The sequence below is a fragment of the Sphingobium chlorophenolicum genome, from assembly GCF_000722875.1.
GTDB lineage: Bacteria > Pseudomonadota > Alphaproteobacteria > Sphingomonadales > Sphingomonadaceae > Sphingobium > Sphingobium chlorophenolicum.
On the sequence record NZ_JFHR01000007.1, the window covers coordinates 57,672 to 113,650 of the forward strand.

Annotated in this window: 58 protein-coding genes and 1 pseudogene (2 of these 59 cut by a window edge); 39 read left to right on the top strand and 20 right to left on the bottom strand. The window is 64.4% G+C overall.

Annotated elements, in window-relative coordinates; all coding sequences use genetic code 11:
• Positions 1-48, bottom strand: partial view of a hypothetical protein gene (locus BV95_RS04670; protein WP_017501314.1) — the start only. Its footprint begins 372 nt before the window's first position; the window shows 48 of its 420 coding nt (coding positions 1-48); it begins with the start codon at positions 46-48; its stop codon lies off the left edge, out of view.
• A gap of 275 nt (positions 49-323) precedes the next feature.
• Here BV95_RS04670 and atpD point away from each other — a divergent pair, with 275 nt between their 5' ends.
• From atpD to BV95_RS04720, 10 genes are all read left to right on the top strand, one after another.
• Complete coding sequence (atpD, locus tag BV95_RS04675) at positions 324-1,736, top strand: F0F1 ATP synthase subunit beta (RefSeq protein WP_037448022.1); 1,413 nt, start codon at positions 324-326, stop codon at positions 1,734-1,736.
• A complete protein-coding gene (locus BV95_RS04680) occupies positions 1,733-2,143 on the top strand; it encodes a F0F1 ATP synthase subunit epsilon (RefSeq protein ID WP_037448025.1) in 411 nt (136 codons plus the stop codon). The genes atpD and BV95_RS04680 overlap by 4 nt, the downstream gene beginning before the upstream one ends.
• On the top strand, positions 2,140-2,415 hold the full coding sequence (locus BV95_RS04685; RefSeq protein WP_021245229.1) for an AtpZ/AtpI family protein: 276 nt from the start codon (positions 2,140-2,142) through the stop codon (positions 2,413-2,415). Before BV95_RS04680 ends, BV95_RS04685 begins: the two co-directional genes overlap by 4 nt.
• The gene (locus BV95_RS04690) at positions 2,412-2,678 is read left to right on the top strand and encodes an ATP synthase subunit I (protein ID WP_017501319.1); all 267 of its coding nucleotides are present in this window, start codon (positions 2,412-2,414) and stop codon (positions 2,676-2,678) included. The genes BV95_RS04685 and BV95_RS04690 overlap by 4 nt, the downstream gene beginning before the upstream one ends.
• Positions 2,679-2,704: 26 nt before the next feature.
• On the top strand, positions 2,705-3,376 hold the full coding sequence (locus tag BV95_RS04695) for a F0F1 ATP synthase subunit A (RefSeq protein WP_234703094.1): 672 nt from the start codon (positions 2,705-2,707) through the stop codon (positions 3,374-3,376).
• Positions 3,373-3,615 (top strand): F0F1 ATP synthase subunit C, encoded by a 243-nt coding sequence (locus tag BV95_RS04700; protein ID WP_017501321.1) that lies wholly within the window; start codon positions 3,373-3,375, stop codon positions 3,613-3,615. Before BV95_RS04695 ends, BV95_RS04700 begins: the two co-directional genes overlap by 4 nt.
• Before the next feature lies 1 nt (position 3,616).
• Positions 3,617-4,366, top strand: coding sequence for a F0F1 ATP synthase subunit B family protein (locus BV95_RS04705; protein ID WP_037448029.1), 750 nt, complete (start codon positions 3,617-3,619; stop codon positions 4,364-4,366).
• Positions 4,338-5,870, top strand: a complete 1,533-nt coding sequence (locus BV95_RS04710) for a F0F1 ATP synthase subunit alpha (protein WP_409372086.1) — start codon at positions 4,338-4,340, stop codon at positions 5,868-5,870. The genes BV95_RS04705 and BV95_RS04710 overlap by 29 nt, the downstream gene beginning before the upstream one ends.
• Entirely contained in the window at positions 5,867-6,715 is an 849-nt protein-coding gene (locus BV95_RS04715) for a F0F1 ATP synthase subunit gamma (RefSeq protein WP_021245233.1), read from the top strand. Before BV95_RS04710 ends, BV95_RS04715 begins: the two co-directional genes overlap by 4 nt.
• Before the next feature lie 79 nt (positions 6,716-6,794).
• Positions 6,795-8,561, top strand: coding sequence for an oleate hydratase (locus BV95_RS04720; RefSeq protein ID WP_037448033.1), 1,767 nt, complete (start codon positions 6,795-6,797; stop codon positions 8,559-8,561).
• Between the two features lie 143 nt (positions 8,562-8,704).
• Here the strand turns inward: BV95_RS04720 and BV95_RS04725 are convergent, their stop codons facing one another.
• The 5 genes and pseudogenes from BV95_RS04725 to BV95_RS04740 form a co-directional block, all read right to left on the bottom strand.
• Entirely contained in the window at positions 8,705-9,325 is a 621-nt protein-coding gene (locus tag BV95_RS04725; RefSeq protein WP_030541612.1) for a response regulator transcription factor, read from the bottom strand.
• A gap of 593 nt (positions 9,326-9,918) precedes the next feature.
• Positions 9,919-10,114 (bottom strand): annotated as a pseudogene (locus BV95_RS24915) (hypothetical protein); the annotation flags it as partial.
• A gap of 169 nt (positions 10,115-10,283) precedes the next feature.
• Positions 10,284-11,168 carry a ribose-phosphate pyrophosphokinase gene (locus BV95_RS04730; protein ID WP_030541611.1) on the bottom strand — a complete coding sequence of 295 codons (885 nt, stop codon included), beginning with the start codon at positions 11,166-11,168 and terminating at the stop codon, positions 10,284-10,286.
• Complete coding sequence (locus tag BV95_RS04735) at positions 11,165-12,703, bottom strand: thymidine phosphorylase family protein (RefSeq protein ID WP_030541610.1); 1,539 nt, start codon at positions 12,701-12,703, stop codon at positions 11,165-11,167. The genes BV95_RS04730 and BV95_RS04735 overlap by 4 nt, the downstream gene beginning before the upstream one ends.
• Entirely contained in the window at positions 12,700-14,160 is a 1,461-nt protein-coding gene (locus tag BV95_RS04740) for an MBL fold metallo-hydrolase RNA specificity domain-containing protein (RefSeq protein WP_021245239.1), read from the bottom strand. Before BV95_RS04740 ends, BV95_RS04735 begins: the two co-directional genes overlap by 4 nt.
• Before the next feature lie 251 nt (positions 14,161-14,411).
• Between BV95_RS04740 and BV95_RS04745 the strand changes: the two genes are divergently transcribed.
• The 5 genes from BV95_RS04745 (at position 14,412) to BV95_RS04765 (ending at position 17,436) form a co-directional block, all read left to right on the top strand.
• Positions 14,412-14,675 carry a DUF2933 domain-containing protein gene (locus BV95_RS04745; RefSeq protein WP_037448040.1) on the top strand — a complete coding sequence of 88 codons (264 nt, stop codon included), beginning with the start codon at positions 14,412-14,414 and terminating at the stop codon, positions 14,673-14,675.
• Complete coding sequence (locus BV95_RS04750; protein WP_021245240.1) at positions 14,672-15,421, top strand: methyltransferase family protein; 750 nt, start codon at positions 14,672-14,674, stop codon at positions 15,419-15,421. Before BV95_RS04745 ends, BV95_RS04750 begins: the two co-directional genes overlap by 4 nt.
• Before the next feature lie 55 nt (positions 15,422-15,476).
• Positions 15,477-15,752, top strand: coding sequence for a hypothetical protein (locus BV95_RS04755; protein WP_030541607.1), 276 nt, complete (start codon positions 15,477-15,479; stop codon positions 15,750-15,752).
• Positions 15,753-16,349: 597 nt separating this feature from the next.
• Complete coding sequence (locus tag BV95_RS04760; protein ID WP_255265421.1) at positions 16,350-17,054, top strand: PepSY domain-containing protein; 705 nt, start codon at positions 16,350-16,352, stop codon at positions 17,052-17,054.
• A gap of 112 nt (positions 17,055-17,166) precedes the next feature.
• Complete coding sequence (locus tag BV95_RS04765; RefSeq protein WP_037448046.1) at positions 17,167-17,436, top strand: hypothetical protein; 270 nt, start codon at positions 17,167-17,169, stop codon at positions 17,434-17,436.
• A gap of 4 nt (positions 17,437-17,440) precedes the next feature.
• Here BV95_RS04765 and BV95_RS04770 read toward each other — a convergent pair whose 3' ends face one another.
• Complete coding sequence (locus BV95_RS04770; RefSeq protein ID WP_037448048.1) at positions 17,441-18,721, bottom strand: hypothetical protein; 1,281 nt, start codon at positions 18,719-18,721, stop codon at positions 17,441-17,443.
• A 106-nt stretch (positions 18,722-18,827) separates the two neighbouring features.
• On the opposite strand from BV95_RS04770, the gene BV95_RS24830 reads away from it, so the two are divergent.
• A complete protein-coding gene (locus BV95_RS24830; RefSeq protein ID WP_037448051.1) occupies positions 18,828-19,775 on the top strand; it encodes a lytic transglycosylase domain-containing protein in 948 nt (315 codons plus the stop codon).
• Between the two features lie 18 nt (positions 19,776-19,793).
• Here BV95_RS24830 and BV95_RS04780 read toward each other — a convergent pair whose 3' ends face one another.
• Together BV95_RS04780 and BV95_RS04785 are read right to left on the bottom strand one after the other, a co-directional pair.
• Positions 19,794-20,318, bottom strand: a complete 525-nt coding sequence (locus BV95_RS04780; protein WP_231621896.1) for an XRE family transcriptional regulator — start codon at positions 20,316-20,318, stop codon at positions 19,794-19,796.
• A 105-nt stretch (positions 20,319-20,423) separates the two neighbouring features.
• A complete protein-coding gene (locus BV95_RS04785) occupies positions 20,424-20,891 on the bottom strand; it encodes a hypothetical protein (protein ID WP_037448054.1) in 468 nt (155 codons plus the stop codon).
• 363 nt (positions 20,892-21,254) lie between these two features.
• Between BV95_RS04785 and BV95_RS04790 the strand changes: the two genes are divergently transcribed.
• From BV95_RS04790 to BV95_RS04885, 20 genes are all read left to right on the top strand, one after another.
• A complete protein-coding gene (locus BV95_RS04790) occupies positions 21,255-21,575 on the top strand; it encodes a TrbC/VirB2 family protein (RefSeq protein WP_037448057.1) in 321 nt (106 codons plus the stop codon).
• A gap of 61 nt (positions 21,576-21,636) precedes the next feature.
• Positions 21,637-21,927 (top strand): type IV conjugative transfer system protein TraL, encoded by a 291-nt coding sequence (traL, locus tag BV95_RS04795; protein ID WP_010339788.1) that lies wholly within the window; start codon positions 21,637-21,639, stop codon positions 21,925-21,927.
• A 1-nt stretch (position 21,928) separates the two neighbouring features.
• Entirely contained in the window at positions 21,929-22,495 is a 567-nt protein-coding gene (locus BV95_RS04800) for a type IV conjugative transfer system protein TraE (RefSeq protein WP_037448060.1), read from the top strand.
• Positions 22,492-23,295 carry a type-F conjugative transfer system secretin TraK gene (locus BV95_RS04805; protein WP_037448063.1) on the top strand — a complete coding sequence of 268 codons (804 nt, stop codon included), beginning with the start codon at positions 22,492-22,494 and terminating at the stop codon, positions 23,293-23,295. The genes BV95_RS04800 and BV95_RS04805 overlap by 4 nt, the downstream gene beginning before the upstream one ends.
• 3 nt (positions 23,296-23,298) lie before the next feature.
• Positions 23,299-24,624, top strand: a complete 1,326-nt coding sequence (locus BV95_RS04810) for a TraB/VirB10 family protein (protein ID WP_037448065.1) — start codon at positions 23,299-23,301, stop codon at positions 24,622-24,624.
• Entirely contained in the window at positions 24,611-25,480 is an 870-nt protein-coding gene (locus tag BV95_RS04815) for a DsbC family protein (RefSeq protein WP_037448068.1), read from the top strand. The genes BV95_RS04810 and BV95_RS04815 overlap by 14 nt, the downstream gene beginning before the upstream one ends.
• The gene (locus BV95_RS04820) at positions 25,477-26,526 is read left to right on the top strand and encodes a TraV family lipoprotein (protein ID WP_037448070.1); all 1,050 of its coding nucleotides are present in this window, start codon (positions 25,477-25,479) and stop codon (positions 26,524-26,526) included. The genes BV95_RS04815 and BV95_RS04820 overlap by 4 nt, the downstream gene beginning before the upstream one ends.
• Entirely contained in the window at positions 26,526-29,117 is a 2,592-nt protein-coding gene (gene traC, locus BV95_RS04825) for a type IV secretion system protein TraC (protein ID WP_037448072.1), read from the top strand. The genes BV95_RS04820 and traC overlap by 1 nt, the downstream gene beginning before the upstream one ends.
• A gap of 4 nt (positions 29,118-29,121) precedes the next feature.
• The gene (locus BV95_RS04830; RefSeq protein WP_037448074.1) at positions 29,122-29,478 is read left to right on the top strand and encodes a hypothetical protein; all 357 of its coding nucleotides are present in this window, start codon (positions 29,122-29,124) and stop codon (positions 29,476-29,478) included.
• Positions 29,471-30,130, top strand: a complete 660-nt coding sequence (locus BV95_RS04835; protein WP_037448075.1) for a type-F conjugative transfer system protein TrbI — start codon at positions 29,471-29,473, stop codon at positions 30,128-30,130. Before BV95_RS04830 ends, BV95_RS04835 begins: the two co-directional genes overlap by 8 nt.
• On the top strand, positions 30,111-30,647 hold the full coding sequence (locus BV95_RS04840; RefSeq protein ID WP_037448078.1) for a S26 family signal peptidase: 537 nt from the start codon (positions 30,111-30,113) through the stop codon (positions 30,645-30,647). Before BV95_RS04835 ends, BV95_RS04840 begins: the two co-directional genes overlap by 20 nt.
• Positions 30,644-31,300 (top strand): type-F conjugative transfer system protein TraW, encoded by a 657-nt coding sequence (gene traW / locus BV95_RS04845; protein WP_037448081.1) that lies wholly within the window; start codon positions 30,644-30,646, stop codon positions 31,298-31,300. Before BV95_RS04840 ends, traW begins: the two co-directional genes overlap by 4 nt.
• A complete protein-coding gene (locus tag BV95_RS04850; protein ID WP_037448084.1) occupies positions 31,300-31,569 on the top strand; it encodes a hypothetical protein in 270 nt (89 codons plus the stop codon). Before traW ends, BV95_RS04850 begins: the two co-directional genes overlap by 1 nt.
• The gene (gene traU, locus BV95_RS04855) at positions 31,569-32,585 is read left to right on the top strand and encodes a conjugal transfer pilus assembly protein TraU (RefSeq protein ID WP_037448087.1); all 1,017 of its coding nucleotides are present in this window, start codon (positions 31,569-31,571) and stop codon (positions 32,583-32,585) included. Before BV95_RS04850 ends, traU begins: the two co-directional genes overlap by 1 nt.
• Before the next feature lie 10 nt (positions 32,586-32,595).
• Positions 32,596-33,339, top strand: a complete 744-nt coding sequence (trbC, locus tag BV95_RS04860; protein ID WP_037448090.1) for a type-F conjugative transfer system pilin assembly protein TrbC — start codon at positions 32,596-32,598, stop codon at positions 33,337-33,339.
• Complete coding sequence (locus tag BV95_RS04865) at positions 33,339-35,177, top strand: conjugal transfer protein TraN (protein ID WP_037448095.1); 1,839 nt, start codon at positions 33,339-33,341, stop codon at positions 35,175-35,177. The genes trbC and BV95_RS04865 overlap by 1 nt, the downstream gene beginning before the upstream one ends.
• A 24-nt stretch (positions 35,178-35,201) precedes the next feature.
• Complete coding sequence (locus BV95_RS04870; RefSeq protein WP_234703101.1) at positions 35,202-35,597, top strand: hypothetical protein; 396 nt, start codon at positions 35,202-35,204, stop codon at positions 35,595-35,597.
• A gap of 231 nt (positions 35,598-35,828) precedes the next feature.
• Positions 35,829-36,653 carry a conjugal transfer protein TraF gene (locus BV95_RS04875; RefSeq protein WP_037448097.1) on the top strand — a complete coding sequence of 275 codons (825 nt, stop codon included), beginning with the start codon at positions 35,829-35,831 and terminating at the stop codon, positions 36,651-36,653.
• 65 nt (positions 36,654-36,718) lie between these two features.
• Complete coding sequence (locus BV95_RS04880) at positions 36,719-38,119, top strand: conjugal transfer protein TraH (protein ID WP_037448255.1); 1,401 nt, start codon at positions 36,719-36,721, stop codon at positions 38,117-38,119.
• A 23-nt stretch (positions 38,120-38,142) separates the two neighbouring features.
• Positions 38,143-40,950 carry a conjugal transfer protein TraG N-terminal domain-containing protein gene (locus BV95_RS04885; protein WP_037448099.1) on the top strand — a complete coding sequence of 936 codons (2,808 nt, stop codon included), beginning with the start codon at positions 38,143-38,145 and terminating at the stop codon, positions 40,948-40,950.
• Positions 40,951-40,958: 8 nt separating this feature from the next.
• On the opposite strand, the gene BV95_RS04890 is transcribed toward BV95_RS04885, so the two are convergent.
• On the bottom strand, positions 40,959-41,162 hold the full coding sequence (locus BV95_RS04890) for a hypothetical protein (protein ID WP_037448102.1): 204 nt from the start codon (positions 41,160-41,162) through the stop codon (positions 40,959-40,961).
• 69 nt (positions 41,163-41,231) lie between these two features.
• Between BV95_RS04890 and BV95_RS04895 the strand changes: the two genes are divergently transcribed.
• Together BV95_RS04895 and BV95_RS04900 are read left to right on the top strand one after the other, a co-directional pair.
• The gene (locus tag BV95_RS04895; RefSeq protein ID WP_037448105.1) at positions 41,232-41,552 is read left to right on the top strand and encodes a hypothetical protein; all 321 of its coding nucleotides are present in this window, start codon (positions 41,232-41,234) and stop codon (positions 41,550-41,552) included.
• A 218-nt stretch (positions 41,553-41,770) separates the two neighbouring features.
• On the top strand, positions 41,771-42,610 hold the full coding sequence (locus BV95_RS04900) for a hypothetical protein (RefSeq protein WP_037448108.1): 840 nt from the start codon (positions 41,771-41,773) through the stop codon (positions 42,608-42,610).
• An 11-nt stretch (positions 42,611-42,621) separates the two neighbouring features.
• Here BV95_RS04900 and BV95_RS04905 read toward each other — a convergent pair whose 3' ends face one another.
• The 4 genes from BV95_RS04905 to BV95_RS04920 are packed head-to-tail and all read right to left on the bottom strand — an operon-like array spanning position 42,622 to position 45,353.
• Positions 42,622-43,359, bottom strand: a complete 738-nt coding sequence (locus BV95_RS04905) for a hypothetical protein (protein WP_037448260.1) — start codon at positions 43,357-43,359, stop codon at positions 42,622-42,624.
• Positions 43,360-43,417: 58 nt separating this feature from the next.
• A complete protein-coding gene (locus tag BV95_RS04910; RefSeq protein WP_037448111.1) occupies positions 43,418-44,692 on the bottom strand; it encodes an abortive infection family protein in 1,275 nt (424 codons plus the stop codon).
• Between the two features lie 32 nt (positions 44,693-44,724).
• Positions 44,725-45,114, bottom strand: coding sequence for a type II toxin-antitoxin system VapC family toxin (locus BV95_RS04915; RefSeq protein WP_037448115.1), 390 nt, complete (start codon positions 45,112-45,114; stop codon positions 44,725-44,727).
• On the bottom strand, positions 45,111-45,353 hold the full coding sequence (locus BV95_RS04920) for an AbrB/MazE/SpoVT family DNA-binding domain-containing protein (protein ID WP_037448118.1): 243 nt from the start codon (positions 45,351-45,353) through the stop codon (positions 45,111-45,113). The genes BV95_RS04915 and BV95_RS04920 overlap by 4 nt, the downstream gene beginning before the upstream one ends.
• 695 nt (positions 45,354-46,048) lie before the next feature.
• Between BV95_RS04920 and BV95_RS24525 the strand changes: the two genes are divergently transcribed.
• Positions 46,049-46,684 (top strand): site-specific integrase, encoded by a 636-nt coding sequence (locus tag BV95_RS24525; protein ID WP_234703097.1) that lies wholly within the window; start codon positions 46,049-46,051, stop codon positions 46,682-46,684.
• 434 nt (positions 46,685-47,118) lie between these two features.
• Here BV95_RS24525 and BV95_RS04930 read toward each other — a convergent pair whose 3' ends face one another.
• From BV95_RS04930 to ligD, 6 genes are all read right to left on the bottom strand, one after another.
• Positions 47,119-47,676: a hypothetical protein gene (locus BV95_RS04930; RefSeq protein ID WP_037448120.1), complete on the bottom strand. Its 558-nt coding sequence runs from the start codon at positions 47,674-47,676 to the stop codon at positions 47,119-47,121.
• Positions 47,677-48,168: 492 nt separating this feature from the next.
• Positions 48,169-48,456 carry a hypothetical protein gene (locus BV95_RS22985; RefSeq protein ID WP_081873278.1) on the bottom strand — a complete coding sequence of 96 codons (288 nt, stop codon included), beginning with the start codon at positions 48,454-48,456 and terminating at the stop codon, positions 48,169-48,171.
• Positions 48,457-48,459: 3 nt separating this feature from the next.
• Positions 48,460-51,723, bottom strand: coding sequence for an error-prone DNA polymerase (locus BV95_RS04940; RefSeq protein WP_037448125.1), 3,264 nt, complete (start codon positions 51,721-51,723; stop codon positions 48,460-48,462).
• The gene (locus BV95_RS04945) at positions 51,720-53,258 is read right to left on the bottom strand and encodes a Y-family DNA polymerase (protein ID WP_081873283.1); all 1,539 of its coding nucleotides are present in this window, start codon (positions 53,256-53,258) and stop codon (positions 51,720-51,722) included. Before BV95_RS04945 ends, BV95_RS04940 begins: the two co-directional genes overlap by 4 nt.
• Before the next feature lie 163 nt (positions 53,259-53,421).
• Complete coding sequence (locus tag BV95_RS04950; protein WP_202901548.1) at positions 53,422-54,180, bottom strand: ImuA family protein; 759 nt, start codon at positions 54,178-54,180, stop codon at positions 53,422-53,424.
• 140 nt (positions 54,181-54,320) lie between these two features.
• A protein-coding gene (ligD, locus tag BV95_RS04955; protein ID WP_037448128.1) for a DNA ligase D crosses the window boundary here: on the bottom strand, positions 54,321-55,979 show its 3' portion. The gene runs 231 nt beyond the window's last position; the window shows 1,659 of its 1,890 coding nt (coding positions 232-1,890); the start codon falls outside the window, past its right edge; it ends in the stop codon at positions 54,321-54,323.

Consider the following 55,979-nt stretch of genomic DNA (forward strand, 5'->3'; position numbering starts at 1 on the left):
GACATTCGCTTTGGCGAGCGCGGCGAGTTGATCAACGGGATAGGGCATGAAACGGTGAACCTTTCTCTTCGCGTTTGAGCTCTGGCATATCGGGCATAGCGCCCTGGCCTGAGGCCCATCGCGTCGCGCCGCCGTTATTCGGCGAGGCTGAATCAGAGAGAATCGGTAACTCTACGTATGCCGAATCTGCGGCTTGCCTGCGACGCTCAGCCAATGCACTTTTGGCTTGTCGTCCATGTCGTGCCCGCGGGCAGCGACTTCTACCCGTCCCGTCATGATCGCGGCACGGTCGGGCATGATTATGGTCTGACCCGGCAACCGGCATGGGCGTGATACCGTCCATAGCCAGGCTCGGCCGGATTGCGGCGCTGCGCGGTCCCGTCCTCGACGTCGAGTTCGACGAAGGGCCGCTGCCCGCGGTCAATGAAGCGCTGCGCGTCGATGCATCGTCAGGCCCGCTGGTCGCGGAAGTGCAGAGCCATATCGATGACCGCACCGTCCGCGCCGTCGCGCTTCAGCCGACCTCCGGTCTCGCTCGTAATGTCGGCGTGACGGCCTTGGGCGCCCCCATCGCGGTCCCGGTCGGAGACAAGGTTCTGGGGCGGCTCCTTACGCCGACCGGGCAGGTGGGTGACGGCGGCGCGCCGCTTGGGCCGGATGTTCCATTGAGGCCCATTCACCGCGCACCCCCGCCGCTCGAAGACCAGAACGCGGCGACGGCGATGTTCGAGACTGGCATCAAGGTCATCGATCTGCTCGCGCCGCTCGCCCAGGGTGGCAAGGCGGCGATGTTCGGGGGCGCGGGGGTGGGGAAGACCGTGCTGGTGATGGAACTCATCAACGCGATGGTCGCGCGCTATGAAGGTGTTTCCGTCTTTGCCGGCATCGGAGAGCGATCGCGCGAGGGCCATGAGCTGCTCACGGACATGCGCGGCTCGGGCGTGATCGACAAGACCGTGCTCGTTTTCGGGCAGATGAACGAGCCGCCGGGCGCGCGCTGGCGGGTAGGGCTGACCGCGCTCACCATCGCCGAATATTTCCGCGACGAGCAGAAGCGCAATGTCCTGCTGCTCATGGATAATGTGTTCCGCTTCGTCCAGGCCGGCAGCGAAGTCTCCGGCCTGCTCGGACGCATGCCTTCACGCGTCGGCTACCAGCCGACGCTGGCCAGCGAAGTGGCCGCGCTGCAGGAGCGCATCGCCTCGGTGCATGGAGCGGCGGTGACCGCGATCGAGGCGGTCTATGTGCCCGCCGACGATTTCACCGACCCTGCGGTCACCGCCATCTCCGCCCATCTCGACAGTTCCATTCTGCTCTCGCGCGCCATGGCGGCCGAAGGCATCTATCCCGCGGTCGATCCCCTGGGATCCTCGTCGATCCTGCTCGATCCGCAGGTCGTGGGCGATCATCATTACGCGCTCGCCCAGCAGGTCCGGGAGACGATCGCGCATTATCGCGAGCTCCAGGACATCATCTCGCTGCTCGGTATCGAGGAGCTGGGCCGCGAGGATCGGCTGATCGTCGGCAGGGCGCGGCGGCTGCAGCGCTTCCTGACCCAGCCCTTCATGGTGACCCAGGCCTTCACCGGGCAAGCCGGCCGTTCTGTGGGGCTGGCCGATACGCTGAAGGGCGTCGCGGCCATCCTGGCCGGCGCGACCGACGACTGGCCCGAGAGCGCCTTCTACATGGTAGGCGATATTGAAGAGGCACGCTCTCGCGTGGGGCAGGGCGCATGAAGCTGCGGATCACCGATCCGACCGCGATCCTCGTCGACACGGACGTCAGGTCGGTTCGCGCCGAGGATGCCAGCGGCAGTTTCGGCATCCTGTCGGGCCACGCCGATTTCCTGACCGCGCTTGGCGTCTCGATCGTCTCCTGGCGGGGCGCCGATGGCGCTCCAGGCTATTGCGCGGTGCGCAACGGCATTCTGACCGTAAGCCACGGCACGGGGGTCGCGGTCGCGACGCGCGAAGGCCATGTCGGCGATGACCTCGGAACGCTCGAGCATGACGTGCTCGCGCGCTACCGCGAGCGCGACGAGGGCGAACGATCCGAACGGACCGCGTCGGCGAAGCTCAGGATGCAGGCGATCCGCCATATGGTCGAGGCCCTGCAGGGTGGTGGCCGGGAGCTTGGTCTGTGACCGCGGACAAGCCCGAGCAGCCGATCGTCGAAGCCATCCGGACCCGCGCGGAACGGCGGCGGCTTGCGCAGCGGCTTCCTTCCGTCGCCCGCAATCTCGGCCAGATCGGCGTGCTCGGCTGGCAGATCGTCCTGCCCGCGCTGGTCGGTCTCGCGATCGGCCGCTGGCTCGACCACCGGCTGGATAGCGGCATCTTCTGGACCGCGCCGCTCCTGCTCGTCGGGCTCGCCCTCGGCTGCTGGTCGGGCTGGCGCTGGATGCACCGGCAATGAGCCAGCTCTCCCCCATCCTGTTCCTGGCCCTCGGATTTGCGGTCGGCCTCGCCCATTTCGCGGCCATCGCCAGAGAAGCCGACCTCGTCACCCATGGCGGCCCGGCATCGCGCGCGATCCTGCTCAGGCTCGGGCGTCTCGCCGTCACTATTCTGGTTCTCGTCATCGCCAGCCGGCAAGGGTGGCCGGCGCTTCTTGCCGCAACAACCGGCTTCATGGGCGGGCGCCAGATCATGCTCCACCGGCTCGGAGGCGCCCGATGAAATTCGCGTCACCACTTGAAAGCCATGTGCTGTTCGCGATCGGTCCGGTGCCGATCAGCCAGCCGGTCGCCACGACCTGGGGCATCATGGCCTTCCTTACAATCGGAAGCTGGCTGCTGACCCGCCGCCTTGCGTTACGCCCAACCCGAGCCCAAGCGGCGCTCGAGCTGGTCGTCGAGACCGTCGCCGGCCAGATCCGCGAGACGATGGAGGCGGAACCGCAGCGTTATCTGCCGCTGATCGGCACGCTGTTCCTGTTCCTGCTGGTCGCCAACTGGTCGTCGCTGATCCCCGGCGTCGAGCCGCCGACCGCGACCCTCGAAACCGACGCGGCGCTGGCGCTGATCGTCTTCGGCGCGACGCTCTGGTTCGGCGTCCGCGCGCTCGGGCCCAGGGCCTATCTCGCGACCTTCGCGCGCCCCTCGATCCTGCTCGCCCCGCTCAATATCGTCGAGCTCTTCACCCGCAGCTTCTCGCTGATGGTGCGCCTGTTCGGCAACGTCATGAGCGGCGTCTTCATGATCGGCGTCGTGCTGAGCCTCGCCGGGCTGCTCGTCCCGATCCCGCTCATGGCGCTCGAAATGCTGACCGGCGCGGTCCAGGCCTACATTTTCGGCGCGCTCGCCATGGTCTTTATCGGGAGCGCTATCAGCGAGAACGGCGCCCGCCCGCCATCCAAACAGGAGTCCCCCGCATGAACTGGATCCATCTCGCCAGCATCCTCGGCGCCGCTTTCGCGATCTCGATCGGCGCAATCGCCCCGGCGCTCGGGCAGGGCAGGGCCGTCGCCGCCGCGATGGACGCGATCGCGCGCCAGCCCGAAGCCGCCAACACCGTCTCGCGCACGCTGTTCGTGGGCCTCGCGATGATCGAGACGATGGCGATCTACTGCCTCGTGATCGCGCTGCTGCTGCTCTTCGCCAACCCGTTCGCCTGACATGCGGATCGACTGGTGGACGCTCGCGCTGCAGGCGGTCAATGTCCTCATCCTCGTGTGGCTGCTCGGACGCTTCCTGTTCCGTCCGGTGATGGATGCCATCGCTGCCCGCCAGGCATCGGCCCAGGCGCTGCTCGACGAAGCGCGGGAGGCAAAGGACCGGGCACAGGCCGAAGCGCAGGCGCTCAAAACGCAGAATGACGGCTTCGTCGCGGATGCGGCGGCTCGCCGCGCCGAGATCCGGACCGAGGCCGAAGCGGAGCGCCAGCGCCTCCTCGCGCAGGCCAGGCTCGAGGCGGACGCCGTCGTCGAGCAAGGCCATGCGGCGATCGATGCCGAACGCGGGCGGGTGGCGGCGCAGTGGCGGGAAAAGGCAGCGAACCTCGCCGCCTCGATGGCAGGCACGTTGCTCGCTCGTCTCCCGCCCGAGCAGACGGTGCAGGCCATGGTCGACGCGCTCAAGGCGCGGCTCGGAGACCTTTCCGAGGCGGATCGCCGCAGCCTGGCGGCCGCCGGGCCCGTCACCGTCGCGACGCCCGCGCCGCTGACGGCCGATCTGCAGACGCAGGTAGCGCGCGCGCTTGCCGAAATCCTGCCGGATACCGCGACCCCGATCTTCGCAGTCGATCCAGATCTCATCGCCGGCGCGGAGCTTCGCACGCCCCACGCCGTCGTGCGCAACAGCTGGCGCGCCGATCTCGACGCCATGGTTGAGAGCCTCAATGAAGACGATCATGCCCGGATCGCCTGAAGACTGGCTGACGCAGGCCCAGAGCTGCATCACGCGCGCCAATCTCGGGCCGCGTGTCGATGCAATTGGCCGGGTGGAATCGATCGGCGACGGCGTTGCCATGGTCTCGGGCCTTCCGGACGCGCGCCTCGACGAATTGCTCTATTTCGCCCGGGGCCAGACCGGATTCGTCCACACGCTCGACCGGGACCGGATCGGCTGCGTGCTGCTCGACGATGCCGCCCAGGTGGAGGCAGGAGACACCGTAACCGGCTCGGGCGAGGTGGTGCGCGTGCCGGTTGGCGAGGCATTGCTTGGCCGAGTCGTCGATCCGCTCGGCCGTCCGCTCGATGGGGGCGCGCCGATCCGGGCCAGGCGCTTCGATCCTGTCGAACGGCCGGCGCCGGCGATCATCGAACGCGACCTCGTCGTCCAGCCGGTGCAGACCGGCACGCTCGCAATCGATGCGATGTTCGCCATCGGCCGGGGGCAGCGCGAACTCATTCTCGGCGACCGCGCCACAGGCAAGACGGCGCTCGCGGTCGACACGATCATCAACCAGCGCACCAGCGACATGATCTGCGTCTATGTCGCGATCGGCCAGAAAAGCTCGGCGGTCGCGCGCGTGGTCGACCAGGTGCGGCGGCATGGCGCGCCGGACCGCACCATCTTCGTCGTGGCGAGCCCCGCCGCGGCGCCGGGGCTGCAATGGATCGCGCCGTTCGCGGGCTTCACGATGGCCGAGTATTTTCGGGATGGTGGCGGCCATGCGGTGGTGGTGCTCGACGATCTCACCAAGCATGCCGCGACCCATCGCGAGATCGCCCTGCTGACCGGACAGCCGCCCGGGCGCGAGGCCTATCCCGGCGACGTCTTTTTCCTCCATTCCCGCCTGCTCGAACGTGCGGCGCGTCTCTCGACGGAGAAGGGGGGCGGTTCGCTCACGGCTCTGCCGATCGCGGAGACCGATGCCGGCAACGTCAGCGCCTATATCCCGACCAATCTGATCTCGATCACCGACGGTCAGATTATTCTCGACGCGAAGCTGTTCGCGCAGGGGCACAAGCCCGCCATCGATGTGGGCACGAGCGTGAGCCGGGTCGGCGGCAAGACGCAGCTTCGCGTCCTGCGCGACGCGAGCGGGACCATGCGCCTCGACTATGCGCAGTTCCTCGAGCTCGAGATGTTCACCCGCTTCGGCGAGCAGCCCGAGCCGCGTGTCCGCGCCCAGATCGAACGCGGCAAGCGCTTGCGCGCCTTGCTCGTGCAACCGCTGTCGAGTCCACTACGGGTCGTCGACCAGGTGGCGCTGGTCGTGGCGCTCGGCGAAGGGTTGCTCGATGGCATGACGGTCTCGGAGATATCGTCGCTCCGCACGCGGCTGCCCGCCTGGATCGACGATCACGTCCCCGATCTATGCGCGCAGATCGAGCGGACTGGACAGATCGACACCGCGCAGCGGTCCGCTCTGATGACGACGGTGAAAGCGCTGATCGAAAGCCAGCCGGCCGGTTCTGCATCATGAGCGATCGCCTCGCCGAGATCGGCCAGCGGATCGAGACCGTCCGCCAGCTCGGTGCGGTGGTCAACGCCATGCAGGGCATCGCCGCGCAGCGGGCGCATCAGGCGCGCGCGCTGCTGCCTGCGGTGCGACGCTATGCGGAGACCGCCCGCACCGCCATTGGCCAGGCGCGCCGCCTTGACGAGCCACTGGCGCGTTTTCCGGCGCGGGCGGTCGGTGGTGCGAGAGGCGGCCTTATCCTGTTCGGTGCGGAGCAAGGCTTTGCCGGGGCCTTTCCGGAGCAGCTGCTCGACGGCGCCGCGGCCGACATGCAGGACAGGCATATTCTTCTGATTGGCGCGCGCACGGCCACGCTTGCGGCCGAGCGCGGTCTGCGCATCGCATGGAGCGCGAGCATGCCGAGCAAGGCCGATGCGCTGCCCGCACTCGCGACAAGCATCATCGACGCGCTGTACGACTATCTGGACGAGGTCGGCGCGGTGCCCATCACCATGGCTTATCCGGTCTGGAGCAGCGGCAAGGGCGTCTCGATCGTGCGCGCGAGCCTCCTGCCGCTCGACCTCGACACTTTCCCCGCGTCCACGGCGGATTTGCCGCCGCTCGTCAATATCAACGCGGCGGACCTTATCGGCGACCTGACCGCGGAATATGTCTTCGCCCACATCTGCGCGGCTGCGGTCGAGACGTTCGTCGCCGAGAATGAGGCACGGCTGCGCACCATGGCGACCGCCCGCAGCCACATCGATCGCAAGGGCGAGGCCCTGCGCCTCGAGGAGCGCCTCACGCGTCAGGATCAGATCACCAGTGAAGTCGTCGAACTGAGCGGCGGGCGACATCGGCGAGAATGAATGCAGGGCAGGCATTTCTGCTGTTCAGCAAGAAACCGCAGAACCGCCATTGTCGTCGGGATCAAGGATGGAGTTGAGCATGCACTATAGTAGCGGGAACTACGAAGCTTTCGTGCGGCCCCGCAAACCTGAGGGCGCTGACAGGAAGACGGCCTGGTTCGTCGGCTCGGGTCTTGCGGGACTGGCAGGCGCGGCGTTCCTGATCCGCGACGGCGGCGTCGCCGGCGAGCATATTACCATCCTTGAGGAGCTGCATGTTCCCGGCGGCGCGCTCGACGGCCTCGACGTCCCCGAAAAGGGGTTCGTCATCCGCGGAGGGCGCGAGATGGAGGAGCATTTCGAATGCCTCTGGGATCTCTATCGCTCGATCCCTTCGCTGGAGATCGAGGATGCGAGTGTGCTCGACGAATTCTACCGGCTCAACAAGGACGATCCCAATTTTTCGCTTCAACGCGTGACGCAGAACCAGGGCCAGGATGTGCCCGACAAGGCTTTGCTGACACTCGGCGGTCGCGCGCAAAAAGATCTGATCTCCGTCTTCCTCGCGACGCGGGAGGAGATGGAGAACAAGCGGATCAACGAAGTCTTCGGCGATGATTTCCTCAGGAGCAATTTCTGGCTCTACTGGCGCACCATGTTCGCCTTCGAGGAATGGCATTCCGCGCTCGAGATGAAGCTCTATCTGCATCGCTTCATCCACCATATCGGCAGTCTGGCGGATTTTTCCTCGCTCAAGTTCAACCGCTACAACCAATATGAATCGATGGTCCTGCCGTTGGTCAAATGGTTGCAGGATCGCGGTGTCAGATTTCGCTACGGCGTCGAGGTCACCGACGTCGATTTCGACATCCAGCCCGGCCGCAAGCAGGCGACCCGGATTGCCTGGATCGAAAACGGCGTCGAAGGCGGCGTCGATCTCGGCGCCGATGATCTCGTCTTCATCACCATCGGATCGCTGACCGAAAATTCCGACAATGGCGATCATCATACACCGGCCAGGCTGAATGAGGGGCCGGCGCCGGCCTGGGACCTGTGGCGCCGGATCGCGGCCAAGGACCCGGCCTTTGGTCGTCCCGACGTGTTCGGATCGCACATCCCGGAAACCAAATGGGCGTCGGCGACCATCACCACGCTCGACGCGCGCATTCCGGCGTACATTCGCAAGATCGCCAGGCGCGATCCGTTCAGCGGCACGGTGGTGACTGGCGGCATCGTCACGGTCAAGGACTCGAGCTGGCTGCTGAGCTGGACGGTCAGCCGGCAACCCCACTTCAGGAAACAGCCGAAGGACCAGATCGTCGCCTGGTTCTATGCCTTGTTCGTCGACCGGCCGGGCGACTATGTGAAGAAGCCGATGCAGGACTGCACGGGCGAGGAGATCACGCAGGAATGGCTTTATCATCTCGGCGTGCCGGTCGAGGACATCCCCGGCCTCGCCGCGACGGGGGCGAAGACCGTGCCGGTGATGATGCCCTACATCACCGCCTTCTTCATGCCGCGCCAGGCCGGCGACCGGCCGGACGTGGTGCCCGAGGGCGCGGTCAACTTCGCCTTTGTCGGCCAGTTTGCCGAGTCGAAGCAGCGTGATTGTATCTTCACGACGGAATATTCGGTGCGCACGCCGATGGAGGCCGTCTACACCCTGATGAAGGTCGAACGCGGCGTGCCGGAAGTGTTCAACTCAACCTATGATATCCGCACGCTTCTGGCCGCAATCGGGCCGCTTAGGGATAGCAAAGGGATCGACATTCCCGGCCCGTCCTTCCTGCGCAAGCTGTTGATGAAGAAGCTTGAAGGCACAGAGATCGCCCAGCTGTTGGAAGAGTTTCATCTCCTTTCGCGATAGCAATCAAGCGCGACCCTTCGCCTGGGCTCACGAAAATTCCGCCAAAAGCTGATGAACAACGTCGATGCATCCCGGCAGGCACTATGTCCGCGCCATCAGGTGACACGCAGAGATTCAACCGCAGCAGCCCTGGCCGCCTTTACCTACAGCGGCCTTCCCATTCCAGCCGCAAAGGCGATCCGCAAGGTTTCGGCAAGGGTACGGACTCCAAGCTTGGACATGATGCTCGCGCGATGGACTTCGACCGTCCGTGAAGAAATGCCCAGATCATAGGCGATGGTCTTGTTCGGAAGGCCTTGCGCAAGGCCTTCGAGAACATCCCGTTCGCGCGGTGTCAGTAGATCGACCTGTCGGCATGCCTCGGCTTCTTCGAGAGCGCGCCCCTCGGCCGTGTCGATGCGCGCGAACGCTCGGTCTATCGCATCGAGCAGCAGCGCCCGTTCGATAGGTTTGGCCAGGAAATCGACAGCACCCGCCTTCATCGCTTGGACAGCAAGCGCAATGTCTCCGTTGCCGGTCAGCATCACGACTGGCATGCTTATATCCATCTGCGTCAGCGCTGCCTGAACCTGTAGACCGTTCATGTCCGGCATGTGCATGTCGAGAACGATGCTACCTCTTTCAGCTTCATCTGCAATTTTCAGAAAGTCGACTCCCGAGCCATAGGTCTCGACGGCAAATCCCGCTGTCCTTAATGTGAATCCTACAGCTTTCCTGATTGTTTCTTCGTCATCAATGACATGAACGACGCGCTTGCTCTCCATGGCCCCCCGGACGTGTTGGCATTGCTGCGCACCCCAGCGGGCACAGCTTCAAAGGGGAGACCTTCTACGGGTAGGACCATGGTCCAAGGTCAAGGCCGAAATACCGCCGCATCACAACAGGCAAGGCAGGTGCTCGGCGAGAGGGGGGTAAGCGACCCGGCATCATGTGCCGAACTTTGCGAGATGACCGCTCTTGCGAACGGGGCGGCGCTCCCTCTGGTCTCCCGGCGGCAAGGCGCCGCAAGACGCTGCCGCCGGGAGTGGGCACGCCTCTTGGGGGATGAGCGCGCTGGTTGCTCCTAAGCTCGACGCGTCATGTTGTCATGGCAAGAAGCTGATAATCGCTATTCTGTGTCAGCAGCGCGCCGTAACGCCGATGTCCGGGGCGGATCGCAGCTCCGCTCGCGCGCCGCTACGGCACGGCGAATCCGATTCAGCACGAACCGGTGATCATAGGGTTGTGAGATCGAAGGCTGATCATCGCAGAGATCGCCCGCCTTCCGTGTCGCAGTTTCGATATTCCCGGCGAGGATGGCACCGATACCGGGTTGTTCCTGACGAACCAAGGATGCCAGGCCCGCGCCGCGCTCAGCGCGATCGAGCCAGCGCAGCGCTGCCATCACATCGTCGACCGGCACCGGGATGCTGGCGGGCGACGGAGGGCCGGTTGGCCCTCGACGGCGGAGCGATCGGACGCCCAGGATGCAAGGATGGCGGGCTTCACTTCGGGCTCAAGCTGCGGGTCCGAGCAACGATGAAGGGATCAAGGAAAGAGCGTGTGTGCGACATGACATATCCTCCTTTCCTGCCGCGACTTTCTCCGAAAGCGAAGTTCCCGGAAGATTGGTTCGGGCTCGTGTAGGGTCAATGGATGGGAATGCGCCCGGCGTTTGCCGGGCGTTCGTTTTCATCGTGCATTGAGCATTGAGTACTGAAGAACTGACGCGCAGCGCACCGTTCAAATTCCGTGACGAACGGCCTCCGCAATCGCCGGCATCACGTCGATATCATTAGAGGTATGCGCAACAGCGTTCGTGCTCACGATCCTCTCGACGAGCCCACCCAGGACTTGCGCTGCATCGCCGGCGAAAAGCGGATGCACGACCACGCAATCCGGTCGCGCGAACCCCATGCCGACCAGCTGGCGCGCCGCCTCGGCGAGGGTCCGGCCGGATGAGGCGATATCGTCGACCAGCACCGGCTGGCGATCGAGAAACGCTGGGGCATTCGGAATCGAGATGGTGACGTCACGGTCGCCGGACCGGATTTTCTCGCACACGAGAAACGGAGCATCGGCATCGGCCGCCACCTGCGAGACCCACTGTTCGCTTTCCAGGTCCGGACCGATGATCAGCGGACGAGCGACATTGCGCTTGATCCACGAGGCCAGAAGCCGCGCAGCATGAACAACCTGGGTCGGGATGCGGTAGATTTCCGACAACGCATGATAGCGGTGGAGATGCGGATCGACCGTCACCAGCCAGTCGAGATGGCGGGACAGGATCGCGGCAAAGGTTCGCGACGTCACCGCCTCGCCGGCATGGAAGCGAATGTCCTGGCGCATGTAAGCGAGGTAGGGGGCGACGAGCCCGATCCTGCGAGCGCCCAGATCGCGCGCGGTGTCGGCTGCGAACAGCAGCGGCAACAGCTTGGCGTCCGGATGATCGAGACTGCACAGCAGGATGACGTCGCGGTCGCTGATGTCGCTTACGACCCTGAGATAGGTTTCCCCGTCGGGAAACTGACGATGCTCGATCGTGCCGACCTCTGCATCGAGTGCGGCGGATAGCGGCTGTGCCAGGGCCTCGCTGCCAGACAGCGCGAACAGCACGGGACGGTTCATAGCGCTTCAATCCCGAAGATCGGCCCGTCGCTCACCGCATAGGCCGCCGCATAATCGAGCTCGCCCGGGCTCTCGGCATGAATGGTGCTCAAGGGAGCCCCGGCATCCACCATCTGGTTCAGCCGACACTGCAGCGCGACGCCGGCGGCCTTGGCCATCGGCGCGCCGGCAAGCTTCGCGACCGTCGCGAGCTTGCGATTGTCGATACTCACCAGGCGGCCGCTATAGGGAGCGATCATATCCTGTTGGAACCGGGCGACCGGTGGAGCCCGCATGCCGCCCTGCGCTTCGCAGATACGTTGGAACTTGGCCCAGGCCCGGCCGCTTTCGAGGCACGCCCGCGCACGCGCATAGCCTTCGCCGGCCGGGGCCGCGTCCGCGAGCTCAAGCAGTCCTCCCGCCAGCTCGCAGGCCCGGTGGGCGAGATCCTCGGCGCCAGGCTGCCCCTGGAGCACGGCAAGGATATCCTGCGCCTCGAGCGCCGGACCGATGCCCCGTCCGATCGGCTCCGCGCCGGGGCCGCGCATCACGCGCGTGCGAAGCCCGAAGGCTTGGGCGACCGAGCTCAGCGCGCGCTCGAGGGTGTCGGCGGCAGCGGCTCCGCGGACCTTGGCGGTCGGCCCGACCGGGATGTCGATGACCAGATGGGTCGCACCGGCCGCGACTTTCTTGGACAGCACCGAGGCGACCATCTGCCCGACGGCATCGATATCGAGCACGCGCTCCACGCCGATGATCACGTCGTCGGCAGGGCTGAGATTGACGGCGCCGCCCCAGGCGATGCAGCCGCCTTCGCGCTCGACCACCTTGCGGATTGCGGAAACGTCGAGGTCGACAGGTGCCAGCACCTCCATCGTGTCCGCCGTGCCGGCCGGCGAGGTGATCGCCCGCGACGATGTCTTGGGCATGATCAGGCCCTCCGCGGCCATGATCGAGACGATGATCGGCGTGGTGCGATTGCCCGGCAATCCACCGACGCTATGCTTGTCGACGATGACCGTTCCGGGCCACTGCAATCGCTCGCCGACATCGACCATCGCCCTGGTCAGGCTGATCGTTTCGTCCGTATCGAGCGGGACCGCCGAGCAGGCCGTGACGAATGCCGAGAGATGGACATCGCTATAGCGTCGCTCGGCGATGTCGGTGATGATCGCTGAAAAAGCCCCGTCACTGAGACGATTGCCATAGATACGCCGACGCACTTCGGCGAGCGAGGCGAGAGGCTGGGCGTGCGCGATCTCGACCGGATCGCCCTCGCTGACGCCGAGCCGCTGCCATGCGGATTCCGAGAGGCCGATCTCGCCGGGCGCTGGAGCCTCCGCGGAACTGTGCAGCAGCGAGACGACGATTTCCCGCCCGCCGGCGCGCAGCGCGACCTGCGCGCGGGACGCAAGACCTTCCGAGCGGCAGACGGGACAGTCGTGGCGCATGACCGCGATCAGATCGCTACCGGCACCCGACAGGCCGATGCGGCGTGCCCGCAGCGTCGTCGCGACAGACTCTGCTTCGGCGTTCTCGATGATCCCGGGCTTCACGCGAGCATGCCCCAGCTACCCAGCGCCGGTACGCTGCATGCCCAGCCCAGTTCCTCCGAGACACGCTTCGCCAGGACGTGGGCGCCGGTCGGCTCGCCATGGGTGACATAGACGTGGCGCGGGGCCTCGTGCAGCGAGCCGAGCCAGCGCATGAGCTCGTCGCTGTCGGCATGCGCCGAGAGCATCGTCAGGTTGGCGACCTCGGCTTCGACCGGGATATACTCGCCGTGGATCTTGATCGTCCGGGCGCCGCCGATCATGGCGGCGCCGCGGGTGCCCGCCGCCTGGAAGCCCGAGAAGAGGATGAGGTTCTTCCCATCCGGCGCGAAGCGCTTGAGATGGTGGAGCACGCGGCCGCCCGTTGCCATTCCGCTGGCCGAGATGATGACCTTTGGGGCGGGGTTGGCGGTGAGTTCCTTGGATTCCTCCACTTCGCGCACATAGTGCGCGACGCTGCACGCCGCTTCGCACTCGGCGCGGGCCAGGCGATGCTCGTCCATGAAATCGCACATCAGCCCGCTCGCGTTGATCGCCATCGGGCTGTCGAGGAAGATCGGGATGTCGCGGAGGCGTCCCTGCGCGCGCAGACGCGAGAAATGATAGAGAAGCGACTGGACCCGTCCCACGGCGAAGGCCGGGATCACCACCGTCCCTCCTCTCTCGACGCATCGTTCGACATGATCTCCAAGCGTCTTTGTCGGATCGACCTGCTCGTGGCGCCGATCGCCATAGGTCGATTCCACCAGGACATAGTCGGCGCGCGCGGGCGGCTCGGGATCTTTCATCACCGAATCGCCGTAACGGCCGATGTCGCCTGAGAAGAGGATTGTCCGCCCCTTCCAGTCGATCTCGATCGACGCCGCGCCGAGGATGTGGCCGGCGCGATGATAGCGCACCCTGATGCCGTCCGTGACTGCATGCCACGCTCCGAACTCGATCGGCCGGAAGAGCTGCAATGCCAGACGCGCGTCAGCCTGGGTGTAGAGCGGCAGCGCCGGCTGGTGCCTGGAGAAGCCGTGCCGGTTGGCGAACTCCGCATCCTTTTCCTGCAGATGACCGCTGTCGGGAAGAAGGAGCTCGCACAGGGCCGCGGTCGCCCGGGTGGCAAGGACGGTACCGTCCCAGCCCAGGCGCGCCATGCGCGGTAGCGCGCCCGAGTGATCGAGATGAGCGTGGGTCAGCAGGACTTGGCCGACATCGGCGACTTCGGGTGGAATTGGCGCCCAATTAAGGCGGCGCAGATCCCTGGGTCCTTGAAACAGGCCGGAATCGACAACGATCTGAGTTTCACCATCGTCCACCAGATAACGCGACCCTGTGACCGTTCCCGATGCGCCGAGAAAGGCGACGCCGAGACCATCGGCCGGGCGCTTAGCCAGATCGATCCTTGCTTCGCGCTCGAGGACGGTCACGCCGGACTGGTTGCGGGAATGGTGCCGTTTCTTTCTCTTGTGCATGGACGCGGGCCTGCCTCTCACGATTATGTTCGTGAGCGCAGCTTTGATTCGCGGACGCCGCACGCCTATACGCAAAAGCCGCAGCACGACTGCTGCTCCCGACAGTTGCGTCGCGCGAACACCGGTGGCCGATCCGATCGATCACCTTACCCATGCTTGCGCGATGCCCTTCGGACTTCGGTCTCTACTTATACCTTGCTCCTTGGACTCGAGCCTATGCAGGCTGGACGTTGACTAGAAGAGAACGGCATATGGGCGAACATGACCATCGCATGCGCAAGCGCGGCAAGATCGTTCTGATCGGCTTCCTGCTCGTCGCCAGCTTCTTCCTCATTACCGAGCATACCGCGCACTTCCTGGGTGTGCTGCCCTATCTCATCCTGCTCGCCTGCCCGCTCATGCACCTGTTCATGCACCACGGCCAAGGTGGGCATCAGCATGGCCATGAGCCCGGCCAGGCACCCGCCGGCTTGCCGGCCAATCCCAACGGCCGCATCGAAGGAGAGCCGCGATGACGCACGCCGACTATGGCTATGGTCTGTGGGGGCTCGCGCTGGTCAATGCCGCCGTTTTCATCCTCTTTGCGTTCAGCTTCTTCAAGCCGGCAACGCGGCGCGACTGGCGCAGCTTCGGCGCGTTCAGTGCGTTCATCGTCGCGCTCTTCGCCGAAATGTATGGCTTCCCGCTCACCATCTTCCTGCTGTCGGGGTGGCTCCAGTCGCATTTCCCCGGCGTCGACTGGTGGAGCCACGATGCTGGCCACATCCTGGAAATGATGTTCGGCTGGCGCATCAATCCGCATTTCGGCCCGTTCCACATCGCCAGCTTTGTGCTGATTGGTGTAGGCTTTTGGCTAATCTCGATCGCGTGGACGGCGCTTCACACGAGTCAGCGCAAACACGAATTGGCAATGACGGGGGTCTACGCCCGGGTGCGGCACCCTCAATACGTAGGGTTCATCCTCGTCATGCTCGGTTTCTTGCTACAATGGCCGACGCTTCTGACGCTTGCCATGTTTCCGGTGCTGGTGGTGATGTACATTCGTTTGGCTAAGCATGAGGAGAGATACGCGCTCGCGACCTACGGCGATAGCTACCGCCAGTACATGGCCCATGTTCCCGCCTTCTTCCCCAGCTTGCGTTGGAAGCGGGAGATTGCAGGACTGGCCTTCACAGGAAATGCTCGAATGGCAGGCCATCAGACGGACGGGCCGGTTAGCGAGGGTTCTCGAGAACACGACAACATGCTGCCAGGAGGTTAGACGTTGTCCTCCTCCGCAAGATCATCACGAACATGACGAAATCGAGGGGGCGTATGTGACCATGCAGGTGACGATCCTTGCGATTGTAGTAAACGGCGTTCCCGTCCTGAGCCTCCATCAGACCCGATCCGCGGCCTGGAAGCGGCTCATGAGATTCATAGACGCGAAATGGCCGGAGCGCCTGGGAGCGATGCTTCCCCCTGCCGAAGACGAAGCGAAGGCGCGCATGTTCTTTCGCGAGGAAGATAAAGACCTGTACGCGATCATCGACGCCGACATATCAGAGCTGCACGATGCCTTGGGGTGGGTCAAAGATCCCGTCGTTGGTTAGCCCGTCACGCGATCGCCCTCGAAAAGCTGGGCCGCCCACCGATCGAGATCGCAGCCACGTCCTGAACGTCACCGAAGTTCAGGACGTGACCGAGCCCGGGCAGTGCGATCGGGCGCTATCTGTAAGCCGGACAAGCAACTGACCTGTTCGACCGCCGTGCCAGCGGGCTGATTGCCAAGGGCGCGGCCGGATTTTGCGTCGGCGCAACGGGTGTCAGTCGGTGTCGGCCTCTACGGAGAGATGTGCAGCGGCTGTCATCTATCGCCCCGGCGCGGAGGAATCGGAGGTGAGCCAAGGCCCTTAACGGCAAGCCCCGAACTGGCGAGGGGTGGCGCAACGCCTCACGCCCGCTCAGCAGCCCTGGATTATCAAGCATGGTGTAAGCTGACGGCCGAGCCGGCGGGGGGCAAGACGCACCGGATCCCCTGTCTGGGACACGGTGGCGTTCGTGCGCTAACTCTCGGGGATGACGGCTGAGCCGTACAAGCGCTGGTCGCGGGCGCACCTGTCGGCCACGCGGGATGATGAAGAATCTGGCAGGCACGAAATGAGACACGCAAGGATGGAGATTCGACCCTGAGAAGCACCAAACTTCGGCTGCACCTTCTCGCGAGCCGCACTCACAAGTGGCTCGCGATCATTGTCGGCGCGCAGCTTCTTTTGTGGTTCGCAAGCGGCGCGTTGATGAGCTTCTTGCCCATCGATCGAGTGCATGGCGATCACCTTGTGGACCGCAAAGCCGTGGCGCCCTTGCCTCGCGGCGTGGCGCTCGTCCCACCATCAGTGATCGTCGCGGCGACCGGGACGCGGATCGAGACCGTGAGCTATCGCATGTGGCTTGGCCGCCCGGTCGCTGAGGCGACAACGGCCCGAGGGACGCGGCTGTTCGACGCGAGGACGGGCGCACTGTTGCCCGCCCCAACTGCGGCGCAAGCCCAAGCGGTAGCGAGGGCCGCCTGGCGGAGCAACGATCACCCAAGTGTGAACGTGGAACTGATCGATCGCGCCAGTCCCGAATATCGCGGCACGCTTCCCGCCTGGCGTGTGACGTTCGCCGATCCGGACTCCACTCGGATCTTCGTGGCGGCCGATACCGGCCGGATTGCGGCGGTGAGGACAGGCACGTGGCGGCTTTATGACTTCTTCTGGAGCCTTCACATCATGGATTGGAAGAATCACGAGGACTTCAACACGCCATGGCTTCTAGGGTTTGCGCTCGGCGGCCTCGGACTTTGGCTTGGCGGGGCCGTGCTTCTTTACATGCGTTGGCCGAAGCGGCGTCGGTCAAGCGCGTCAGGCTAGCGGACCGGCAGAAACAGGAGAAGGATGATGATAAAGAAAAGTGATAAGTCGCGCGGCGGGTTGGAACGCAGTTGAACAGGCGAGACTTCGTTTGGCAGCGATGGGGTAGACCATGGCGCATCTGAGCGATGCTGAAATGATCAACTGGATGGCGCTTTATACTGCGACCGCTCTGTGCTGCGCGATCGCAATGGCCTTGGCGATCCTTGTTCTCGCCTGTCGCCTCTGGCGCGAGAAGGCCTGGGCGCAGCTTCGCAGCGCCAAGGATGTGGCGCTGTTCCTCCCCAAATCCTGGTGGCGGTGGCAGAAGCTTTATCTGCTTTCGACGCCCGTGACGCTCGCGATCGTCAGTTCGTTCGGATTCACGTTGAGGTGGAGCTGATCGTTTAAAGGGCGAAGGCGTCTGAGAGTCGGGCTACCAGGTGCGCCGCGTTGCGGTCGGCCGGGGTGACAGTCAACAGTGGCGCTACTCGCCGAAGCCTTTCGCGTTGGTGGACCTCGGGCTCGCCGAACTCCAGCACCTCCAAGATCAATTGCCTGATCTCGCCGGTCGTGCCTGAACGCGCTTCGATCAGGAAGTCGGGGCGGCAGGGGCCGGCGGGAGTGAGGTGATCAAAGACGGGCTTCTCGACAAAGATATCAAGGCCCTCCTCGGCTAGCTCGCGCCTCGCTTCCAGAAGCGCGCGCAGAACGTCTCGCTCGAACTCGGAATTGACCGGGATGAAGCGACGGCCCGAATAAATCGGTTGGGCAAATGCGCGCAATGGTGCGTAGCCGTGCGCTTCCGGATACTCGCCTGCGACGATCATTACCAGGAACGGCCCCTTCACCGGTTTTCCGGCGAAAGAGAATGACTGCACCCTGTTTGCGACCCGCAATTCCTGAGCACCCGCGACCTCGATGACGTGGCCGCGGATGGCCGGCGAAAAGACGGCGAGGAAGCCTTGTGGTGCATGGCCTCGCGGCCATCGCCTCGCGAGCTGGCGAAGTGCAGCATACGCACGGCGGCTGTGCAGCGCATCGGCATGGGTCCAGAAAGCGCGGCTTAGCTCTATACTGGGTGCGATCTCGATCTTGGCGGCAGCGCGGGTCAGCGCGTCGAACTCAGCCTTAATTGACGCCGGCTCGACCTCATCGGCGAGCGGCGGGATGCGGTTCGTGCCGGCGATGTCGATCAGCCGCCACAGGAGGCGGGCGAGGCGCGGCACCGACGCATGGCGGGTTCGATCATCAGTCGCATCATCCTCCGGCCGTTGAGCGAGCTTCTCCGGGGCGGGCCTCAGCACTTCGAAGTAGCCCTCGGGCGGGTTTGCCGGAGTCTCGCGCGTGCGAATCTCGGAGAGCCTGTGGGTGATCTGATCGCGGAAGAATGGGCAATCCTCGCGATGCTCAGGCCGCTTGGCGCTCGTCAGCCGGCGCAGATAATAGGTTTCGGCCTCCGACAGAAATGCCGGCGTCAGGATCGGTGGAGGCTCTCCGGCGGCAAGGCAGTCGCAAGCGATCCATTTTGCGCCGATACGCGCGTTCTGGACAAGGGTGATGCCCGCATCCTCATCGGCGCGGCTGCCGCTCCCTGTGTACCAGCGGACCAGCGCTTCGCGCAGTGGGTGTGGAAGAGGGATTCGGCGTCCACCCACGCCGTTCGTTTCGCGATCGATGAGCCACATCAAATGGGTTCCACGGCGTCGAAGATCACAGTCTTTGGCACCTCGGGCGGATTGACAACTCTAAACTACTCGATCTCACTTTCATTATTCGGAGTGGGAGCAGCTGATGCGAGCTTTGACGTTGATCGGTTCGGCCATGGGCCTGGTGGCAGCCAGCGGGGCCGTCGCGCAGCCGTCGAAGCCAATCAGGGCCGCCCTGGTGATCTCCATGTCGGACGCCGCGCGCGGCACCGGGAACCCGATAGGCCCTGTCGATGGGAAGCCGACTCCGTCGACGTCGGAGGCCTCACCGCCGACGGCCGGCTTTCGCGTCCACGATCTCAGCCGGCGTTGGGTCGAGTACCAGATGGCCAGCGCATTCACCCATCTACCGGGCGTAGCAGCCGGCGCTTCTGAGGATTCGTTCGCTCCGGTGGGGGCGGCCCAGCCTCAGGTTCCATTCTCTGGCGCGTCGGTGGCGCCCGTCTCAGCGATTCCGATACCCACATGGATGAGAGGCGGCAGCGTCTTCGCCGCAGCGTCCGCTACCTATGTGCCGGGGTGCGCTCCCACCGAGTATCGGCCGAGCGGGCTTCTTACGGGCCACGCCGAGTACCGGCGCCGAGGCTATTATAGGCTGATGGCGAACATCGCTTGCCAATACGGCATTCCGGTGGGCCTCTTCGACGCCATGATCATTCGGGAAAGTCGCTATAACGCGGCGATCTACTCCCCGAAGAATGCGTTCGGCTTGACCCAGCTGATGCCGGACACAGCGGCCGGTCTAGGCGTCAACCGCTATGATGTGGAGCAGAATCTGCGCGGTGGCGCTCGCTACCTGCGCGAGCAGCTCGACCGGTTCGGCCAGTATCACCTCGCGCTGGCGGCCTATAACGCGGGTCCCGGTCGCGTGCGCAACGGCAAGATTCCGCCCTTCGCAGAGACGCAGGCGTACGTCTCCAACATCCTCCTGAATTGGTCGAGGCTCAGCTTGCCCCGATCGGCCCAGGGTGAGGTGACCGCATCGGGTGATCGGCTCGCAGCTTCTAGGTCAACGGTCGTGACGTCGTTTTGAGATGCCGCCGTCAAGGGATCAGAGAGCGAAGTCGTTGCCTTCTTCGAGCACGGCGCGACGCTGCAGTATCCTGCTGATCTCGGCGACCATTTTCTTGATGACCGCCGACTGAAAGTAAGTCCCCCATTCCTTCCGAATCTCGCTTCCGTCCATTCCCTCGAGCTCCCGAAGCGCCTCTATAAGACGATGAGGGAGACCATTGAAAAGGGTGCTGAGCATCGCGACCAGGGTGGCGAAGCGCTCGTCGCCCATCAGTTCCAGATCGCGTGCCATTTCCACACTGATAATCGCCTGCATGAGGTCGATGTTGAGCGAGCGGAGAATCGATTGGAATTCGGGCAGCGTCATCGGGGCACGCTTGGCCGAATCGCGATGAAGAATAACCCCGAGCCGGCTCTTCTTGATGTTCGTCCTCAGGGCCATTTGCCGGATGCCCATATCCTGAGCCTCCATGGCCCGCACGATCAGCGGGATGTAGTCGGGATCGTCCCCAGGCGGTGGCGCGCTAGGCGAATCCAGCTCGATTGTGGCCAGCGATGACACAGCTAAAGCCCCCCGAACGACTCTTCGGACCGGGGCAGGAAATCACTCGGTCAGGAACTTGGCAACCCTTTTTGTATCGAGTGCGGTGGGGTTGGCTCCAGCTAACTACTTGAGAGGGACGACATTCCCGCTGTCACCCGGCTGATTCTCAACGGCAACCGACGATTCGCCAGCTCCCTCGATCCCCATTTTCGAGAGCAGCTTGGATGCGCTCTGTTCGACTACATAATTGAAGAGAAGCATTGATATGGCATCGGCGACGGTGAGGTCCGAGCAGAGCTCCTCGCTGAGCCTTTGCTTCGCTTCCAGCAGATTGTCGGCGCTTGTCTTGGTGATCTTAAGGTGGATGCGGATCGACCCGTTCGTCGGAATTTTGCTGAGGTGTTCGCGAAGGGTCTCGAGATCGTGTTGAGCGAGCGCATGCGAAACGCGGGATTCAGCCAGCTTGTCCACCATGCTGGCGAGGCTCTGGTAGCATTTCGTCTCGTTAGAGAGCAGGCGAAGGCTCTCCGTGGTCAGGCGGAACAGATACTCCGATATGTCGAGCGAATAATCGCGGCTATCGCCACTCATCTTTGCACGTCCCCCGACCTCGATCCGACAGCCCTGGCGACGCCGAGCCTAGCAGGATTGGTTGAGCACGCCCAATACGACTCGTCGGTCAATAGGTCGATTCTACTCTTCGTTCTGGATGTCCGCAAACCGGGACACGTGTCCGCGTCTGCGGGCGGCGCGTCCGTAAGGGCGGACACAGGTCCGCGAGTCGGGACGTGTGTCCGAGCACCCGGACAAATTCGCGTCTTGAAATGGCGAGGTTAGCAAAAAGCTACACAAGGCGCCTGGTTCCATCTCGGAGTCGTTGTTCCCCAAGTCCATTCGGTCTCACCCTTCAATTGGGCGCGGAGGAGCCGCGTCTCCATCGAAGGGAAACTCACTATGCAGTCTGTGCTGAAGCGGAGCGGCCGTATGGAGATGGCGATCCTCGCCCTCGCCGTGCTGGCATTCGCGCTCCTCTACTTTGCCGATCCGGCCTTTGCCGGAGCGGACACCACGTTCGACACCGCCCTCACGAAGTTCACCGACTTTCTCGAGGGCTCGGGCGGCAAGATCATTACGGTCCTCTCGCTCGCGGGCGGCATCGTGGCGCTCGCCTCGGGCCGCTTCTCCATGGGTCAGATCGCGATCCCGGTGGGCGTCGGCGTCGGCGCTGGGACCGGCATTCCGATCGTCACCTCGACCGTGACGGCGACGATCTGAAGCATCCGCACGGCTCGGTCGGGGTAGCAGCCCCGGTCATGCTCGCGGGGAGGGTGGTGCAATGGCCGCAGACAAGTACGCGATCCCATCTCATCTGGATGATCCCGAGCTGATCGGGCTGTGGACCCTGGATGAGTTCCTGGCGATGGTAATTCCCTTCGTCTGGGGGATCATGACCCAGCACATCCTTATTGGCATGGCGGCAGCGTTCGCCGGCTGGTGGGGACTTAAGAAAGCGAAGGCGGGTCGTGCAGCGTCTTGGCTGCTTCACTTGGCCTATTGGCATCTTCCGGCCGGCTTCACCGGTCTGAGAGCCACGCCACCCTCGTACCTCCGATTGATGGCGGGGTAAGATGGACCTTTCGTACAGCCATGCGCACAACCAGCGCGTTCTGAAGCAGCGCAACCTGTTGGTGGTTGTCGCAGCCGGGCTCGCCGGGCTGACGGCGCTCCTCCTCCTGTTCGGCATCTCCCGCGACCGCGAAATCGTGCTGCAGCCCGTGCTTCGCTCCCCGGTGACGGTGAGCAGCGCCGGCGTGTCGCGCGAATATCTCGAGATGATCACGCGAGATGTCGTCTTGCTGACGCTCGACCGGAGCCCGCAGAACCTCGAATATTGGATGAACTCGGTCCTCGCCATCACGGCGCCGCGGGCCCAGGGGAAGATCAAAGGCGACCTTCTCAAAATCGTCAACGAGCAGCGCGGCTCCTCCATTTCCCAGTTTTTCACGATCCAGTCGATGGAGATCGACCCGAAGAATCTCCGCTCCGAAGTGACCGGGGAGCTCCACACTATCGTCGGAAACAAGGTGATCTCGAATGAGCGCCGAACCTTCCGTTACGACTGGGAGTACCAGGGTCTCTCTCTGCGCCTGATCGGCTTCGGCATGGTCCGTACCGGCAAGGAGCAACACCAATGACGGCCATTTACGCTTTGGGCACCGCCGCAGCCGGCACGATCCTCATGTCGCGGATCACCTGCTTCCTGAGCCGGATGATCGGCGCTTGCCTGGTGACGCTTGCGGTCTTGCTCTTCGCACAGCCCGCTTGGGCCGATCAGACGATCATGGCCGCTGACAGCGCCCAGGTGGATTGCCAGGCTTCCGCCAAGGATCTGACCCGCATCAGCCTGGTCGAGGACGAGTTCGCCAGCGTTTCAAAGATCTCGACTGGCAATCCGCAGGACGACTTCTCGGTCGTGAACGAGCCGGTGCGGGGCGACATCTATCTTAGCGTGCCGGAGGGCTACGGGCGCCCAGCGCTGTCATTCTTTGGCACCACTAAGCGCGGCTACGTTTACAAGTTCGTGTGCCGGATCTCTGGTGACCAGGCTGCCCAGGTGTTCGTGTCGAACCCCGCAATCGCCAAGGAGAAGGCGACCGAAGCTTCGCCCCAGCAGGTCGCTGCCGGCCCCCAGGACGCGGCCGTCGAGCTCGTCCAGGCGATGTATTCGAACAGCGTCGCCGATGGTTATGAGATGCGCCAGCGCGCGCTGAAGCCAGTCTATGTCGGCAAGCTCAAGGTCCAGATGATCGCCGAGTATCGCGGCCAGGACCTCACCGGAAAGGTGCTGCGCATCGAGAACATGGGCGACGCGCCGACCGAGCTGACCGAACGCACGGTCGCGCCGGCCAGCGCGCTCGCAGTCTCCATCGCCGAGCCCAGGCTCGCTCCGGGGAAGGTCACGACGGCCTACCTCGTCTCCCAGAACGTGAGGTAAGCCATGGCCTTTGCGGACATCTTCAATCGTAAGCGCAAACCGCTCGACGAGGGCGAAGGGGAAGGTGTCTCGCCCGTCGGCGGCGAGCTCGCCGGAAACGAAGCGGTCCGTCGCAAGCAGCGCATGCTCTTGGCCGGTGCCGCCGGTGTCGGCCTTCTGGTCTCGTCGATGTGGATCTTCAGCGGCGACGACGTGTCGAAGACCTCGGATGGCGACGAGGCCGAAAAGGTCGAGGTTTCGACCAAGGACCTCGTCAACCGGAACCTGTCTCAACAGGAGTGGATGGCGCTGTCGGAAAACCGCTTCGCCTCGACGGAGAACCAGCTCAAGTCGGCGAACGGTCAGACGGCGCGGGTAGACAACCTCGCCGCGCAAGTCGAGGCGCTAAAGGGCCAGAACCAAGCGATGCAGGCCGACGGGCAGCGGGTGCTCTCTGCCTATCAGGCTGAAAACGAGCAGCTCCGCAAGCAGCTGAACGAGCGCCCTACGGCGCCCGCGCCGGCACCGGGGCCGGCAGCCATGTACGGGCCGAATGGCCCGCAGGCCTATCAGCGACCTGACGCCGGGGCAGGAGCCCCGGGAGCGCTCTCGGTGAGCCGGTCGGCGGAAGTCAAGATGGTCAGCTTCTCGACCACCGACACAGGAACCGCGTCGAGGGTCACCAAGGGAAATACGGTCTATACCGACAGCCCGAACTACCTGCCGCCCAATAGCTTTGCCTCCGCCAAGGTGATCGTCGGAGTCGACGCTGCGGCCGGGGTGAACAGCCAGACCGATCCGCTTCCCGTCGTTCTGCGTGTGACGGGGCCGGCGCGGTCGGTGCTGCAAAACGGCAAGCTTCTTACGACCAAGATTCAGGGCTGCTTGATCAACGGCGCCGCGCGCGGCGAACTGTCGAGCGAAAAGGTCTACGTCAAGCTGCAGAAGATGACCTGCCCGCAGCCGGGCGGGCGATATGCGGTTTCCGAGGTCAAAGGGTTCATCGCGTTCGGTGGAAAGACCGGGGTGCGCGGCCGGGTCGTCTCCCGCGAAGGCGGTCTCGTTAGCCAAGCTTTCATCGCCGGTCTGGTCGGCGGGTTCGGCCGCGGCTTCTCGGCAAATGCCAATTCGTTCCTGACCCAGCCCAACGTGACGGTGAACGGTCAACGTCAGAAACTCGGGCTCGGAGACATAGCCCAAGGCGGCTTCGGCGAAGGCGTCGCTCAGAGCGGGGACATGGTCTCGAAATATCTGATCGAGCGCGCCGAGCAATATCAACCGGTGATTGAGATGCCGACCGGCATCGATGTGGAAATCGTCTTCCTGGAGGGTGTCTATGTTCGCAATTGATCGTTTGCGCCGGCGCCTGTCGCCCAAAGCCATGATGGTGCTGGCCGTGCCGCTTGTGGGGATCGCCAGCGTTGCCGTCGCCGCGCAGATGGCCAACCCGGGCAGCGTCGAGGTGGCCAGCCTCCTGAAGGCACGGCTCCCCAAGACCCCGCTGACGAAGGTCGACTGCGAGAAGGTCAAGGGGCTGTGCGAGGTCACCGCCGACTCGAACCTCTTCTATGTCGACACCAAGGCCCGATACCTGATCATCGGCCGTGTCTATGACATGGAGACGCGGCAGGACCTCACCGCGGCCCGGCTCCTCGAAATCAACCCCGACATGCTGGTGGGAGGCGCCGCGAAGGCCAATGCGGCGTCGGCGGATGGAGACGAAGAGTCGGCTCTCGCGCCGCCGCAGGGCCGGCTGCAGAAGACATCACTTCCGGCCCGGCCCGCCACGCTTTCGCTCGATGGCCTGCCGAAGGACGGCGCGATCGTGTGGGGAAATCCTGCGGGGCAGACAGTCACCGTCTTCACCGACTTCCGCTGCGGCTACTGCCGCGCTCTCACGAACGTGCTGCGCAGCATGGACGTGCGCGTCGTGGAGCGTCCGATCTCGGTCCTCGGCAGCCGCGACATCGCCGATCGCGTCTACTGCGCGAAGAACCGGGAGGAAGCCCTCCACGCTGCCTACGCCGGTGAGCCGTTCAAGGGGGGAGCATCCTGCGACACCTCCGGGCTCGATGCCAACGAGGCGTTCGCACACAAACATGGCCTGACGGGGACGCCGGTCATCGTCCGAAGCGACGGCGCGGTCCTCGAGGGCTATCGACCCAAGGAGTTCCTGCTGAGCTGGATCAAGGAAGGGCGGTCGTGAGCGCCCGCTGCCTTACCAGCGCCGCTCTGTGCGCGGCTGGCCTGCTGACGCTGCCCGGGTGCACGACCTTCGGCGGCAACGTCAAGGGCAGCTTCTCGTGCCAGGCACCCGACGGAATCTGCGCTCCCTCCTCGACGATCGACGATCGCGCCATGGCGATGATCTCGGGCGAGGCCGGCGACGTCATGATCCCCGCGGGACCATACCAAGCCGCGCCGCAGCCGCCGCAGCGTTCAACGCGGACCGCGCTCGCGTCGCCTCGCGCCGCGACCGGCGAAACGCCTGCCGCCCGGACGCGCGAAAAGGTGCTCCGGATCGTCTTCCAACCCTATGTCGACGATCGCGGCCGCCTCCACGAGGCCAGCGCTGTTCACACCGTGGTGCAGTCCGAATGGCAGGCGGAGGCCCTCGCCGACGCGAGACCAATCCCCGACCGCAATGCGGCCGCGGCCGCGCCGGCCGAGCTGAGCCTTGTCGAGGCGGTCGATCGTGAGGCGCCGGGAACCGTCGACATCGCTGCGTTCGATCCTAACTTGCCAGATCCCGCCGTCGTGGCCGCGGCGCGCGCGCGGGGTTCCGACCCCGTTGCCGCCATCAAGGCGGACGTTGCGAAGCGTCTGACAGCGAAGCCCGAGCGGCGCACCACGCGCTCGAGCCTGTCCGTCTCCGCTGACGCCCGAGCGTCTTCCGCTACATCGGAGACCGGAGCGGCGGCCTCTGCTTCGCAACCCGCAGTCGCCGACGCCAAGCCTCTCAAGGACCCCGCTCGACCCGCTGCGGTCCCGCCGGCCGTAAAAAACCGCCAGCCAGCGTCGCCGGCGTCATTGGCGAAGCAACCGGCGCTGGAGAGCGAGGGCGGGGCCAGCTCCGGCCCTGAAGCCATGGCGCGCGTGAAGGCGAGCGAGGCCTACCGGGATGCCGAGGCACATGTCCAAGGCGTCGCGCGGCAGGCCGGAGAAGACCCGGCACTTCCGAGCATGAAGCCTCTGACCAGCCCCACCATTCGCGCCGCGAGCTTTCCGGCGGCCGTCCCGGAGGACAAGTGATGAGCGCCAAGGCTGGCCTGTTCGACAACCTGCTGTCGGGCGTCTTCGGTGACAGCAAGCGCCCTGATGCGCAGCGGCCGGATCTTGCGGTGCCTATGCTCGCCCATTGGCTTCCGTACCGGAGCTACGATCCGAAAACTGCCATCTTCTACAACTCGTCTTCCCGAGGCTTCGTGATCGAGGTGTCGCCGCTGGTCGGTGCCGACGAGCGCACCGGCGAGATACTGACACAGTTCCTTTCCGAGGGAATCCCCGCGCCCGGTTGCCTTCAGTTCCACGACTGGATGAGTCCCCGGGTCGGGGAGCGGCTCTCGAAGTGGTATCTGCCACGCTATTCCGCGAGCGGCGTCTATGAGCGGATGGCCAAGCATCGGGTCGACTTCCTGACGGAAGGCGTCTGGAATTCGCTCTCGGCCGACGCACCGTTTTGCCTGCGCAATCACCGGGTCGCCATCTCCTATTCGACCCCGGAGAGCTCGAGCGTCTCCAATGAGGAGATCGTCGCCGTGATGGACGGCCTGGTCTCGGTGCTCGGCTCGATAGGCGTCTCGGCGCGGAAGATGGATCCGGTCGCGCTGATTGGCTGGATCGACGACATCACATCGCCGACCACCGCGGCGGGCGAGGACGTGGTCAGCTACAATCCGCTCGATCCGATCGCCGACCAGGCGGTGCGGCGCGACATCGAGATGCGAGTCGATCCGGATCGCATTCTGCTGCGGACCGAACGGTTTCGGCCAACGGGCAAGGAGGTCGATGGCGCGCCGGAAATCGGCGAGATCTATCCCGACGTCTTCGACGTTCGGTCGTTCTCCGTTCGCAATCTTCCGCAGCGCTGGGCACCCTGGGATTGCGCGCGCCTGATCGGTGACATGTTCGCCGACAAGCTGCGGATGCCCTGTCCGGTGGCCACCAACCTGTGCCTAGACTTCCCCGATCCGCAGGCGTCGAACAACAAGGCCAGCTTCAAGTTCATGCGGACCACGAGCCTCGCGGATTCGAAGTCCGCCCGGTTCTTGCCCCAGCTGCGCGATCAGTCGCAGGAGTGGAAGTTCGTCAACGACGAAATTCGGCAAGGGCGCAAGCTGGTGCGCCTGTTCTACAGCGTCACATCATTCTCGCCGAAGGGCAGGGGAGACGCCAACGAACGTATCCTGAAATCCGTCTACCGGGCGGCGGGCTGGGATCTGCTCGACGATCGATACCTCCAGGTCATGGGCCTGCTCTGCGCGATGCCCATGACGATGGCGAACGGGCTGTCGAGGGATCTCGATCGCATGAAGCGCATGCGCACGATGCTGAGTACCACCGCGGCGAACCTTGCTCCCATCCAGGGCGAATATCTCGGCGGCCATACGCCGCACCTCCTGCTGATCGGTCGACGGGGCCAGCCATTCTTCTGGAGCCCGTTCGAAAATGCGGCCGGCAACCACAATGTCGCGGTGTTCGGCAAGAGCGGCAGCGGCAAGTCCGTGGCGCTGCAGGAGCTGTGCGCCTCGCTGTGTGGCGCGGGATCCAAGGTGGTGGTCATCGATGATGGCCGGTCGTTCGAGCACTCGGCGAAATTGCAGGGCGGCGCTTTCGTCGAGTTCACCATGTCCAGCGGCTTCTGCCTGAACCCGTTCTCGATGATCGATGAAAAGCAGGCAGCCGAAGACGAGGACTATCTCCTCGACTGCATGGCGATGCTCAAGGCGATCGTGAACCAGATGTCGCGGCACATCGACCGTCTGACCGACACGGAACGTGGCCTGATCGACGGGGCGGTCAACCGGGTCTGGGAAGCGCAGGGCCGTAACGGCTCGATCGACGATGTTATCGCCGCGCTCAACGATACCGGCCACGAACTGGCCTCGCACCTGGCAATCGCCATGATGCCGTTCTCGAGCGCAGGCACCTACGGCAAGTTCTTCAAGGGCGAGGTCTCGTTCGAACTGCAGGCTCAGCTTACCGTCTTCGAGCTCTCCGATCTCTCGTCGCGCGAGGAACTGCGCAGCGTCGTCCTGACGGCGATCATGTTCATGTCGCAGCAGATGATGCGGAAGGTCGACCGGTCCATACCCAAGGCGCTGCTGCTCGATGAGGCCTGGCAGATGCTGCGCGGCGGCGCGATGGCAGACTTCATCGAAACCTATGCCCGCACCTGCCGCAAATATGGCGCGTCGCTGGTCACGGCCACGCAATCGCTCAACGACTACTACAAATCCGCTGGCTCGATCGCGGCGCTCGAGAATAGCGACTGGTTTGTCATCCTTCAGCAGAAGCCCGAGACCATCGCGGATTTCAAGAAGCACGATCGCTTCGAGATGGACGACTACACCGACGCCTTGCTCCGCTCCCTGAAGAGGAACGGCTTCGAATATTCGGACATCATGATCAAGGGGCCCGACACCCTGGCCGTCGGCCGACTGGTCCTCGACCCCTTCTCCGCGGCGCTCTTCTCGTCGAGCCCACGGACCTTCGCCGCCATCGAGGCGATGGTCGCTGACGGGCTCAGCATGGACGAGGCGATCGAGCGGATCGCCTTCCCCAACAACCCCGAGAAATGGGCGACGCCCGCCGAAGATCCGGCGGCGATCGCGGCGGAGTGAACCGATGGCGACCCTGGCTCCTGTCGACGCCGACAGCACCCGGCAGCGGCGCAAGATCGACCTCGGCTTCCTGCTCTATTTCTACCTCCACATTGCGGGGTTCCTCGCCTCGACCCTGCTGATCACATGGGGGCTGTTCGTCCTGTTCTTCCTCACGATCGGCGGTCTCTCGTTCGACGGGATGATGCACCAGCTCAACAACATGGCGAGCCGATACGTCGCGGCCGACGCGGCTCGCGTGGAGTCGTTCAAGCACGTCCTCGTGGTCGCGCACATGCTGCTTTCCACCGCAATCATCGTCTTCCGCCGCCACAGCATCCTGCCCTCGCGCGACCCAAAGCGGAGCAACGTCAATGGCTGACCAACCCGAACTCGATCTTCCCCCGCCCGTGATTGCTTCCGCACCTGCCGCGCCCTCCCGTGGGCACCGCGGCTTCGCTGGGTTCACCCGGGCTCAGCTGCTGATCGGCCTCACGCTCATCTTGGGGCTGGTCTGGTCGATGTGGGTCACGAAGGCGCTGATTGCGCCACGCGAGGAGCACATCGTCAAGGCAAGCCTGTCCAACATCGTTGGGGAATATGTGAGCGCGCAGGCCCGCTCGGCATCCCCGCCAGCCCAGGTCGAGGCCGAGATGCGCGCTTTCATGTCGTCGCTCGACCATGAGCTTCAGCGCCGCAGCGCGAACGGTCAGGTGGTTCTGGTCGGTGAGGCGGTGCTGACCAAGAACGTGCCCGACATCACGGACAGTCTCAGGAAGGCGGTGTACGCAAGCGGAGTGCGCCCGCCCCGGCAGGCGAGCGCTCAGGAGTTGCAGCAGCTCCAGCAACAACTGCCGCCGGCGCCGATCCCGCAAGCATTTGCCGGCCCAGCGGCCACGATCGATCCCATGGCTGCCGCGCCGCAGAACATGGTGCCGCAGCAGGCGATGCCGGTCGGCATGCCTGCGGCGCCGACCGCGCCCGGCGCCTCGATCTCGACTTTCGGAGGCCAAGATGGCGGTAACGGCCGATAGGGCGCCGGCACCCGTGTGGCGGCCGCGCAAGCGGCTGTGGGGGCTGTTCGCCGCTTTCGTTGCCGGCAGCGTCGTGCTCGGGGCGATGAGCGAATGGCGAGACGATCATGCGCTGCTGATCAACACGACGGAGTCGCTGCCGAACTGGGCGTTCATCATCCATCGCAACAAGCTGCCGACACGCGGTGACTATGTCTTCTTCGACCCGCCGGCGAGTGAACTGTTGCGCGCGCATTTCGGGCCAAAGCCGCAGATGTTCGGGAAGATCGTCTACGGCGTGCCCGGAGACGTGGTGGCGCACTGGCACAGTGCGGTGACCGTCAATGGCCGTGTGGTGGCCTACACCAAGACGAAGACCAAATCGGGCGAGCCGCTCGCGATAGGCCCGAGCGGCGTCATCCCCGCCGGCTGCTATTATGTCGGAACGCCGCACAAGGATGGCTTCGATTCCCGCTACGCCGCGATCGGCCTCGCATGTCAGCGACAGATCGTGGGAACCGGGACGGCTATCCTGTGATCCGGCTGCTTGCCCCGCTCGTCGGCATTGCCAGCCTGGGCGCGGCGGTGCTGCTCACCGGCTCCCAACGTGGGGAGGCAAGCGATTTCGGTCAACTGGGGCAGACATACCCGGTGGCCGAGGCCGACTTGCTCTCGACAATCGAGGCCCGGCTGAAGCGAGCCCAGGCAACGGGTGAGATGGACCGCGTGAACGCGGCCTTCGCCAAGCGAGCGGAAGCGAAGGTCAGGCGGCCCGTGCCCGTGGCAGGGATTTCTCCGGCCGAGCAGGCGCGAACCTGGAATTACGATCCGACGATCACGCTCGAGCGCGAGATCCGGGACCACAAGGGGCAGCTTATCGCCGCGGCCGGCCAGAGGATCAATCCGCTCGACTTCGTGTCGATGCGCCAGAACCTGGTCTTCGTTGATGGCGACGACGCTGGACAAGTCGACTGGGCGACGAAGCGCTTCACCGAGCTCAACGCGAAGATCATCTTCGTCAACGGCTCGCCGATCGAGTCCATGACGACGCGCAAGCGCCGGTTCTTCTTCGACCAGGAGGGTCGACTCACCAGCAAGTTCGGCATCCGGCATACGCCGGCCGTCGTCTCGCAGGCGGGCAAGCTGCTCCAGGTTTCCGAAACGGTCCTCAAACCGGGAGGCCGCAGCTGATGCCGTTGTGGCTCGATCTTCTGCGGACGCCGATGGCGGCTCCGGAAACGCGGGCGCTGCGCCGCATGCGCTTGTCGTGGCAGGCCCTCTGCCTCTCGCTCGCGCTCGTCGCAGCCTTCTTCGCGCAGATCCACGCCGTGCTGGGACGCGCGGCGCCATGCCTCGCCCTCGGGTTGCTGGTCGCGGCCGGGCTGTACACCTGGCTCTACCTTTACCGGAAGAATGCCGCCGACAACGCCTTTCTCGAGCGGACGGGGGAGGGGCGCTGATGCGCTGGCTACGAGCCTTCCTGGGTGCTCTGGGGCTGCTGATGGTCACAGTGGCGCTGACACCGCGCGCCGAGGCGGCGCCGACCTGCACCGGCAAGTTCGTCAATCCCATCACCGACGTCTGCTGGTCGTGCCTCTTCCCGCTCTCGATCGGCGGGGCGAAGATCTGGCCCGGAAGCCGGCCGGACACCAACAATCCGGCCTCGCCAATCTGCGCCTGCGCCGACCCGCTCCCCCGCATCGGCATCTCGGTCGGGTTCTGGGAGCCGGTGAGGCTCGCCGACGTCACGATGAAGCCCTGGTGCTTCCCCAATCTTGGAGGCACGCGCATCGCGCCCGGCTTCGACATCGGCCAGGGCTACCTTGCAGGACCGTCTATGGTCGGGGGGCGGTCGCAGAGCACGGCCAAGTGGCACGTTCACTGGTACGTCTATCCGCTCCTATACTGGATGGAGATCCTGACCGACTTCCTCTGCTTCGAGCAGGCGTCGTTTGACATCGCCTATATGACGGAGATCGATCCGCTTTGGCAGGATGACTCCCTCACCGCGATCATCAATCCGGAGGCGGTCGTCTTCGCCAACCCGATCGCCCAGGCGGCCTGCGCCGGCGACTGCATTGCCGGAACCGCGGCGCTCCCGCTCGATGCTCTGTTCTGGTGCGCTGGTTGTCAGGGCAGCATGTATCCTCTCAATGGCAACATCCCCGCGTCGATCGGGCATGTCCAGTCGTCCCGCCTCGCGCTGTCCCGCTTCGCCTACAAGATGCACCGCGAGGGCCTCGCGTGGGGCACGATGGGGTCGGAGGGCCTCTGCAAAAAGTACCTCATGCCGATCATGCGGAAGCAGCAATACCGCTTCCAGATGGTGAACCCGATCCCGACGGTCAGCGGACGCTTCGCCTGCTCCGCCATCGGCGCGTCGACCATGCCGCCGGATGCCGGCCGAGCCTTCCCCGCCGGGGGTGAGGACATGGGCTACCTGGTCTGGCGTAAACGCAACTGCTGCGTGTTCTGAGGAGGGAAGCATGCGCCTTTTGGTATTCGGCATCACCGCGCTTCTCGCCACTGCCGGCCTCTCGGCGCTCGCCCAAACCGTCGACGGGCTTGACGTGCAGACGGTGAAGAAGCGGGCCGCGGACCTCGCTGCCGAGGCACAGGCTTTCGTCGATCAGGTAAAGGACCGCGGAGACGAGTTTCGTGAGCAGGCGACCGTCGTCCGCCAGTCGGGCATGGACAACATGCAGCGGGTCGCGACGACGGAACTCCCGAAAGGACCGGACGGCAAGATCGACTTCGACGAGCTGGTCCAGGGTGCGGCGAAGAACGCCAACGTGCCGGGCGGAGATGCGCCGCAGTTTATCGTGTTCGCCAGCCTGTCGATGCCGCCAGCTTCGCTCAAGCAGCTGATCGCCGACACCGCGCGGGCAGGGGGGGTCGTCGTCTTCCGCGGTTTCCCGAGCAACTCAGCCAAGGAGTTCGTCAGCCGGCTTGGGCAGATCGTCGAGAAGGACGACATGCCGAACATCGGCATCGATCCGCGCCTCTTCCGCGCTTTCAATGTGCAGGCGGTGCCCACCTACGTGGCCGTATCGTCGACCTTCGACCTTTGCGCCGGCTTCTCCTGCGAAACCAAGGTCCCACCCCATGACCGCATGGAGGGCAACGTCACGGTCGACTATGCCCTCAACACCTTCGCCGATGCGAATGGGCCAGGGGCCCGAATTGCTTCCGTCGCGCTCGCGAACCTCGCCCGGAGCCGGCGCCAGTGATGCTCCGGTCTCTTGTAGCTGCTCTCGTCAGCGTCTGCCTGGTCGCCAGTCCTGCTGGTGCTCAGCAGATGACGGTCGAACAGGCGCGCGAGGAGGGAAAAGCCCTCGGCAACGCCAAGCGGCAGGACGAAAGCCTAGTACCTACGTCGGAAGCTCAGGCCGCGGCCGTTCCCGGTTATACCGGCACGAGCCAGCCTCAGAGCACCTATTTCGACGATCCGGACGCGCTTGTTGCAGCGGGAACAGCGCAACGCTCGACCAATGATTCCTATCGGACGGTCACTGACCCGGACCACACGCGGGCGACCTTCAGCAACGCCGAGATCCTAGCAACCACCAATCGCGCCACGACGGTGGAGAACAACCCCGAAGCCTATCTGCAGGGCGAGAACATCGGCTCGGAGAGTGGGCAATGTCAGCCGCTTCCGCCCGGATCGGGCGCGGGTGGCTATTACGAGGCAACCTGCAACACCGGCACCAAGGTCGACGAGACTGCGCCCGTGTGCCGGGTGCCGCTGGTGGTCGACGTCACGCCCGGCGTGAACAAATATGTCTATACCTGTGAGAACTGGTCGCGCTCGGCGGCGCAGGGTGGCGACAACCGGAGTCGCCGATGCGTGCCGGCCTTCAATGCTCCGGTCGCCAACGGCGTTTGCCGCGAACGGTCGCGGGAGACCGTCATGTACGACGTCTGCCTCCAGGGAAACCCACGTTTTTGCACCGAGCCGGACATCCGTGAAGGCGAGATCATTACCTACGAATGCGACAGCGCTGCGGTGGCGGGCAGGCCATATACGATCGAAACCGTCGGCCAGGTCATCAACGAACGTAGGGACGAGGGTGTCTGCAACAGCGCGACCGCCGGCCAGACGTGTGAGCTCACCTCCGAAACCTGCGTCGACTCAGAGCCGACTACCCGCACCATCAACGGCGTCGCGGTCACCCAGGCCTGCTGGCAGTGGGAGAGGCAGTATTCGTGTCACCGCCTTTCCCAGGGCGATGATTGCGGCGATCTCGAGGGCAATCGCCAATGCACCTTCCTGCGTGAGGATTGCCTCGACGACCCGCAGCAAGGGGAGTGCAAGGTAAAGGAGAAGGTCTACAGATGTCCGACACCCGACGCGCCGACCTCGAACGCCCCACAATATATCTGCGGCAACGACGTCTACTGCATCAACGGGGACTGTGAGCCGATCACGCGAGAGGCATCGACCGAGTTCAAGGATGCCCTGGTCGCGCTTCACGCGATCGATGATGCCTCGAAGGGGTTCGATCCGAACAACCTGACGGTGTTCTCCGGAACGCGGGACACCTGCCATAAGCCTGTCTTCGGTCTCATCAATTGCTGCGCCGGCAAGGTCTCCGGCGCGCTGACGCTGGCGGCCGGTGGTGCCGCGCTCGCAGGCGGGCCCGTGGCGATCGCCGCGCTCGCGACGCCCTTCCTCGCGTTGTTCGCCTGTTCTCAGGATGAGATGAAGCTCGACATCAAGGACCGCATGGGGCTCTGCCACAAGGTCGGAACGTGGTGCTCGTCGAGCTTCCTCGGCATCTGCAAGACGAAGAAGACCGCCTATTGCTGCTTCGAGAGCAAGCTCAGCCGCGTGCTACAGGAGCAGGGCCGCGCCCAGATCAACAAGCCGTGGGGCAGCCCGAAGTCCGAGCAATGCAAGGGCTTCACCATCGCCGAGTTTCAGCTGCTCGACTTGTCGCGAATGGATTTCACCGAGGTCTACGCCGACTTTCTCGACGCCGCGAAGCTGCCGGACGAGGTCCAGACGATGACCGAGATCCAGGCGAAAATTCAGAACTATTACGAGCTTCATGGAGGCACTCCATGACGATCAGAGGACCAGGTGATCGACATGACGGCCGTGGCGAATGACGCTCGCACCGCTGGCTCTCCCGGTTGCGACTGGAAGATGACGGTGTTCGAGCTTGCGATCTTCATGTGCGTGTTTCGCGCCGGGCGGGCGCCTCGCTTGGAGGAGATCTGCCATGTGATCGGCGAGTGGTTCGAGTGCGCGGTGGATCCGAGTTCGGCGGCCGCGCCGATCGAGCACATGCTGGCCAATCGCTGGGTCGCGGAGGAGAGCCACTGCTTTCGCGCGACCGAAGAAGGCCGGAGCGCGGCGCGGCCTTTGATGAACGGTCTCATCCGGCTGCTGGATCAGGGGACCCGCCTGATCGACGTCGCCCTGATGATGTCCGTGCTGCGCCTATCGAAAGGAGAGTTGGATCATGGGCTCCGTAATCTTTGAGCCGGCCGTTATCGCCTGGCTGCTCGCCGGCACAATGCTGCCAGGCCCACTAGGACCCGGCGCCTCCGCGCCAGTTCGACCCGCCTCCGCCTGCAGCCGCGGCACGCCCTCCACGGCCCAATTCGATTGCTGCCTTCACATCGCGGCTTGGGACACGCCGCCAACCACCCAATCCAACCACCCCGCGCAATCCCAGGATCGTGCGGCTGACCCGAAGGAAGGACGATAAACATGTCGAAGATGGCAACGCTGGCGATGGTCCTGCTGACGGTCGCACCGGTAGCGGCCCCGCTGCGGGCGCAGGACGCAGGACGGGCCGACGATGGTGTCGAGGCTGTCGGTCGCGGTGACGATTTCTATTGTGGGGAGCGCAGGCTCGGTCAGTGGTTTTACTGCACGAGGCCGAAGGCGGCCGAGACCGTCAAGGTTCAGCCGCCGGCGGCTGAACCGAGCGCGGCCGAGCGTCTCGCCGCGATCACGCGGCAACTGGACGAACTGAAGGCGCGCGCCATCCTCGATCCCTCGGAAGCGAATGTCATCGCCTATGTGCGCTTCCAGCGCGAGCAGCTGGACCGCGCTTCGACGTTCTCCGATACCTGGCAGCGGGCCCTGTGGCAGAACCCGGACATCGACTACACGCTTCAGCGCCCCGTCAACACGGTGGCCAAGCGGACCTGGCTCGACAACCGCAAGGCAGATCGCGACCAGGTCCTCACCAACCTGAGCCAGCGCTATGGCCTGTTCTACTTCTACGCGCAGAGCTGCGGCGCATGTGAGGTATTCTCGCCGATCCTGCGCTCGGTCGCCGACAGTCACCGCATGGCCGTCATGGCGGTGTCCATGGACGGCGGCCCGAGCCGAGACTTTCCGAACTATGTCGTCGATTCCGGGCAGCGCTCCAGAATGGGGATTTCAGGCAACGAAACGCCCGCTCTCGTGCTGTTCGACACCGCGACGAAGCGAACGATCCCGGTCGGCTATGGCATCCTGAGCGCGGATGAGATCATGGATCGCATCTTCATGCTCACCAACACCAAGGTGGGGAGCGACTACTGATGTCCAGCCATCGACAAAAAGGGCGCCTCCGGAGGCTCGCCCACCGTGCCGGCACCGTGCTGACGCTGGTGGCCGCATCCCACTTCGCGCTGATCGGCGTGGCGCGCGCGGATGTCGCCTCCGAGATGAACGGCTTCTTCAACGACGCCGGCGGCGCCGCGAACGTAACCGGGCCGACGGCCTTCCAGGGACAGTCGGCCGGCTATTATTCGCTCGGCAACGTGTGGACACGCTTCCCGCAGAAGAGCGTATCGCCGTTCAACTTGCAGCTTCCGAGCGCGCGTGCGGGCTGTGGCGGCATCGACCTGTTCTCGGGGTCGTTCAGCTTCATCAACGCCAGCGAGATCGTGGCGATGCTGAAGGCGACCGCCAACAACGCGCTGGGCTTTGCCTTCAAGCTGGCGATCGATAGCGTGTCGCCAGAGATCGGCAAGGTCATGGACGAGTTCAGCCAGAAGGCTCAGCTCCTCAACCAGATGAACATCTCGAGCTGCGAGACGGCGCAGGCGCTTGTCGGGGGCATCTGGCCTCAGATGGAAACCACCCGTTCGACGATTTGCGAGGCGGTCGGCAACAGCCAGGGCGTGTTCTCCGACTGGGCCGCGTCCCGGCAGGGCTGCAACAACGGCGGTCAACGAGATGGGACGCTCGCCGGCAATACCGATCCTCACATGAAGGAGCAGATCGTCGGCGACCCGCACAACTACACCTGGGAGGCGCTGAAAAAGTCCTCGAAATTCGGCGCGTTCGACCAGGCCTTCTCCGAATATGTGATGACCTTGGTGGGAACGATCGTGACCACGCCTCCGACCGGCAGCGATCAGGGGCCGAAGGTCGTGATCTACGGTCCTGCCGAAGAGGCGGTCGTGACGGCGCTGTTGGACGGCACCGCCAGTGCGCCTCAGGTGAAGATCCTGAAGTGCAACAACGAACTTTGCACGGACGTGTCCGACCAGACGCTGAGCGTGCCCGAGGCGAGTGCTCTTCGGCCAAGGATCGCGACGATGATCAAGAGCATGAGCTCGAAGATCCGCAGCGACACTGCGCTCGACGCGGCCGAAAAGCAGCTCCTGAACATGGCCACCGTGCCGATCTACAAGATTCTCGCGGTGCAGGCCTATGCCCACTATGCGTTGACCGACGGCGAGATCCAGACGCTGTCCGAGATCGTCGCGGTCGACCTTCTTAACGCCATGCTCGATAATATGCTCGACCGCGTCGAGCAGGCGAAGGTCTTCTATCAGACCGCAGACCAGGAGACGGCCGGGCAGTGGCGCCAGCAAATCGCCGCCACCCGCGCCAAATTCGCGCAGCGCGACGTCAAGCTTAGCAACAAGCTCCAGGTGACGATGCAGATCATCAACCGGAGCATCATGCTCGAATCGACCCTGCAGAACAGCATGACGCCGGGCATGTCCTCGGCGCTCAACTTTTCGCGGGGCTTGAACGCGCAGGGCCTGCTCTAGGCGCGGAAGGGGAGGGTTGCGACGTGCTCGAGGTCTTCACCGTCGGCGGGGGCGAGTATCTCGTCAACACCTTCAATGCCGTGGCAGCGTGGGCCGGGGGAGGGGGTTACAAGTCGCTCATCCGGGTCGTGATGGTGATGGGCCTGATCTACTCGCTGCTTGTCGTCGCCTTCACTCTCAACTTCCGCGCCTGGATGAACTGGTTTCTGCAGGCGACCGGGATCTATCTGTGCCTCATGGTGCCGACGATCGACGTGAAGGTCACGGATCGCATCAATCCGAGCCTCGCCCCGGCGACTGTGGCCAACGTCCCTCTGGGGCTGGGCGTCCTCGCGAGCTTCACCACGCAAATCGGCGACTGGCTCACGCGTACCGCCGAGACCGTCTTTGTGATGCCCGGGGAGCTCAACTACACCACCAACGGAATGGTCTATGGGGCTCGGCTGTTCGACGCGACCCGCAACTTCGTGATTCGAGATGCCGAATTCTCGACCAACCTCGAGAGCCACTTCAAGAACTGCCTTTTCGGCGACGTGATGCTCTACCAGAAGTCCCTCACCAACCTGGCGAAGGCGACCGACCTATGGGCGGCTATCGGACCCGGCTCGGAGGCTCGGTCGCAGGAATGGCTGGAGCGCCAGGGTGATGGGACGGTCCAGAACTTCATCGTCACCTGCCGGCAGGCTTATGACAGCCTCAACGGCCAGTGGGCCGGGATGATCGAAGCCAATGCTGAGCCTTGGGCCAAGGAGGTCTATCCCAAGCTCAGCAACGCGGTCGCCGCCGCCAAGCTCAAGCACGACCTGCCGATCGTCAACTCGGCCTTCACGGGCTCAGGTGACGACTTCACCGGCGTCATGCGCCAGAACACGGCGATCAACGCCTTCATGCAGGCGCGCAACTCGATGGCTGGCGGAAGCGGGGCTGCATCGATCGACACCTTCGCACAGACGCGAGCCGACATTCAGGCGCGAAACACCTACAATTCGATCGCGCAGCAGGCGATGGCCTGGGTTCCGATCTTGAACATCGTGCTCACGGTGGTCTTCTTCGCGATGTTCCCCGTCATCTTTCCGCTCTTCCTGCTGCCCCAAACCGGGCTGAGCACGCTGAAGGGCTATGCGATGGGGTTCTTCTATCTCGCGTCCTGGGGGCCGCTCTACGTCATCCTGCATATGATCTGTATGACCCGCGCCGAGACTGCCGCGAACGGCGTGGCTGGCGGAGGAATGTCGCTGGGAAGCTATGCCGGAATCGGTGCGGTGAACGGGGAGACGGCGACGATCGCGGGCTTCATGCTGATGAGCATCCCGTTCCTTGCGGCCGGCCTGGCCCGCGGTGCCATGTCGATCGCCGGGCAGGCGACATCGATGCTCGCGCCAGCGCAGAACGCAGCCGAGGCTGCCGCGCTCGAGCAGACTACCGGCAATTACTCCTACGGCAATGTGAGTTGGGCGAACTCGACCTCGAACATGCGACAGGCCGACCAGTGGTCAACCGCCCCCAGCTTCATGGGCGGCGCGGCGAGTGTCGGATGGCGCCAGGATAACGGCGCGCTCATCAACGGGTTCGGCAACGGCCAAGAGGTGTTCGATACCGGCGGGGCGATCTCACGGCTCTCGTTCACTCCGACGGCCACGACTGGCACGGTTGCCGAATGGCGTGAGATGGCGAGCGAGGCCCACCGACAATCACAGGCGTACGACAACGCGGCGCAGGAGATGCTCACCTGGACAAAAACCGACCGCAGCGCCTACGGCACGTCCAGCGAGCGATCTTCGGGATGGGATTCGAGCAGTGGCCGCGCGGCCAACACCTCGATCGAGCAGTTCGACCGCACGACAGGAAGCAGCTCGCAGGGTCTGGAGGATCGGTCGTCAACCGGCCAGAGCCTGGCGGTGTCGAACGGCCATGATCGGTCCGCGGGCACACTGGACCAAGTGTCCGGTTCCATATCGGCCGGCCTTCCGCAGGGTGCAGGCGGCTCCAAGGGCGGCATCGGACGAGTTCTTGGCCGCCTCCCCGGCATTAGTGGCAGTGTGTCTAAGCAAGGGCAGCAGCAGGACACCCTTCGTCATGGAACCACCGATTCTCGCTCCTCTGACAGTTCCAGCACTGCGAGCAGCGGTGTGCGGGACGAGCATTCCAACGGCACGGGTGCGACATCTTCGGATGGCACCTACGATCGGTCTGGAGTGTTCAGTCGGGCGGCGACAACGTCAAGTTCTTCGCTGACCCACGAGCAGGCGTTGGCGCGGGCCCGGTCTTACACTGAAACTGCGCGCAAGCTCGAGGAACTGTCGCAGCAGCTGTCGCGCGACGCCAGCTACGCCGAAACGCATGGCATGCAGCTAAGCGAGAACATGAGTCAGGATCTCGCGCAATGGTATCGCGCGCAGCAAGCTTCCAATCCTGGACTTGACGCTCCCGAGCTCTGGGCGACCGATCTTAGTGACCATCAGCGCGCCGTCCGCCAGGAAATGGTGACGCGCTGGATGCGCGAGAAGCAGGATGACATCCGCGAGGAGATTGCTGGCAAGTTGCATGAGCCCGACCTCGTTCAGGTCCACAGGCCAAGTGTCGACAGCGCAGCGGATGTCGCCGGTTCGTACCGCCCGCATGGCGTGTCGGGTATCCCGTCAGCGCCGGCCGGAGGCGATCCCCGCGCGGCGCAGGCGGTGATCGAGGGCGGAGAAGCAAGGCTCGACGATGACCGGACAGCGGCCCAGGCGGCGCGGGCCAGCTCCGTGCAGGCTTCTGTAGGCGTGCAGCAAGAAGTCCACCGCGACCACAATCGCGGCTTCTTCAACGATCCGAAGTTGCGCGAGTGACCGCCGCCTTAAAGAGCGAAAATGAGGTAGCCCACAAAGCCGGCCAAGATCGCATACGCCACCAAGTAGGCAGCAGCGCTCGCTTTGCTCACGTTGCCGTCGGCGTCGGTCATTGGCCCCTGAGGCTCGATGCCATTCTCAACAAACTGGATAATCGGTCCCGCCGGGTTGTCCTGCGTCATCAAGAACGTCGCGGTGTCCAACTCGCGCATGAGAACCTCCGAACCTGTCCAACATACAGGGTTCGAGGTTTGTTCACAAGCCATTGAGGACACGGCTGAATGACAAGAAATCAGCTTGGGCGAAAAGAGGGGACGAGCGCCGCGCCTGAACTCGACGTGGCCGACTGGGCGGTGTTCGGCTTCTCGTGGATGCTTGTGATGGTCGTCGGCCTGATGCCGATCGTCGAGACGAGCCTGAGGCGCTCGCCTTCCATTTCGATGCCGGCAGTGATTGCCTTTTTCGTAGCGGTCGCAAGCGGCCTTGCTCTTAGACGGCGACATAGCTGGGTGGGGCTAGTGCTTCATATCTTTGGACAGATCGTTATCTGGCTGTCGATCTTTTGTTTATCGCTCGCGATCGCCCTTTATACAGCCGGCTAGGGCGACGCTGGACTGACGTTGGCGGTGTTATAGGTTAGCAACTGCCCACGCGCCGACCGAACTACCTTATCACAGCCGCGCTTTCTCAGCGTCTTCCTCTGCGTATTGGCGGGATCATAGCTTACGAGCTGCTTGGCAGCGTTATTTCCTTCCCCGACGCCCGGCACGTTCGTAAGCTCTAAGGCGTCCGGCCACCATGTCGCCAGAAAAGGGATCGCATGTTCAACCTGATAATGCGGTGGTTCGACTGGGCCGGTGGCGTCGGGACGATGCCCCTCGTGCGAATGTTCGAATACACTGAGGATCACGTCGCCGATCAGTTTCGCCAGGAACGACTTCCTTTGCTCGACCGGCTCACTCGTCTGCCGTGCCTCTTCATGGGCGAGGGCACCGGCGAGGAGGTTTGTCACGTCGGTACGATCACCCGCGCGCGCGTTGCCAATGGCGACGTCCATTTCGAGTTTGTCCTTGACCGGGAGGTGCCGCCTCTCACCAATGCGACCGTCTTTGCCGGCCGCGGCCAGCTCGATATGCCGCACGACTTCGAGTTCTCTCGCAACCACTGGGCAGTGAAGGATATCGACCTATACCGCTTTCTGATGCGTAACGTCCGGCCTGGGCGGCAGCGACCGAGCGTGTTCCAGCTCTCCGATCATGAGAATATCGAGCCCCAACTGGCCTCCGCGATGATGCCATTCGATGCCGCCTTCACACCGGTTTACGATAGCATTCGCGAAGCCGCCGAAGCCGCTGGCCTGCGATGTCGACGAGCCGATGATATTTGGGAGAACCCCGCCATCATCCAGGACGTCGTGTCGCTGATCGATCGGTCCCGGGTGGTCATCTGCGACTGCACTGGGCGCAATCCGAACGTCTTCTACGAGGCGGGCATCGCGCACACCCTCGGCCGTGAGGTGATCCTCATCACTCAGAGCGGTCAAGACATTCCTTTCGATCTACGCCACCTGCGCTACATTCCTTATCTGAATAATGGAGAGGGCCGCGCCAGTCTCTCGGCGGCGATCCGTGGCCGACTCCAAACGATCATCGGGCACTAGCTTGTAGCGTCCTACCGCCGGAGCGCCGCGAACCGGGATCGTAGGGCTCCCTCAAGTGTCTGCCGTCCCTCGCCGTTATTAAGGTACGGCTGATATCGATGGTGTTGCAGGTCAAAGGGGATGTCGGCCGCGGATTGAGTGATCGGCACAACATGTTTCCTAAGCGTATGAGCAATCCCGGCTTCGTAGAAGACGTTCGGATTGCGACCGGTGAAATCGCACACCACGATGTGCGCCTTGAAGATCAGCGAGAAAACGTCTTGAATCACTGCTGAGTGCAGCCAGATGTCCTTGGCGCGCAGCGTCCGGTAGCTGGCCGCGGCGGCCGCGCGCGTGATCGTCTCGAACACAGGTTCGAACTCGGGCGCGAAGGGGGTCATCACCGCGATAAGGTCTGGCTCGACGCTACCCTCCGGTACCTCGAAAACGCTTGGTGTGAAGATGATGGTGCGACCCTGACCAGCGCTCGTGGAGATGAGCTCGCCGTCGTCGCCGTAGCGATCGCGAATGAAGCGGGCGACGATCTGCAGGTTGCGCGGATCCCGTTCGACGATCGAAAAGAAGACCCCATGAGCGTTACCGGAATAGTCCGGATCGTTGAAGCTGAGGCTTCGCAGCAAGCGATCGTGCCCCCTAATCGCATCGAGCGCACCGGTGTGGACGCCAAGCTCCTGCCAGTCCCCGGCATTGAAATTGGCGACGGCGAGTCTGGCGAGCCGGATAAGCCATTGACGATCATCGTCGCTCAAAGGTGACTGGAGCACTGAACGATTTCCTTCTTTGCTTGATGCGCGGTCGCCTGGCTCATTATTCCGCCGTTGACGTTGGCCGGGGCGCAGCACCGGGCAGGATGCGCTGATGGTAGGTCTCCGAGACGAAGTCGATGAACGCGACCGCGGCGGCAACCGCTAGCCGGGCGTGACGCGGCTCGAGGCCGCGGTGCTTGCCATCGCGGCCGTGCCCGGAGCCGTAGAGACCGCGGATCTCGGCAAGATACTGGGTGATCGTCGTCAGGTTGCGCAGCAGCAGCCGGATCGCCTCGGCGCCCTTCGCCTCGTCGGAGATGCCCTCGGGCACGAGCTTCAACTCCTTGGTGAGCAGCTTGGTGAGCTCGGGCAGCGTCGCCGTCTTCGGGAAGGTGACCGACTGGCGGGTCAGGATCGACTTGCAACAGGTCTCGACCAGGTCCTTGGCGGTGCCGATCGCCAGCGCCGGATCGGCCTCGACGGAAACTTCGAGGCGCTCGATTTCTTTTTGCATCCAGCCGGCGTCGAGAGCATCGGCAACGGTTCGCGCGCGGGATACCGACCGGCCGCCGGAGATGCCGGCACGCCGGGCAACAAAGCGGGGACGCCCGGCAATCCACTCTTCCTCGACCAGCTCCCACCCATCCTGGCGAAGCTGGTCGTTGTACTGCGCGACGAGCCTAATTGCCTCGTCCTTGTCGGGCCGGACGACGGGGTGGACGGTCTCGCAGAGGAAGCGCAGGAAGGTGTCGTCAGGGCCGTTCGCGAGCCCGAAGCGTGCGTCGTCATAGACCCAGTCGTCACCCCAATCGAAATTGTTGACGCGGTGCTGATAGATGTCGCCAGCGGCATCCTTGTAGCGTGAGTCGTATGAGGGAAGCGCGTCGAGCGCATAGATGCGCGCGAGAAAATCGACCTCGTCGAGCTTGCCGCTCCAGCCCACCGAGTCGATGCGCAGTCCATCTATGATGTTTTGGCGAGTCTGCCGCCGGATCCGCGCGTTGGGCCGCGCCAGTGCGCCAGGATCAGCCAGTCGCGGGACGATCTTGGCGCTGTACCAATCCTCGGTAAATGGTTCGAGCACCGCCTTCAGTCGCTGGGTTATTTGATCCTCGATCCCGTCTTTCGCCCCGCCGAGCAGAGCATAGTCGGCGGGCTCGACCGACAGGTAGACCGTCCACTGCTCGGTACCGCCGTTCCAATTGTCGTACCCGGTGCGCTCCACCCGGGGCGTCGCGCCGCGCAGCAGTTCGGCCGCCTGCTGCATCCGCTCCGCCGTAAGCAGCTCCTCGACTGTCGCGAGATAGCGCGACGGCTGTTCCAACAGATCCTGCATCCAAGCGCTCTCCAGCCTATCATGTCGTCCGCTCAGCGGATCGCCACCACTTTCGCGCCGACGTCTGTGGCCACATCCTTCCACGCGCGGTCCGCGGTATAGGCCGGCACGCCAAGCCGCTTTGCGAGCGCCAGGCAGAAGCGGTCGCCGAGCGCCAGCCCGGCCGCGCTGGTCGCAGCGCGCAGCGCGCCCGCCTCCCAGCCCAGCGCCTCGTCCGCGGGCACGACGGTGTAGGGCAAGGCACCCAGCATCGCCCTGATATCCTCGAGCGGAGCGCCGAGGTGAACGAAATGGCTCACAACCTCGGCCTGATTGAACACCCCCACTGCCGCCTCACTCACCACGCCGGCGACCTTACTTCCTCCGCGCTCCCCCTTCAGCAGGGCCAGGATGGCGGAGGCATCGAGAACAGCCTCCGTCACTCGCCGCTGTCCGTCCGGCGGCTTGCGAGGAAAGCATCCACGGAGGCGTCCGGATGGCCGGCATATTTCTTGGCGATCGCCTGCGCCCGCGCCACCGCCTGATGAACGGTTCTGAGCACCACCCCATCCTCGGTTTCCTCCAGCAGCACCGCGCCGCCGCCCTCGAGGCCCAGGCGCTTGCGGATGCTTGCGGGCAGGCTCATGCGCCCGTTCGGGGTGATGTTCACTTGCACTGTCATGAGTCCCATCGCTCCGTATGTGGTAAGCGGTAGTCGCTTTACCACATCTTCCAGTTTGGGACCAGCATCGCCGGTCGCGTCGCAACCAGCACGACATGACATGTGCAGTAATTAGCGATAAACGCGATTCCCGCGAAAAAGATGTTGGCGGTTTCGGGAGCACTCGCATACGTTCGCCGGCATGATCGTCGCGGTCCACAGCACATCCGAATTGCCGACAGTGCGAGCCGGATCAGCATGACGGCTCCTGCCGAGGAGGAACCGGTAAACAGCGACGCGACCATCGCCAGCGCGATGGTCGTGCTAGATCACATCGCCACTCTCGAACCCTTTCTGCCTGAGCTTGCTCCAAGCGACCGCGAACGCGTGGACGCCTATGTCGCGCGCGCCTCGGCTGAGGCGACGCTGCGCGCGTACAAATCCGACTGGCGGCTGTTCTGTGCCTGGTGCGGCGAAAATGGCTATCGCCCGCTACCTGCGAAGCCGGCGACGGTCGCCGCCTTTCTGCCGAACACGGGTTCGTTCCCGCTGAGCCGAGGCGCACCAAACGAGGAAAGATTCTGCCGCGGAAAAGCCCGGCGCCTCTTGGCCGCGCGACGATCGGCCGTCGGCTTGCCGCCATCGTCTTCGCCCACCGCGCTGCAGGCCACGAGCCACCGACGACCCAGCCTGACGCCGCCCGTCTGGAAAAAGCGATGCGCGGCATCCGCAAGGACAAAAAGGGAGAGCAGCCTAGCAAGAAGCGCGCGGCCGACGGCGACGTGCTGCGCGATATGCTCCGCAGCATCACCGGCGAGGATCTCCGTGCCTACCGCGATCGCGCGCTGCTCGCCATGGGGATGGCCGGCGCCTTCCGCCGCTCCGAGTTGGTCGCCATCACGATCGCCCGCGTCTCGGAGGATGACCGCGGTCTGTTGGTGCGGATCCCATCATCGAAGACCGATCAGGAGGGCTATGGTCACACCGTCGCCATTCCCGACGGGCGTCGTCTCGAGCCGGTGCATCATTACCGGGCGTGGCTCGACAAAGCAGGCATTTCGGAGGGGCCGGTTTTCCGCAAGCTGACCCCGCAGGGGAGGCTCACGGAAAAGGCGATGAGCGCCCAGGGCGTCGCCCTCGTGGTCAAGGCGGCCGCGATCGCAGCTGGATACCAGCCCGAAATGTTTTCAGGCCACAGCCTGCGAGCCGGATTCCTGACCGAAGCCGGCCGGCAAAACGCCAACCTCTTCAAGATGAAGGAGCACAGCCGCCACGCCTCACTCGAGATGGTCGCCGAATATGTCCGCGATCATGAACGGTTTCGTGAGCACGCTGGCGAAGGCTTTCTCTGATGAACCTTGAGGACATGCGTGGCCGAGCGATATCACGAATGCACAGAATTGATTTCGCACACCTTCTCGCAACGACGGCTTACCTGTCGGTCTGCTCGGACTAGCTGGGTTCGGCCGTCCGTGACTTCGCTGCTGAGGGACATCGTCAGTTCGACCCGCGCGGCTCCGGACGCGTCTACCCGTTGAGCGTTGAGACGATCGTCAGCGATTTGGTGGATCGGGTGGACTGCTGATCGGCAAAGGCACGCGACGGGGCTCGTGACCCATTCACACCGACCGTCGTCTCTCCGATGAACTGCCGGCACATCAGGGCAGCATTCTCGAGGTGAGCGGATCGGGAGCGACCGTCGACGAGATTCATTGTGGCCGACCAACTGCGGCAGACAAAACTTCAAAGTCGAGGTAGGTCTCAATCGGAACTGACCGTAGCCGGTTCAGCGCGTTGCGTGAAGCGCCTTCATGGCTTCCTCGGTGACCGTGTAGACCGCTTGCCGCTGCGCGCCGCGGTTCTGATGGTCTACCCGGTAGCCCTGATAGTGCCGACGCACGAAGCCGGCACGGACCAGTTCCGAGACGGCCCGGCTGACATTCGTGCGGCCCGAAAGCCTGATCCGCATGCGAACCTGGGCTTGCACGATGCTATCGGCCGCATCGGGATCCGTCGGCAATGCGCTCTTGGCTTCCAGTTCCTCCCGGACTTTGTCCGCGATGGCGAGGCGCCTCGGATCACGCTGGGCGACAGGAACGAGGGCTTCGCAGAGCCAGTCGCGGACGGGAATGCGTTGATCGCCTTCGCGGATGTAGGGACCGGCCGACCCCGTGTTCGCGCTGGCCTGGGCGATGAGATTGAGGACCATGAAGCTGTAGCGCGGCCGCTCGCACGTTGCGGTCAGCCGCTCGAGGATACCGGGCAGATCGAGCGGACGCGCAGGCTCCTCCTCGTTGGCCGGCGCGGCCTGCTCTTCGAGCGAGAAGAGATCGGGCTGGAACATCGGAACATTACAAGCACAAACCGACGCCGGAGTGAATCCCTCTTGGGCATTCGCCACGATCTTTGACCGCTCGTGGCACTTTGCCGGGCCCTTCTCGCTGCGATCAGCCCCTCGTTTTTCCAGCTATACCTGCCTCATGCCGCCATCGACGCAAAGCTCGGCCCCGGTCAGGAAGCTGGCGGCATCGCTGCTCTCGCCTAGGATCGGTCGCGTGAATGATATCGGGCGCCTTCCATTTTGACGTGATCGAAAGGTAGGCGCGGCGGTGCCGAGACCGGCGTCTCACTGGGCGTACGTTGACGTTTGTCCTTGAGCTTCGACAGAAGATTTGCTGGCGGATAAGACCGCGCGTGGCACTTTACCGGCGGGTAAAGTGCCACGGCTGGTTCCTCGGCTGCTGGCAGAAGTCGGTGCGCGAAAATGGCGAGGAATGCCCCTTGCGAGGGGTGAAGTGCCAGGGCCGACACTGTCGAGATGCGGCTCAGCCGAATGTCAGGAAGGCGAGATTTCGGTGTAGCGGCCCGCCTGCCGCAGCTGTCGGACGATAGCGTTGAACGCTGCTGTGACGCCTTGGGCACGGCCGATATCATTCTCCTGCTTGGCGGCATCCCAGTAGAGTTCCAAGGGCCAACGCTCCGGGCAGTGCTGGAGAAGGCAGCGAAGCGCCAGGCGCACCTCCACGCCATCGACGCGGCCGTCGGAGGAGCGCGTCACGCCTGACCGAAGGATATGGAGTGAGAGCGCGATGACGACGCGCTGGTGACGCGGAAGCTCTGCCACGGATCAACGGAAGTCGTGCGACTTGAAGCGCACGGCGTCTTTGGGATCCATGCCGTCAGCTTGCGGCGGCCCATAAAGGCTCCGTGCTTCCGGTCGCCAGTTCCTGTCGCCGCGATCGGGCGATCCAGCATGGCGCGCGCCATCGCCGCGTCCCGTGCGGTGCGGCAGGGACAATTCGCCAATCCGATGGAGCAGGTCACCGTGATCGATAATGCGGTCGCAGATGACATGGATCACCTCGCCTTCCTTCTGAACGCGGCCCTTCATTCCGATCATCGATGCCGCCATCACCGTCCGGCGTTGCGCCTCGAAGCGATCGGGCCACAGGATTCCGTTTGCGATGCCGGTTTCGTCCTCGATCGTGATGAAGAGGACCCCCTTCGCCGAACCGGGCTTCTGCCGGACCAGAACGATTCCGGCGACCTCGACATGACGGCCGTCTCTTATCGTTGCGAGATCGGAGCACCTGATGATGCTGCGGCGCGTCAGCTCGTCGCGCACGAAGGTCATCGGATGCGCGCGAAGCGATAGCTGAAGCGTACGATAATCCTCGATCACCTCACGGCCGTCGGTGAGAGGCTGCAAGATGACCTCCGGCTCGAGACCTTCCGCGCTGATGGTTTCAGACGCACGGTCGGCAGCGACAAAGAGCGGCAGCGGCGCCTCGCCGAGGCCGCGCACCTTCCAGAGCCCCTGCCGTCGATCGGCACCGAAGACACGGAATGCATCGGCATCAGCCAGCTTTTCGATGGCGGCGCGCTGGACACCCGAACGCCGCCAAACATCCTCGACGGAATCGAACGCGGCCGTCGAACGGGCAGCGACGATCGCCGCGCCATCCGCGTTGGAGAGGCCGCGCACCTGCCGTAGCCCAAGCCGGACCGCGAGGTAGCGCCCGCCCATCGGCTCCAATGTGCAGTCCCAACGGCTCGCGTTGATGCACGGCGGGCGAACCTCGACGCCGTGCTCGCGCGCGTCCCTCACGATCTGGGCGGGGGCATAGAAGCCCATTGGCTGGGCGTTCATCAAGCTCGCGCAGAAGACGTCGGGATGATGATGCTTCATCCAGGCCGAGGCGTAGGCGATTTTCGCGAACGACGCGGCATGGCTTTCGGGAAAGCCATAGGAGCCGAAGCCCTCCAGCTGACGGAAGGTGCGCTCGGCGAACTCACGAGGGTAGCCGCGCGCCACCATGCCCTCGATCAGTTTCTCCGAGAAATGCGATACCCCGCCGGTGAACTTGAAGGTCGCCATCGCGCGGCGCAGGGCGTCCGCCTCGGCGGGCGTGAAGCCTGCGCCGACAATAGCCACCTTCATCGCCTGCTCCTGAAAGAGCGGCACCCCCAGCGTCTTCTCCAGGACCGCGCGCAGTTCAGGACGGGGATATTCGGGTTTCTCCAACCCCTCCCGACGCCGCAGATAAGGGTGGACCATGTCCCCCTGGATCGGGCCAGGCCTTACGATCGCGACCTGGATGACAAGATCGTAAAAGCGCCGCGGCTTCATGCGCGGCAGCATCGACATCTGCGCGCGGCTTTCGATCTGAAACGTGCCGACGGTGTCGGCCTTCTGGATCATGCCGAACACGGCCTCATCGTCGTCCTGCAGGTCGGCGAGCCCGATACTAAGGCCCTTGGCCTCCTCGAGCAGATTGAATGCCCGGTTCATGCAGCCGAGCATCCCAAGTCCGAGGACGTCGACCTTCATGAACTTGAGCGCGTCGATGTCATCCTTGTCCCACTCGATGATCTGCCGATCATCCATCGCCGCCGGCTCGATCGGCACGAGATCGTCGAGCCGATCATGGGTGAGCACGAACCCGCCCGGATGCTGGCTCATGTGACGCGGCACGCCGATCAGTTTCCGGGCGAGGTCGAGCGTCAGCCGCAGCCGGCGGTCGGCGATGTCGAGATTGAGCTCCTCGACCTGCTTCTCGCCGACCCCTTCGGCCGACCAGCCCCAGACGAGGCCGGCGAGGGAGGCGGTGAGATCTTCCGGCAGGCCCATCGCCTTACCGACGTCGCGCACAGCGCCGCGTGCCCGGTACCGGGTGACTACGGCCGTGAGCGCCGCGCGGTCGCGCCCATAGGTCTCATAGATCCACTGGATGATTTCCTCGCGGCGCTCATGTTCGAAGTCGACGTCGATGTCGGGCGGCTCGCGCCGCTCGCCCGAAACAAAGCGTTCGAAGAGCAGCTCATGCTTGATGGGATCGATGCTGGTGATCCCGAGCACGAAGCACACACAGCTGTTCGCGGCCGAGCCGCGGCCCTGACAGAGGATCCCGCGCCGGCGCGCCTCGCGCACGATGGAGTGGACGGTCAGGAAGTAAGGCGCGTAGCCGAGCTCGTCGATCAGGCGCAGCTCGTGGCCGATCTGATCTCGGTAAGCCTGCGGGACCTTGCCGTCGAACATCTGCCCGACGGCATCGTTCGCCATCTGCTCGAGCGCCTGCTGCGCAGTCAGGCCCTCGATCACCCGCTCATGCGGATATTGGTACGCCAGTTCGCCAAGAACGAATGTGCAAAGGTTCGCAATGTCAACGCTGGCCCGCAACGCGTCCGGGAATTGGCCGAAACGGCGCACCATCTCCTCCGGGGGCTTCAGCGCGCGATCGGCATTGACCTCCCGCCGGTAGCCGAGCTCATCGACCGTGCATTTCTCGCGCACGGCCGTCACCACGTCCTGGAGGAGACGAGCGTCCGGAGCGTGATAGAGGACGTCACCCGTGACGACCGCGCGGACTCCAGCGGCGCCAGCTTGCCGCGCGAGCGCATCGATGCGGACCGCATCGTCGGGCCGGCGCCGCTGGAACAGCGCCATATATCCCCGCTGGCCATAGATTGCCCGAAGGTCGGCGAGCGCCGCCAGGTTCTCCCCGTCAGCCTCATGCGGCAGCAGGATGGCGATCATGCCTTCGGACCATGGCTCGAGATCGTGCCAGTGGAGCAGGCAACCGCCCTTCCCGGCCCGCTTCTTGCCGACCGTCAGCAGACGCGTAAGCCGCGACCAGGCAGTCCGGTCGGTCGGATAAAGGATCAGGCGCCGCCCGCAGGACAGATCGACCCGAGCCCCCGCGATTGAACGGACCCCGGTTGCCTTCTGGGCCTCCCAGGCGCGCACCACGCCCCCAACGGTTCCAATGTCGCCGACGCCAAGCGCCGGATATCCGAGCATCGCCGCGGCCGCGAAGAGTTCCTCCGGGCTGGACGCGCCGCGAAGGAGCGAGAAGTGCGTCAGGACCTGGAGTTCGACGTAGGGCGTCATGCGAACACGCCGTGGATCCACCAGCTCAGATCGCCGGTTTGATGATCCATCCCGTCGCCACGCCGGAACAGCCAGAACCGGCCCCCATGCTCGTCCTCCACCCGGAAATAGTCGCGCACTCCCCAGACTTCGGCGTCTCGTCGCCACCATTCCCCATGAATGCGCTCGGGACCATCGCCCGCGACCACACGGTGCGTTCGGCCACGCCATTCAAATCGCTTGGGCGGTTGATCGGGCAGGAGGGCAATCACGCCCCAGAGCGGCTCGGGTCGTGCGAACAGGCGGACCGGGCGCCGCCAGTTCGGCCAGTCGCCCGGTACTTCGACCGGGTCGCAATGGGCCACCGCCCGCTCTGGTACATGACTTGCCACGGGAACGATGCGAAACACCGCTTCGCTGCCAATGCGACCAGCCACCACGTCTACGAGGCGGGCTGGATCGCGCACGAGTGGGTCTCCGGCGAGTACGGCGCCCAGTTCGACCGCATCGAGCGGCTCGGTATGGGTCGCCGCCAGCCAGAACTGCTCGAGACCCATGCCCGGATCGATCCGCTCGATCTTGAGCTTCAAGAGGCGCAGGAGGTGCGGCACCTCTCGCGTTGGCCGTGACGTGCCGATCGCCACCACCTGCTCGCTCCCGTCCACGCGGGCGCCACAGAGCCGCAGCGAACGGGCACCAAGCCCCCTCGCCTGCAGCAGCTCCGCTAGATCGCCCAACAAGTCCTCGATGACCTGTGCGATCGCCTCGGCCGTGCCGATAGGCTCAAGCGGTCGCCGCTCGGCGACAGGCATTGCGGGGTCCTCGCGCGGCGTGATCGGCTCGGCGACGCTACCCAGAGCCTGATCCAGCCTGGTGATCGCCGCTAAGCCGAGTCGGCGCGCGAGAGGCGCGCGCGCAACCGGCAGAAGATCGGCTATTCTCTCGAAACCGAAGCGGCGGCCGGCAACGAGAGACGGCTTTTCGAGGCGCAGTGCGGCCAGCGACAGCGGCGACAGCGCGGCGACCGTCTCGCCGCGCGGAACGATCGTGATTGCGGTGCAGCCAAAGCGGGCGAGCGCATGGGCCGCACCGGGGGTATCGGCAACTGAAACCCGGGCCGTGAAACCCGCACGCTGACAGAAGGCTATAATGCGTCGGCAGAACCGTTCTTCGCCGCCGTGAAGATGCTCGCAGCCTGTGAGGTCCAGCCACAATCCATCCGGGGGCGTCGCGGCAGCGATCGGCGACCAGCGCCGGACGGCAAGAAGCGCGAGGCGATCGAGCAAGGCGGCATCCGCGGCTTGGTCGTGCGGCCGCACGTCGAGATCGGACACGAGTGCGCGCGCGTGCGTCGCCGCCATGCCCACATGGATGCCGAGAGCCGCCGCCGCGGCACACACCGCCACGACCTCCTCGCGTCGACGGACGCGATTGGTCAACACCAAGGGCACATCGGCGCGACCAAACGAGTTATTGGCCGCGCTGGGCTCGGCTGGGGCGCCAGCGCGCTTGAACGGGTGGGCGGCCGCTTCGGATCGGCGGCCGAGTTCCCGCATCGGCGGTTTCGCGTGGCCCGGCAGTGCCGCGATCTGCTGCTCTATGTCTCCCCTGGCCGGAGTTCCGGCCCGAGCCCAGCGGGCACCCGGACGCCATCCGCCTCCGCGCGGGACGGAGCAGGCGCCGGGGTTGTCGTCGACGGGAAGCTGGAGCGCGGCGCGTTCAGGCAGCCGCGAAGCGGGCCGTTCCAACCGCCGCAGCCGTTCGACGGCCAGGTGCGGCAGGAACAGCGAGACGACCCGTCTCATCGCAGCCCTCCACGATCAGGGAGAAAGGTTCTCCGCCTCTTTGGCGGGAGACCTCGACAGACCAACGTGGCCTTCCCACGCCCGCCACGGTCAGGCGCTCGGATGGCGCGCTCGCAATGCGCCATCTGGTCCAGGCCGCAGAAGGTTCACCGAGCGGCTCCTGATCCCGGCGCCGGCGCCGCCGAAGGAGCAGCACCGGGATGTCCGCATCGGCGGCGACCAGTTGGAGGCGACGCGTCGCCACCATCGGCACCCTGGCCACTTCGGCAACGACCGCAGACGGCGTTCCGTCCCGGACCGCGTCTTCCACGACAGCCAGCAGCGTTTCGTCGTCACGCGGCAGCGCGTGGATTACGTCCGCCGATGTGAGCCCGGCTTGCGCCAGGCCGGGCGCGTAAAGATCACTGCGGCACGCTACCCAGAGGACGGGACCACCGCTGCGCCGCGCCTCGCGTGCTGCGATGCCAGCGAGAAAGAGTGTGGCCGCCGCATCGTCGGCGAGCGAGCAGGTCCGCGCAACGACCTCGTGAAGCGCGCCAGCGCGCAGCCCGCCTCCGGCAAGGCGGCTATCCAGTGCCGGGATATCAAACGGAATCGTGCGATAGTCCGGGATGGGCGTCGCTATTGCGCGCAGATGCGCTAAACTGGCGGGGAGAGAATCGAGGGCAGGCATACATATAAGACTCGAGTTGTTCCCTTTATGTTCCGTGAATCGCCGTGACCGGTCAAGCGGATTGCGGAGCGCGGACGTGAGAATGGCCGCCCGCTCTGGCTGACGATGACGACGGAATGCGATGTCTCGCGCCGAAGCGGCTAAAGATCGGGGAGTTCCTGGTTGGCGCGGCCCCAACCCGCCAACTCTTTCGATGCCGCGCGTTGGACCAATTTCGTGCCATCGCCGACACGAAAATGGGCCGGCGTGGCGATCGTCTCCATTTCTTTCCAGCTGATCGGCGCTGCAACGGGCGCTCCCGGGCGCGCTCTAGCGCTGTAGGGCATTACCGCCGTGGCGCCGCGCTGATTGCGAAGATAGTCGACGAAGATCCGGCCCTTGCGCTGCGCCTTGGGCAGCGCGGCCGTGAAATGCTCGGGATCGATCTGCGCGACGGCTCGCGCCAGCCGATGAGCGAAATCCTTGACTTCGGGCCATTCCGCGCGCGGGGTCAGCGGCGCGATCACGTGCACGCCCTTGCCGCCGGTCACCATCGGGAAGGTCTCGAGCCCGACCGACTTCAGGATTTCCCGGAACTGAAAGGCGGCTGCGCGCACGTTCTCGAAGTCCAGTCCTTCGTCAGGATCGAGATCGAAGACGAGCCGATCGGCTTTTTCGACATCCTCGATGCGCGCGCCCCAGCCATGGAGTTCGACCGTGCCCATCTGCACGCAGGTCATCAGCCCATCGGCATCATCGATATAGAGGTAGGGCTCCTCATGGCCGTCCTTCTCGACGACGCCGACATGCCGGACCGCATCACCGAAGGTGCCCGCGTCGTGCTTCTGGAAGAAGCACTTCTTGGCACGGCCCTGCGGGCAGCGCACCAGGCTGATCGGACGCGAGCCAACCCAGGGAAGCATGACGCCGGCGACCGCGGCGTAATAATCTGCGAGCTCGCCTTTGGTGATCTTGCTCTCAGGATAGATCACCCGGTCTCGGTTGCTGATCGGGACCGCACTCGTAGCAGGGGGCGGAAGCTCGTCAGCCCGGCGCTCGGTCTCAAGCACGACCGCTTCGGGGTTCTTGTCCTCGCGCAGCCCAAGATAGCTGGGATGCCGAAGCGTGCCTTCATCGGTCATCTCCGTGAACGCGATTTCGGCCACCAATTTGGGCCGCAGCCAATGGACGCCACGCACCTCCGATCGTGGCGCCTCGACCGGAGCTGCCTTCTGCTCCAGCGGCGCCATGATCTCCATCAGGCGGAACAGCTCGGCCGTATCAAAACCCGTCCCCACCTTTCCGGCATAGCGGAGCTTCCCCGCGTCGTGGACCGCAAGGATCAGTGAGCGGAACGCGCGGCTCTTGTCGGACGGCGTCCAACCGACCACGACGAACTCCTGCCGCTTGATGCACTTGGTCTTGACCCAGCTGCCAGCGCGGCTGCCGACATATTTCGCCGTGGCGAGCTTTGAGATCACGCCTTCCAGGTCAGCCTCGCAGAAGCTGTTGAGAAGCTTCTCTCCGTTGCCTCGGATATGATCTGAATAGCGGATGTGCTGTGCCTTTTTCGGCAGGATCGCCCGCAGTCGCGCCTTCCGCTCGACCAGCGGCAAGGCGGTGAGATCCTCACCGTCCAGCTCCAGGAGATCGAAGGCATAATAGTCGATGGTGGCCGGTGCGCCCTTGAGCGCGTTCTGCAGGGCCTGGAAGCTCGACTGGCCGTTCGCGTCGATCACCACAGCTTCGCCGTCGATCAGTGCCGAGCGCACTTTGAGTGCCGCGGCGTCCTTGAGAATGCTCGGGAAGCGCTCGGACCA

Coding starts and splice junctions, on each gene's coding strand:
- atpD (WP_037448022.1), top strand. CDS start 324: ATGGGCGTGATACCGTCCATAGCCAGGCTCGGCCGGATTGCGGCGCTG.
- BV95_RS04680 (WP_037448025.1), top strand. CDS start 1,733: ATGAAGCTGCGGATCACCGATCCGACCGCGATCCTCGTCGACACGGAC.
- BV95_RS04690 (WP_017501319.1), top strand. CDS start 2,412: ATGAGCCAGCTCTCCCCCATCCTGTTCCTGGCCCTCGGATTTGCGGTC.
- BV95_RS04700 (WP_017501321.1), top strand. CDS start 3,373: ATGAACTGGATCCATCTCGCCAGCATCCTCGGCGCCGCTTTCGCGATC.
- BV95_RS04705 (WP_037448029.1), top strand. CDS start 3,617: ATGCGGATCGACTGGTGGACGCTCGCGCTGCAGGCGGTCAATGTCCTC.
- BV95_RS04710 (WP_409372086.1), top strand. CDS start 4,338: ATGAAGACGATCATGCCCGGATCGCCTGAAGACTGGCTGACGCAGGCC.
- BV95_RS04715 (WP_021245233.1), top strand. CDS start 5,867: ATGAGCGATCGCCTCGCCGAGATCGGCCAGCGGATCGAGACCGTCCGC.
- BV95_RS04720 (WP_037448033.1), top strand. CDS start 6,795: ATGCACTATAGTAGCGGGAACTACGAAGCTTTCGTGCGGCCCCGCAAA.
- BV95_RS04725 (WP_030541612.1), bottom strand. CDS start 9,325: ATGGAGAGCAAGCGCGTCGTTCATGTCATTGATGACGAAGAAACAATC.
- BV95_RS04730 (WP_030541611.1), bottom strand. CDS start 11,168: ATGAACCGTCCCGTGCTGTTCGCGCTGTCTGGCAGCGAGGCCCTGGCA.
- BV95_RS04740 (WP_021245239.1), bottom strand. CDS start 14,160: ATGCACAAGAGAAAGAAACGGCACCATTCCCGCAACCAGTCCGGCGTG.
- BV95_RS04745 (WP_037448040.1), top strand. CDS start 14,412: ATGGGCGAACATGACCATCGCATGCGCAAGCGCGGCAAGATCGTTCTG.
- BV95_RS04750 (WP_021245240.1), top strand. CDS start 14,672: ATGACGCACGCCGACTATGGCTATGGTCTGTGGGGGCTCGCGCTGGTC.
- BV95_RS04765 (WP_037448046.1), top strand. CDS start 17,167: ATGGCGCATCTGAGCGATGCTGAAATGATCAACTGGATGGCGCTTTAT.
- BV95_RS04770 (WP_037448048.1), bottom strand. CDS start 18,721: ATGTGGCTCATCGATCGCGAAACGAACGGCGTGGGTGGACGCCGAATC.
- BV95_RS24830 (WP_037448051.1), top strand. CDS start 18,828: ATGCGAGCTTTGACGTTGATCGGTTCGGCCATGGGCCTGGTGGCAGCC.
- BV95_RS04785 (WP_037448054.1), bottom strand. CDS start 20,891: ATGAGTGGCGATAGCCGCGATTATTCGCTCGACATATCGGAGTATCTG.
- BV95_RS04790 (WP_037448057.1), top strand. CDS start 21,255: ATGCAGTCTGTGCTGAAGCGGAGCGGCCGTATGGAGATGGCGATCCTC.
- traL (WP_010339788.1), top strand. CDS start 21,637: ATGGCCGCAGACAAGTACGCGATCCCATCTCATCTGGATGATCCCGAG.
- BV95_RS04800 (WP_037448060.1), top strand. CDS start 21,929: ATGGACCTTTCGTACAGCCATGCGCACAACCAGCGCGTTCTGAAGCAG.
- BV95_RS04805 (WP_037448063.1), top strand. CDS start 22,492: ATGACGGCCATTTACGCTTTGGGCACCGCCGCAGCCGGCACGATCCTC.
- BV95_RS04810 (WP_037448065.1), top strand. CDS start 23,299: ATGGCCTTTGCGGACATCTTCAATCGTAAGCGCAAACCGCTCGACGAG.
- BV95_RS04815 (WP_037448068.1), top strand. CDS start 24,611: ATGTTCGCAATTGATCGTTTGCGCCGGCGCCTGTCGCCCAAAGCCATG.
- traC (WP_037448072.1), top strand. CDS start 26,526: ATGAGCGCCAAGGCTGGCCTGTTCGACAACCTGCTGTCGGGCGTCTTC.
- BV95_RS04830 (WP_037448074.1), top strand. CDS start 29,122: ATGGCGACCCTGGCTCCTGTCGACGCCGACAGCACCCGGCAGCGGCGC.
- BV95_RS04835 (WP_037448075.1), top strand. CDS start 29,471: ATGGCTGACCAACCCGAACTCGATCTTCCCCCGCCCGTGATTGCTTCC.
- BV95_RS04840 (WP_037448078.1), top strand. CDS start 30,111: ATGGCGGTAACGGCCGATAGGGCGCCGGCACCCGTGTGGCGGCCGCGC.
- BV95_RS04850 (WP_037448084.1), top strand. CDS start 31,300: ATGCCGTTGTGGCTCGATCTTCTGCGGACGCCGATGGCGGCTCCGGAA.
- traU (WP_037448087.1), top strand. CDS start 31,569: ATGCGCTGGCTACGAGCCTTCCTGGGTGCTCTGGGGCTGCTGATGGTC.
- trbC (WP_037448090.1), top strand. CDS start 32,596: ATGCGCCTTTTGGTATTCGGCATCACCGCGCTTCTCGCCACTGCCGGC.
- BV95_RS04865 (WP_037448095.1), top strand. CDS start 33,339: ATGCTCCGGTCTCTTGTAGCTGCTCTCGTCAGCGTCTGCCTGGTCGCC.
- BV95_RS04870 (WP_234703101.1), top strand. CDS start 35,202: ATGACGGCCGTGGCGAATGACGCTCGCACCGCTGGCTCTCCCGGTTGC.
- BV95_RS04875 (WP_037448097.1), top strand. CDS start 35,829: ATGTCGAAGATGGCAACGCTGGCGATGGTCCTGCTGACGGTCGCACCG.
- BV95_RS04890 (WP_037448102.1), bottom strand. CDS start 41,162: ATGCGCGAGTTGGACACCGCGACGTTCTTGATGACGCAGGACAACCCG.
- BV95_RS04895 (WP_037448105.1), top strand. CDS start 41,232: ATGACAAGAAATCAGCTTGGGCGAAAAGAGGGGACGAGCGCCGCGCCT.
- BV95_RS04900 (WP_037448108.1), top strand. CDS start 41,771: ATGTTCAACCTGATAATGCGGTGGTTCGACTGGGCCGGTGGCGTCGGG.
- BV95_RS04910 (WP_037448111.1), bottom strand. CDS start 44,692: ATGCAGGATCTGTTGGAACAGCCGTCGCGCTATCTCGCGACAGTCGAG.
- BV95_RS04920 (WP_037448118.1), bottom strand. CDS start 45,353: ATGACAGTGCAAGTGAACATCACCCCGAACGGGCGCATGAGCCTGCCC.
- BV95_RS24525 (WP_234703097.1), top strand. CDS start 46,049: ATGCGCGGCATCCGCAAGGACAAAAAGGGAGAGCAGCCTAGCAAGAAG.
- BV95_RS04930 (WP_037448120.1), bottom strand. CDS start 47,676: ATGTTCCAGCCCGATCTCTTCTCGCTCGAAGAGCAGGCCGCGCCGGCC.
- BV95_RS04940 (WP_037448125.1), bottom strand. CDS start 51,723: ATGACGCCCTACGTCGAACTCCAGGTCCTGACGCACTTCTCGCTCCTT.
- BV95_RS04945 (WP_081873283.1), bottom strand. CDS start 53,258: ATGCGGGAACTCGGCCGCCGATCCGAAGCGGCCGCCCACCCGTTCAAG.
- BV95_RS04950 (WP_202901548.1), bottom strand. CDS start 54,180: ATGCCTGCCCTCGATTCTCTCCCCGCCAGTTTAGCGCATCTGCGCGCA.